Source organism: Paenibacillus sp. FSL W7-1279 (genome assembly GCF_037969845.1).
Taxonomy (GTDB): Bacteria; Bacillota; Bacilli; order Paenibacillales; family Paenibacillaceae; genus Paenibacillus_AQ.
In genome coordinates, this window is record NZ_CP150215.1 from 7,148,529 (window position 1) to 7,206,199 (window position 57,671).

Annotated in this window: 52 protein-coding genes (2 of these 52 cut by a window edge); 14 read left to right on the top strand and 38 right to left on the bottom strand. The window is 52.4% G+C overall.

Features of this window, described 5'->3' with window-relative positions; all coding sequences use genetic code 11:
* A protein-coding gene (locus tag MKY82_RS32370; protein WP_339295093.1) for an HAD family hydrolase crosses the window boundary here: on the bottom strand, window positions 1-356 show its start. It extends 385 nt beyond the left edge of the window; 356 of the gene's 741 nt are visible here — the first part of the coding sequence; it begins with the start codon at window positions 354-356; its stop codon lies beyond the left edge, outside the window.
* Window positions 357-559: 203 nt separating this feature from the next.
* Here MKY82_RS32370 and MKY82_RS32375 point away from each other — a divergent pair, with 203 nt between their 5' ends.
* Window positions 560-1,444 carry a methyltransferase domain-containing protein gene (locus tag MKY82_RS32375; protein ID WP_339296735.1) on the top strand — a complete coding sequence of 295 codons (885 nt, stop codon included), beginning with the start codon at window positions 560-562 and terminating at the stop codon, window positions 1,442-1,444.
* A 150-nt stretch (window positions 1,445-1,594) separates the two neighbouring features.
* On the opposite strand, the gene MKY82_RS32380 is transcribed toward MKY82_RS32375, so the two are convergent.
* From MKY82_RS32380 to MKY82_RS32415, 8 genes are all read right to left on the bottom strand, one after another.
* Window positions 1,595-3,133 carry a cation acetate symporter gene (locus MKY82_RS32380; RefSeq protein ID WP_220687219.1) on the bottom strand — a complete coding sequence of 513 codons (1,539 nt, stop codon included), beginning with the start codon at window positions 3,131-3,133 and terminating at the stop codon, window positions 1,595-1,597.
* 134 nt (window positions 3,134-3,267) lie between these two features.
* Window positions 3,268-4,779 carry a cation acetate symporter gene (locus MKY82_RS32385; protein WP_071218739.1) on the bottom strand — a complete coding sequence of 504 codons (1,512 nt, stop codon included), beginning with the start codon at window positions 4,777-4,779 and terminating at the stop codon, window positions 3,268-3,270.
* Between the two features lie 6 nt (window positions 4,780-4,785).
* A complete protein-coding gene (locus MKY82_RS32390) occupies window positions 4,786-5,085 on the bottom strand; it encodes a DUF485 domain-containing protein (RefSeq protein WP_009593006.1) in 300 nt (99 codons plus the stop codon).
* Window positions 5,086-5,271: 186 nt separating this feature from the next.
* The gene (locus MKY82_RS32395; RefSeq protein ID WP_339295094.1) at window positions 5,272-6,069 is read right to left on the bottom strand and encodes a LytTR family DNA-binding domain-containing protein; all 798 of its coding nucleotides are present in this window, start codon (window positions 6,067-6,069) and stop codon (window positions 5,272-5,274) included.
* Window positions 6,056-7,822 carry a LytS/YhcK type 5TM receptor domain-containing protein gene (locus MKY82_RS32400; protein ID WP_339295095.1) on the bottom strand — a complete coding sequence of 589 codons (1,767 nt, stop codon included), beginning with the start codon at window positions 7,820-7,822 and terminating at the stop codon, window positions 6,056-6,058. The genes MKY82_RS32395 and MKY82_RS32400 overlap by 14 nt, the downstream gene beginning before the upstream one ends.
* Before the next feature lie 322 nt (window positions 7,823-8,144).
* Window positions 8,145-8,627, bottom strand: a complete 483-nt coding sequence (locus tag MKY82_RS32405; RefSeq protein WP_339296736.1) for a threonine/serine exporter family protein — start codon at window positions 8,625-8,627, stop codon at window positions 8,145-8,147.
* A gap of 23 nt (window positions 8,628-8,650) precedes the next feature.
* On the bottom strand, window positions 8,651-9,406 hold the full coding sequence (locus MKY82_RS32410; RefSeq protein WP_339295096.1) for a threonine/serine exporter family protein: 756 nt from the start codon (window positions 9,404-9,406) through the stop codon (window positions 8,651-8,653).
* A gap of 198 nt (window positions 9,407-9,604) precedes the next feature.
* Entirely contained in the window at window positions 9,605-10,588 is a 984-nt protein-coding gene (locus MKY82_RS32415; RefSeq protein WP_339295097.1) for an aldo/keto reductase, read from the bottom strand.
* Window positions 10,589-10,808: 220 nt separating this feature from the next.
* Here MKY82_RS32415 and MKY82_RS32420 point away from each other — a divergent pair, with 220 nt between their 5' ends.
* The 5 genes from MKY82_RS32420 to MKY82_RS32440 all read left to right on the top strand — a co-directional run bounded on the left by MKY82_RS32420 (window position 10,809) and on the right by MKY82_RS32440 (window position 16,169).
* The gene (locus tag MKY82_RS32420) at window positions 10,809-11,333 is read left to right on the top strand and encodes a PadR family transcriptional regulator (RefSeq protein ID WP_194540056.1); all 525 of its coding nucleotides are present in this window, start codon (window positions 10,809-10,811) and stop codon (window positions 11,331-11,333) included.
* A gap of 86 nt (window positions 11,334-11,419) precedes the next feature.
* Window positions 11,420-12,130, top strand: coding sequence for an ABC transporter ATP-binding protein (locus MKY82_RS32425; RefSeq protein ID WP_339295098.1), 711 nt, complete (start codon window positions 11,420-11,422; stop codon window positions 12,128-12,130).
* Between the two features lie 36 nt (window positions 12,131-12,166).
* Window positions 12,167-12,937, top strand: a complete 771-nt coding sequence (locus tag MKY82_RS32430) for an ABC transporter permease (protein ID WP_339295099.1) — start codon at window positions 12,167-12,169, stop codon at window positions 12,935-12,937.
* Window positions 12,938-13,269: 332 nt separating this feature from the next.
* Window positions 13,270-14,577, top strand: coding sequence for a serine--tRNA ligase (gene serS / locus MKY82_RS32435; protein WP_339295100.1), 1,308 nt, complete (start codon window positions 13,270-13,272; stop codon window positions 14,575-14,577).
* Window positions 14,578-15,131: 554 nt separating this feature from the next.
* Window positions 15,132-16,169, top strand: a complete 1,038-nt coding sequence (locus MKY82_RS32440) for an LLM class flavin-dependent oxidoreductase (protein ID WP_339295101.1) — start codon at window positions 15,132-15,134, stop codon at window positions 16,167-16,169.
* A gap of 63 nt (window positions 16,170-16,232) precedes the next feature.
* Here the strand turns inward: MKY82_RS32440 and MKY82_RS32445 are convergent, their stop codons facing one another.
* The 16 genes from MKY82_RS32445 to uxaC form a co-directional block, all read right to left on the bottom strand.
* On the bottom strand, window positions 16,233-16,991 hold the full coding sequence (locus MKY82_RS32445; RefSeq protein WP_071218728.1) for an SDR family oxidoreductase: 759 nt from the start codon (window positions 16,989-16,991) through the stop codon (window positions 16,233-16,235).
* Between the two features lie 110 nt (window positions 16,992-17,101).
* Window positions 17,102-17,854, bottom strand: coding sequence for a glucose 1-dehydrogenase (locus MKY82_RS32450; protein WP_071218727.1), 753 nt, complete (start codon window positions 17,852-17,854; stop codon window positions 17,102-17,104).
* Between the two features lie 19 nt (window positions 17,855-17,873).
* The gene (locus MKY82_RS32455; RefSeq protein ID WP_339295102.1) at window positions 17,874-18,338 is read right to left on the bottom strand and encodes a MarR family transcriptional regulator; all 465 of its coding nucleotides are present in this window, start codon (window positions 18,336-18,338) and stop codon (window positions 17,874-17,876) included.
* 364 nt (window positions 18,339-18,702) lie between these two features.
* The gene (locus tag MKY82_RS32460; RefSeq protein ID WP_339295103.1) at window positions 18,703-19,344 is read right to left on the bottom strand and encodes a nitrite reductase; all 642 of its coding nucleotides are present in this window, start codon (window positions 19,342-19,344) and stop codon (window positions 18,703-18,705) included.
* A gap of 87 nt (window positions 19,345-19,431) precedes the next feature.
* Window positions 19,432-21,861, bottom strand: coding sequence for a heavy metal translocating P-type ATPase (locus MKY82_RS32465; protein ID WP_339295104.1), 2,430 nt, complete (start codon window positions 21,859-21,861; stop codon window positions 19,432-19,434).
* A 36-nt stretch (window positions 21,862-21,897) separates the two neighbouring features.
* Complete coding sequence (locus MKY82_RS32470; RefSeq protein WP_194540064.1) at window positions 21,898-22,098, bottom strand: cation transporter; 201 nt, start codon at window positions 22,096-22,098, stop codon at window positions 21,898-21,900.
* A gap of 287 nt (window positions 22,099-22,385) precedes the next feature.
* Window positions 22,386-22,709, bottom strand: a complete 324-nt coding sequence (locus MKY82_RS32475) for a metal-sensitive transcriptional regulator (protein ID WP_339295105.1) — start codon at window positions 22,707-22,709, stop codon at window positions 22,386-22,388.
* Window positions 22,710-22,880: 171 nt separating this feature from the next.
* The gene (locus MKY82_RS32480; RefSeq protein ID WP_339295106.1) at window positions 22,881-23,426 is read right to left on the bottom strand and encodes a hypothetical protein; all 546 of its coding nucleotides are present in this window, start codon (window positions 23,424-23,426) and stop codon (window positions 22,881-22,883) included.
* Between the two features lie 215 nt (window positions 23,427-23,641).
* Window positions 23,642-25,729 carry an alpha-glucuronidase family glycosyl hydrolase gene (locus MKY82_RS32485; protein WP_339295107.1) on the bottom strand — a complete coding sequence of 696 codons (2,088 nt, stop codon included), beginning with the start codon at window positions 25,727-25,729 and terminating at the stop codon, window positions 23,642-23,644.
* 195 nt (window positions 25,730-25,924) lie between these two features.
* Window positions 25,925-26,941, bottom strand: coding sequence for an endo-1,4-beta-xylanase (locus MKY82_RS32490; protein WP_339295108.1), 1,017 nt, complete (start codon window positions 26,939-26,941; stop codon window positions 25,925-25,927).
* A 167-nt stretch (window positions 26,942-27,108) separates the two neighbouring features.
* Window positions 27,109-28,044, bottom strand: a complete 936-nt coding sequence (locus MKY82_RS32495; RefSeq protein WP_339295109.1) for a carbohydrate ABC transporter permease — start codon at window positions 28,042-28,044, stop codon at window positions 27,109-27,111.
* 52 nt (window positions 28,045-28,096) lie between these two features.
* Window positions 28,097-28,960, bottom strand: a complete 864-nt coding sequence (locus MKY82_RS32500) for an ABC transporter permease subunit (RefSeq protein ID WP_233355146.1) — start codon at window positions 28,958-28,960, stop codon at window positions 28,097-28,099.
* Between the two features lie 276 nt (window positions 28,961-29,236).
* Complete coding sequence (locus tag MKY82_RS32505) at window positions 29,237-30,922, bottom strand: ABC transporter substrate-binding protein (RefSeq protein ID WP_194540069.1); 1,686 nt, start codon at window positions 30,920-30,922, stop codon at window positions 29,237-29,239.
* A 233-nt stretch (window positions 30,923-31,155) separates the two neighbouring features.
* Window positions 31,156-32,898, bottom strand: coding sequence for a sensor histidine kinase (locus MKY82_RS32510; RefSeq protein ID WP_194540070.1), 1,743 nt, complete (start codon window positions 32,896-32,898; stop codon window positions 31,156-31,158).
* Window positions 32,895-34,505: a response regulator transcription factor gene (locus MKY82_RS32515; RefSeq protein WP_339295110.1), complete on the bottom strand. Its 1,611-nt coding sequence runs from the start codon at window positions 34,503-34,505 to the stop codon at window positions 32,895-32,897. Before MKY82_RS32515 ends, MKY82_RS32510 begins: the two co-directional genes overlap by 4 nt.
* A 111-nt stretch (window positions 34,506-34,616) precedes the next feature.
* Window positions 34,617-36,020: a glucuronate isomerase gene (gene uxaC, locus MKY82_RS32520; RefSeq protein ID WP_339295111.1), complete on the bottom strand. Its 1,404-nt coding sequence runs from the start codon at window positions 36,018-36,020 to the stop codon at window positions 34,617-34,619.
* An 87-nt stretch (window positions 36,021-36,107) separates the two neighbouring features.
* On the opposite strand from uxaC, the gene MKY82_RS32525 reads away from it, so the two are divergent.
* The 3 genes from MKY82_RS32525 to MKY82_RS32535 all read left to right on the top strand — a co-directional run bounded on the left by MKY82_RS32525 (window position 36,108) and on the right by MKY82_RS32535 (window position 38,935).
* On the top strand, window positions 36,108-36,785 hold the full coding sequence (locus tag MKY82_RS32525) for a GntR family transcriptional regulator (RefSeq protein ID WP_194540073.1): 678 nt from the start codon (window positions 36,108-36,110) through the stop codon (window positions 36,783-36,785).
* Window positions 36,786-36,905: 120 nt separating this feature from the next.
* Entirely contained in the window at window positions 36,906-38,003 is a 1,098-nt protein-coding gene (uxuA, locus tag MKY82_RS32530) for a mannonate dehydratase (RefSeq protein ID WP_194540074.1), read from the top strand.
* Window positions 38,000-38,935 carry an SDR family oxidoreductase gene (locus tag MKY82_RS32535; protein ID WP_339295112.1) on the top strand — a complete coding sequence of 312 codons (936 nt, stop codon included), beginning with the start codon at window positions 38,000-38,002 and terminating at the stop codon, window positions 38,933-38,935. The genes uxuA and MKY82_RS32535 overlap by 4 nt, the downstream gene beginning before the upstream one ends.
* Window positions 38,936-39,000: 65 nt before the next feature.
* On the opposite strand, the gene MKY82_RS32540 is transcribed toward MKY82_RS32535, so the two are convergent.
* From MKY82_RS32540 to MKY82_RS32565, 6 genes are all read right to left on the bottom strand, one after another.
* Complete coding sequence (locus MKY82_RS32540; protein ID WP_339295113.1) at window positions 39,001-39,873, bottom strand: RNA polymerase sigma-70 factor; 873 nt, start codon at window positions 39,871-39,873, stop codon at window positions 39,001-39,003.
* Window positions 39,851-41,149 carry an NAD(P)/FAD-dependent oxidoreductase gene (locus tag MKY82_RS32545; RefSeq protein ID WP_339295114.1) on the bottom strand — a complete coding sequence of 433 codons (1,299 nt, stop codon included), beginning with the start codon at window positions 41,147-41,149 and terminating at the stop codon, window positions 39,851-39,853. Before MKY82_RS32545 ends, MKY82_RS32540 begins: the two co-directional genes overlap by 23 nt.
* A 306-nt stretch (window positions 41,150-41,455) precedes the next feature.
* Entirely contained in the window at window positions 41,456-42,772 is a 1,317-nt protein-coding gene (locus MKY82_RS32550) for a 6-phospho-beta-glucosidase (RefSeq protein WP_339295115.1), read from the bottom strand.
* A 65-nt stretch (window positions 42,773-42,837) separates the two neighbouring features.
* The gene (locus MKY82_RS32555) at window positions 42,838-43,821 is read right to left on the bottom strand and encodes a BadF/BadG/BcrA/BcrD ATPase family protein (protein WP_339295116.1); all 984 of its coding nucleotides are present in this window, start codon (window positions 43,819-43,821) and stop codon (window positions 42,838-42,840) included.
* A 109-nt stretch (window positions 43,822-43,930) separates the two neighbouring features.
* The gene (locus MKY82_RS32560) at window positions 43,931-44,827 is read right to left on the bottom strand and encodes an AraC family transcriptional regulator (RefSeq protein ID WP_339295117.1); all 897 of its coding nucleotides are present in this window, start codon (window positions 44,825-44,827) and stop codon (window positions 43,931-43,933) included.
* Window positions 44,828-45,066: 239 nt separating this feature from the next.
* Complete coding sequence (locus tag MKY82_RS32565; protein ID WP_339220528.1) at window positions 45,067-46,143, bottom strand: branched-chain amino acid aminotransferase; 1,077 nt, start codon at window positions 46,141-46,143, stop codon at window positions 45,067-45,069.
* 122 nt (window positions 46,144-46,265) lie between these two features.
* Between MKY82_RS32565 and MKY82_RS32570 the strand changes: the two genes are divergently transcribed.
* Window positions 46,266-47,156, top strand: coding sequence for a LysR family transcriptional regulator (locus MKY82_RS32570; protein WP_113057843.1), 891 nt, complete (start codon window positions 46,266-46,268; stop codon window positions 47,154-47,156).
* A 69-nt stretch (window positions 47,157-47,225) separates the two neighbouring features.
* Here the strand turns inward: MKY82_RS32570 and MKY82_RS32575 are convergent, their stop codons facing one another.
* The 4 genes from MKY82_RS32575 to MKY82_RS32590 form a co-directional block, all read right to left on the bottom strand.
* The gene (locus tag MKY82_RS32575; RefSeq protein ID WP_339295118.1) at window positions 47,226-48,044 is read right to left on the bottom strand and encodes a GNAT family N-acetyltransferase; all 819 of its coding nucleotides are present in this window, start codon (window positions 48,042-48,044) and stop codon (window positions 47,226-47,228) included.
* A 440-nt stretch (window positions 48,045-48,484) separates the two neighbouring features.
* Window positions 48,485-49,021 carry a GNAT family N-acetyltransferase gene (locus tag MKY82_RS32580; RefSeq protein WP_071218703.1) on the bottom strand — a complete coding sequence of 179 codons (537 nt, stop codon included), beginning with the start codon at window positions 49,019-49,021 and terminating at the stop codon, window positions 48,485-48,487.
* A 323-nt stretch (window positions 49,022-49,344) separates the two neighbouring features.
* Window positions 49,345-50,271, bottom strand: coding sequence for a macrolide 2'-phosphotransferase MphI (mphI, locus tag MKY82_RS32585; RefSeq protein WP_220687195.1), 927 nt, complete (start codon window positions 50,269-50,271; stop codon window positions 49,345-49,347).
* Window positions 50,272-50,778: 507 nt separating this feature from the next.
* Window positions 50,779-51,069: a DUF6509 family protein gene (locus MKY82_RS32590; protein ID WP_339220535.1), complete on the bottom strand. Its 291-nt coding sequence runs from the start codon at window positions 51,067-51,069 to the stop codon at window positions 50,779-50,781.
* Window positions 51,070-51,260: 191 nt separating this feature from the next.
* Here MKY82_RS32590 and MKY82_RS32595 point away from each other — a divergent pair, with 191 nt between their 5' ends.
* On the top strand, window positions 51,261-51,902 hold the full coding sequence (locus MKY82_RS32595) for a hypothetical protein (RefSeq protein WP_339295119.1): 642 nt from the start codon (window positions 51,261-51,263) through the stop codon (window positions 51,900-51,902).
* Window positions 51,903-51,995: 93 nt separating this feature from the next.
* On the opposite strand, the gene MKY82_RS32600 is transcribed toward MKY82_RS32595, so the two are convergent.
* Together MKY82_RS32600 and rlmN are read right to left on the bottom strand one after the other, a co-directional pair.
* On the bottom strand, window positions 51,996-52,466 hold the full coding sequence (locus tag MKY82_RS32600; RefSeq protein WP_194540084.1) for a DUF3052 domain-containing protein: 471 nt from the start codon (window positions 52,464-52,466) through the stop codon (window positions 51,996-51,998).
* Window positions 52,467-52,611: 145 nt separating this feature from the next.
* Window positions 52,612-53,673 carry a 23S rRNA (adenine(2503)-C(2))-methyltransferase RlmN gene (gene rlmN / locus MKY82_RS32605; protein WP_339295120.1) on the bottom strand — a complete coding sequence of 354 codons (1,062 nt, stop codon included), beginning with the start codon at window positions 53,671-53,673 and terminating at the stop codon, window positions 52,612-52,614.
* A gap of 307 nt (window positions 53,674-53,980) precedes the next feature.
* On the opposite strand from rlmN, the gene MKY82_RS32610 reads away from it, so the two are divergent.
* The gene (locus MKY82_RS32610; RefSeq protein ID WP_339295121.1) at window positions 53,981-55,462 is read left to right on the top strand and encodes an FAD-dependent oxidoreductase; all 1,482 of its coding nucleotides are present in this window, start codon (window positions 53,981-53,983) and stop codon (window positions 55,460-55,462) included.
* A 57-nt stretch (window positions 55,463-55,519) separates the two neighbouring features.
* Window positions 55,520-56,116, top strand: a complete 597-nt coding sequence (locus tag MKY82_RS32615) for a TetR/AcrR family transcriptional regulator (RefSeq protein ID WP_339295122.1) — start codon at window positions 55,520-55,522, stop codon at window positions 56,114-56,116.
* A gap of 93 nt (window positions 56,117-56,209) precedes the next feature.
* On the opposite strand, the gene MKY82_RS32620 is transcribed toward MKY82_RS32615, so the two are convergent.
* Window positions 56,210-57,169, bottom strand: coding sequence for a metallophosphoesterase family protein (locus tag MKY82_RS32620; protein WP_339296737.1), 960 nt, complete (start codon window positions 57,167-57,169; stop codon window positions 56,210-56,212).
* Window positions 57,170-57,360: 191 nt separating this feature from the next.
* Between MKY82_RS32620 and MKY82_RS32625 the strand changes: the two genes are divergently transcribed.
* On the top strand, window positions 57,361-57,671 hold the 5' portion of the coding sequence (locus MKY82_RS32625; protein ID WP_194540087.1) for a DeoR/GlpR family DNA-binding transcription regulator. It continues 463 nt past the right edge of the window; 311 of the gene's 774 nt are visible here — the first part of the coding sequence; it begins with the start codon at window positions 57,361-57,363; the stop codon falls past the right edge of the window.

Genomic DNA, 57,671 nt, shown 5'->3' on the forward strand with positions numbered 1-57,671 from the left:
TCCCGGGCGCCTTCAAACATCGTGATGTTATACTGCCGGTCCAGGTAGGTTTGCTGTACGGTTTCCGCCTCCTCAAGGGTCAGCCCTACGCCGAATTCAGCCAGCGCTAACTGGAACCGACGTCTGCGCATATCCTCAACCGCTTCCCCGTATGCCGCCGTGCCAGCCCCTCCGAGCTCTACAGACAGCTTGTCGCTGTAATAACGCATCCGGTGATAAGCGGCTTCATATGGAAACGTGCCATCAGGGCGGGCAACCTTCTGAACGGCATCGCGAAAAGGCGCCAGATGGTCATACAATGTATCATCCACATCGAAGAAGATTCCCTTCGGTGATATTGGTGTCTTCATACGCATCCCTCTTCCTCATTCGATCTCTCTATTGTACCCGCATCGGCACCACCCGGGTCAAGCCTATCTGTTAATAAGTTCCTTTCCTATGATATGATGGAATTAGAGCGGCAGGACACATCAACTGGAGCATGAATCCTGACTCGCAGCAGCCAAGACCTCCAATTGCAAGGCCCGATTTATGTACCCGGATAAGGAGATGAATAATGATGACCAAGGATATGACCGAAGTGTGGAGTAAGGATTTCGTTCCCGATGGCAACCGTGCCAGCAACGTGGATCGTTTCACCGGCTTTGAGGATACCTATGACCAGCATCGCCCCGAAGCTCCCCAGGAGGTTGTCGCCCTGCTGACAGGCTATTTGGAGCGCAAGCCCTCTCTCGTTGTCGACTTGGGATGCGGAACGGGACTATCCTCGTTTGCATGGAAAGACGCAGCGGACCAGATCATCGGCGTTGAACCGAATGACGATATGCGGGGCAAGGCCATGGCCAAACTGCAGTCGCTGCAGGAAGAGGCTGACGGCAGCCACGGTGTGCAGCTTGCCGACATCAGGTTTGTCTCCGGCTATTCGAACCAATTGGCGCTCCCGGATCAGTCCGCGGACATCATCACCTGTTCCCAATCCTTCCACTGGATGGACCCGGCCAGCACGTTGAAGGAGGTTTCCCGCGTTCTGCGTGAGGAAGGGATATTCGCGGTATATGATTGTGATTGGCCGCCGAGCCTGACCTGGAAGGTCGAGCAATCCTACCATGAGCTGATCGAATGGGCAGAGGCCACCATCGACCGCCATGTGGAGGCACAGGAAAAGGCCTATAAAGGGAATAAGAACGAGCATCTGAAGCATATCCGGGAGAGCGGAGTGTTCCGGTTTTCCAAGGAGATCGTATTCCATCATATAGAGCCGTTCACCGCCGAACGATATACCGGCCTTGCCGTCAGTCAAGGCGGTATCCAGACCGTGTTCAAGCTGAAACAAACCGAATTGAACGATAAAATCGCACAGTTCCATGCGCTGGTCGAGGAGCACTTCCAAGGGCGGACACTTCCCGTTATGCTCAGCTACCGCATGCGGCTTGGCATTAAATAAAGCAAGAAGCATCGAAAGGGATAATCCCGAGGTCCTCGCGCATCCTGCGGGGAGGATTGAAATATACGGGCGCGGCTAAGGGGTTTGGGGGGCACCCGAACCATCTCAGCGCGTCTTTTTCAGCCTTTCATCATCCTTATGTATGAAACGTCACCCCGGCTCGCGGGTACGAATCTCATCCGGGGCCACATGGGCAATGGCCTGCATCGTCTCGAATCGGCCGCTTGAGCCGACTTTGCCGGATAGCAGGGTGCCGAGAATACCGCCAGCGAAACCAATCGGAATGGACACGATACCCGGATGCTTGAGCGGGAAAATCGCTTCCGCCCGGATCCAGCCGGCCCCGGGATCCATGACGTTAGGCCCCACGGCCATGAGCAGCAAGGAGGATATCAATCCGGCGGCAATGCTCGACATGGCCCCATACGTATTAAATCTCCGCCAAAATAGCGTGAACAGCAGCACCGGCAGATTAGCCGAAGCCGCAACCGCGAACGCAAACGAAACAAGAAATGCCACATTCAGCTTCTGCGCGCCGAGGGCGAGCACAATCGAAGCGGTGCCAACCCCAATGGCCGAAAGCTTGGCCACTCTCATCTGCTGCGCCTCGGTCGCCCGTCCTCTGCGGAAAATGCTGCTATAGACGTCATGCGCAAATGCGGAGGATGCCGTCAGCACAAGCCCCGAGATCACGGCCAATATGGTTGCGAAAGCAACGGCCGATACAAAGGCCATTAAGAATTCGCCACCCAATGCGCTTGCGAGCAGCGGCGCCGCCAGCTCAACCCGCTCCGACAAAACGGACCAATCGACGAAGGCAGCCGCCCCAAAACCAAGAAAAATGGTCATGGCATAAAAGATGCCGATCGTGAACGTTGCGGTTTTGACCGAAGAACGGACCGTACGCGGGTCTTTTACCGTGTAGAAGCGCGCAATAATATGCGGAAGTCCCGCTGTCCCTAACACCAGCGCCATATTAAACGACAGCATGTCGAGCGGGTGGTCGAACATATTACCCGCCATCAGAAACCGCTCCTGCAATGGGGTCGCCCGCTTCATGGATTCGAATAAACCAACCAGATCCCAATCGAACCTAGCCAACACGATGAGACTCACGATAAAGGTGCTGCTCACCAGCAATATGGACTTGACGATCTGCACCCAGGAAGTCGCAAGCATGCCGCCGAACGTGACGTAAATGGTCATTAGGCCTCCGACCAGCACGATGGCGAGCGACGTTTCCAGCCCGAACAGCAAATGCACGAGCCACCCGGCACCGACGAGCTGGGCAATCATGTAGAAGACCGTAATCATCATGTTGTTGACGGCGATACATCCGCGCAGCCGTTTCTCGCTGAACCGGACCGCCACCGCATCCGCCATCGTATACCTGCCCAGGTTATGAAGCGGCTCGGCTATGATGTACTGCACGATCACATAGGAGGCTAGAAAGCCGATCGAATAGAAAAAGCCGTCGAAGCCGTACACCGCAATGGAGCCCGCGATGCCAAGGAAGGACGCCGCGCTCATATAGTCGCCGGAAATGGCCAAGCCGTTTTGCAGCCCGCTCAGACGATTGCCCGCTGCATAGAAATCATTCGTGCTCGTTGTCCGCCTGGCAGCATAATACGTAATCATTAACGTGCCGACCACAATCGCCAGAAAAAAAACGATGCCGGATATGTTCATTTGCATGCCTCCTTCCGCTTCAGCCTGAAAGTCATGTTATATCTTTATTTTACGATAAAATGACAAAAAAGGGCGATCCCCCTTGCTGCCAAGCAGCTGGATACACCCTTTTTGGTCAAAGAATCGAATCCGGATTACGCGCCCGTATTGGCCTTGACCAGCACTTCGGCATACTTCGCTTCATCCTTGGAGGAGGATAACAGCGTGCCGATATAAGCTGCCAGAAAGCCAAGCGGAATAGAGATGATGCCCGGGTTGCTCATCGGAAAGATCGGATCGCCAATCAAAATTGCCTTTCCGGCCGGATCCCATATATTCGGACTAAGCGCCACAAGAATCACCGTGCTGATCAGCCCGGTCAGCATCCCGGTCACTGCGCCTGTCGTATTAAACCTCTTCCAGAACACCGTGAACAGGATGACCGGTAAATTCGCGCTGGCCGCAACGGCGAAAGCGAGCGAGACAAGGAATGCTACGTTCATCTTCTGAGCGAACAGCGCGAGCAGAATGGAGACAATGGATACGCCAATCGATGCGTACCGTGCCATCTTCAGCTGCTCCTTCTCCGACGATTCACCGCGGCGCACGATTTGGCCATAGAAATCATGGGCGAAGGCGGATGCCGCGGACAGCACAAGCCCCGTCACCACGGCGAGGATTGTCGCGAACGCAACCGCCGAGATGAGCGCGAACAGGAAATCGCCGCCAATCGCTTTGGCCAGGAGCGGGGCAGCCATGTTACCCGCTTTATCGACCTCGGTAATATCCGCCGCGCCTACAAAGGCGGCAGCCCCAAAACCGAGAAAGATCGTCATGACATAGAAGATGCCGATAATCCAGGTAGCGTATACCACGGAGCTGCGTGCCGTCTTGGCGTCCTTAACGGTAAAGAATCGGGTCAAAATATGCGGCAGACCTGCGGTGCCGAGTACGAGCGCAAGGTTAAGCGACAGCGTCTCCAACGGGATTTTGTATTTATTCCCCGGGTTCAGGAATGCCTCCTGCAGCGGCGTAGCCGTCTTCATATGATGGAACATCTGGGTCAGACTGAAATCGAATTTGGCGAATACGATCAGCGAGATGATGAACGTGCCAGCCATGAGCAGCACGGCCTTCGAGATTTGAACCCAACTCGTGGCATGCATGCCGCCGAAGACAACATAGATCGTCATGAGCACGCCGACAATCAGCACGGACGTGACATAGTCCAGTCCCAACAAAAGCTTAATCAGTGCGCCTGCCCCAACCAGCTGCGCGATCATGTAGAAGATGGAGATGGAAATCGTATTCAGCGCTGCAACGCCGCGCACTTTTTTGTCGGAGAAACGAGCGGCAATCATATCCGCCACCGTATACTTCCCAAGGTTCCGAAGCGGCTCGGCGACAAGGTACAGCACCACCAGGTAAGCTACAAGGAAACCGATGCTATAGAAGAAGCCGTCAAAGCCGACTAACGCGATCGAGCCTGCGATGCCAAGGAAGGAGGCAGCAGACATATAGTCACCGGCAATGGCTGTCCCATTCTGCCAGCCCTTGAGCCCTCCGCCTGCCGTATAGAAGTCGCTGGTGTTGGTTGTTTTCTTGGCAGCGTAATACGTTATGATCAGCGTGAGCAATACAATTCCGCAAAACAACGCGATAGCCATAGTCGATTACGCCCCCATATCCTTTTTAATATCGTCTACCATACGATCGAACTGGGCCGCCTTGCGGGAGTACAGGATGCACAAGACCCATGTCATGACGAACTGCGCAAATGCAAATACCCATGCCCACGTGATCGGGCCGATCGCAGGGTGGTTCAACACGTCGGTGTACGAAGTGAGAATCGGCAGCGCAAAGTAAAACAGAAGAAAAAAGACGGTCATCGGAATAATGAACCGTTTCTTGCGGGAGAGCAGCGTTTTGAATTTTTCAGAATGCCATACTTCGGTATAGCTTTTTTCTTCCATTGCCTTTCCCTCCATTAACGATCAGGATTCTATGGCGTCTCCCATGAATGAAAGCGCTTTAGAATGATTATATACAGGAGGATTGCCCGCGACCACAGCTCCTGCGCGAAACGTCCGATAAGGTGTGCGAAAGGGCGGATATGCCGCCTGAACCGGGAGACCATCACCGTCCTTCCGCGCTTCCCCCTATGCCTCCCTAAGCAACCGGAACAAATCCCGGGCAGCTTCCCGCGACAAGGGAATCATCGTCCGCTGCTCATCCTTTAGCACAATATTGTAAGCGCCGTTCTGCCAAGGGGACAGCTCTGCAATCCGGTTCACGTTAACCAGGTAACTGCGATGAGGACGAAAGAACGAGTAACCTGCCAGCTTCTCCTCCAACTCCTGCAGCGTGCTCTTGCTCGTAATCCGCTGGCCTTCCGCCGTCCATATGCGGATGACCCGCTCCTCGCGCACCGCGTACAGTATCGCCTCGGGATCGACGAGCACATGTTTGTCCCCATCATCGAATAGCAGCTTGCCGCGCATGCTGCGGGCAGCAGCCTCAGTGGAAGGATACGAGGCTGCCTGTGGGGCCACATCATAAGCTTCCTGCTTTTGCGGGGTTTGCCCTTCATGAACCCTGCTGCGTATTCGCTGCAGGGTTTCCTTTAATCGCATATGGCTGTAAGGCTTCAGCAGATAATCAATCGCATTCAGACCAAACGCCTCGACAGCATACTCGTCATAGGCTGTCGTAAACACAATGAAGGGGGAGATCGGGGAGGCTTTCAGCATTCGCGCAGCCTGCAATCCTTCAAGCTCCGGCATATGAACGTCGAGAAAGACGACATCCGGCTGCCGTAAGGGAACCAGCTCAAGCAGTTCCCGGCCGTTCGCGGCATGAGGAAGCAGCTCGATATCAGGCTCCTGTTCCAGCAGGTAAGCCAGCTCCTCCCTTGCCAATCGTTCGTCTTCGGCTATCATCGCTTTAATTCGCTTCACGATACCGGCTCCCTTCCGATAGACTGCAGGGGATGCTGAAGGATATGCTGCATCCGCCCTCTGCAAGATTTTCTACGATGAGTCTGGCCTCCTTGCCAAACATGCTGATTAAACGCTGATTGATATTGTAAATGCCGTTTCCCGTACCCTCGCTGCCGATGATCGGCTGTTCGCCGAGACTGTCCAGCACCTCGGGCGAGATGCCTGCCCCGTTGTCCCGCAGTTGTACAACCGCCAGATCGCCCGCACGCTTTAGGGTCAGTTGGATGATGCCCCCGCTCGCCTTATCGCGCAAGCCGTGCTTAATGCTGTTCTCCACCAGCATTTGCAGCGTTGCAGGCGGAATCATAAGCTCGCCAAGCACCGGATCCAGCTGGCATTCAAACGTGAACTGATCCTCGAACCGGATTTGAATAATGTCCAGATAAGCATTCAACAGCTCCATTTCCTCACGAATGGTCGTTCTGCGGGAGGCCATGACCTTGACGTTCAAGCGCATGAACGCCCCCAGCTGCATCGTGGCATGCCTTGCCAGCAGCGGATCGCTCCGGATCAACGAATGGATCGCGTTGAGCGTATTGAACAGAAAATGCGGATTGATCTGCGCCTGCAGAAGCTTCAGCTCCGCCTCTTTCATTAAATGGCTCATCTTCTCGTGAGCCGTGGCCCCAAGCTGATAGGAAATGAGCTGTCCAAGCCCTTGGGCCATCACCAGCTCGACGCGCCGAATATCCTGGGGCCGCTTGAAATAGAACTGGATGACGCCCACGATCTCGTGACCCTCGATCATCGGGACAAGAATGGCGGCGCCGAGCGCCGGATGACGAGGCTGAATATCTTCCGCATTCTCTATGATCCGAAACTCGCCGGTCGCAATGACATTCTTGGTCAAGTCGGATGTGATCTCTTCTCCGGGATCAATGGTACGGCTGGCGGCACCGGCATGGGCCAGGAACCGCTCCGTATCCGTAATGGCGACGGCCGTTGTTTTCAGCTCGCGCAGCAGCAAGGTGGCCACGGCCTGAGCCGTTCGGTACGTTAAGCCCTGCTTCAGATGGGGCAGCGCCGCTTCCGCGATATGGAATGCCTTCTCCGTCTCGTACGCGGCTGCCCGCTCCTCCTCGGTGAGCGCAACGCGCAGCATCGTCGTGAAGATCGCAATCGATATGCTGTTGGTCAGCACCATCGGCAGACCGATCAGGTTGACCAGCTCAACCGCGCGGTCCGGCTCATCCGCACAGATCAAAATAACTCCCATGTGCAGGATCGGGGCGAACATGCCGACGAATAACGCTTTTGCCGGCGAGATCACCCGCTCCTGCGAGAAGAATCGGGCTACGCCCCCGGCCAGGGCGCCCGTAAGCGGTACGGCGATCGCTCCAGCCAGCCCCGTGTAGCCGCCGATATACAGGAGATGGGCTCCTGCCAGAAGCCCGCCCCCGATGCCAACGCGGGGCCCGCCAATCAGCCCGCCAATCACAACGCCGACCAGGGCGGAATGGGCCAGGGCCTGCTCCTCTGTCAGCCGCATCAGCCAGAAGGAGGAGCTCGATTCGCCATTCTCCACGACAACGCCTGCGTATGCCCCTAGGATGCCGAAGAGGCCAAACAGACAAGAATAGATGAACATCCGCGTGCCGGACATCTCTTTGCGGTCCAGCAATTGGCGGAACAGCGGAATTCTCGTCAGTATAAACGTCAGGATGAGCAGCATGCCCATCCGTTCGAACAGATGCAGCGTCAACTCCTGCATGGACATCCCTCTTCTTTGATGGACTAGGAATCTTCATCTGACGGTCAGTGTACGATATCGATAGATTGAATAGAATTGAATGCGGTTTCATTTCATGCAGTAAAGATTATATAGCACAGCGAGGATTTGGACAATAAAAAGGAATAACATGAAACTTATGTAAAAATATTCACGCAGGGGACATACCCTTCAGTGCACTCAAAAAAAACCGCATCCCCCGCAGTTAAGCGAAAGATACGGCCAGTAAGCAGCTGCAAGCCAAAACATCCGAATCTGTTCAGCATCCTGACGTGTTAGTTAGGTCTCTCTGAATCGCGAGATTTTACGATGAGCCGCTCGAATTGGGTTTTCCGGCTCTTCTCCGGGTTATCGACCATTTCCGGATGACCTGATTGGTCACCTCAGATAGCAGCAAACCCAGCGCGATGGCGCCTGAAATCATGAACGCTTGCGCCCCCAGCTGGACGGCCTGATCGAATTGATTCTGAGCCAGATGGCGAAGGGCATTATAGGCAACACCGCCCGGCACGAGCGGAATAATCCCTGACACGCTGAACACGATAATGGGAGTCTTGTATTTTTTGGCGAAAAAATGGCTGATCATCGTCACGCAAAAAGCCGCAAACACGGTAGCCGTCACCGGCTCAACCATCATGTTCTGCAGCAGGATGTAGAGCAGCCAGCCCACCATGCCGGCAAACCCGCACTGCAGCAGTGCTTTTTTGGGTACGTTAAATAGGATCCCGAAGGCCGCCGAAGCAACGAAACTCGTGATGAGCTGCTGTATATAAAAGGTTGCCACCATCTTCACCTCCACTCACTCTTCTCTTAGAATGACAACGTAAACGCAATGCCTGCACCGATGGCAAAGGACGTAACAAATGCCTCCGCGCCTTTGGACAAGCCGGATATCAAATGCCCCGCCATCAGATCGCGGATAGCATTCGTGATCAGCAAGCCCGGTACCAGCGGCATCACGGAACTGATAATGATCGTATCCAGCTGATGGCCGAGTCCGTATCTGACCATCCATACGGAGGTTATGCCGATGACCAGCGCTCCAGAGAATTCGGCGAAGAATCGCACCGGTATGACCCGATGCATGAATACAAAGCAGGAGAAGCCAAGACCGCCCGCTATGGCCGCCGGTACGAAATCCGGCCAGATGCCGCGAAACATAATGAGAAAGCAGCCGCTTGCGATCGCGGACAGGAGAATCAACAGCCATGTCGGATAAATCGCCTGTTCATGCTCGATTTTCTCAAGCGCCTTGTGTGCCTCTTCAATCGTCAGCTCACCGAGGCTTATGCTCCGAGACACGCTGTTGACCTGATGGATCTTATCGAGATTGGTTGTCCGATCCGAAATACGAATGAGCCGCGTTATATGCTGAGGCTCCTCCACCGAGAAGATAATCCCGGTCGGAGTCATATAGCTGTGGCTGTTCTCTACGCCGAAAGCCGCAGCGATCCGCATCATCGTATCCTCTACCCGATAGGTTTCCGCACCGCTTTGCAACATAATTTTTCCTGCTAACAAGCAAACCTTGATGATGTCATGCTCCCGCTTCAACAAGTCATTCAAAACGGCAATCCTCCTGCTGAACACATTCCGATTCAGAATCTTTGCCTATATTATAGTATCATTACCATGATCAAGCATAGGATATGCTTTAAAGCAGCACTGCGGCAGCTGCATTCGTTCTGTACAAAGCCCTCCTCCTACACAAAAAGCCCCCCGAATGATCGGGGAGCTTCTCTACGATGTACTTCGGATTTCGGCTTAATAGGCACCGCGGATGTGCATCGCTACCTGCTCCTGATAAAAAAGCGCAAGGCGCTCTTTCTCCTCCATACTGAACGAAGGCACGTCCAGCGTGCCCAGATTGTCTTCGATCTGGCGAACGTTGCGGAAGCCGGGAATCACGGCGGTGACCTCGGGACAGTCCAGAATCCATCGCATGGATGCACGGGCCATGTCGCCTCGGCCCTCGGCAATCCAAGCGAGCTCTCTGGCGAGCTCAACCCCTTTTTCGAACCACAGGCCGGCAAAGGTCTCGCCCACGTTAAACTGCTCCCCGTTCGCATTGAAATTCCGGTGATCCCCTTCGCTGAAGGTGGTGGTCTCCGTAAATTTCCCGGTTAACAAACCGCTGGCAAGCGGCAAGCGCACCAAAATGCCGACGCCCGACGCTTTGGCTTTCGGGAGCAGCTGGGCCAGCGGTTTTTGGCGGAACAGGTTGAAGATAACCTGCAGCGACCTTACGCCAGGTACCCCCAGGCAAAACAAACCTTCCTCCACCGTCTCCACGCTGACGCCGTAATGCCGGATTTTCCCCTCGGCCTGCAGCTTGTCCAGCACTTCAAACACTCTCCCGTCCTTTAACACCGCGAAGGGAGGGCAGTGAACCTGATAGAGATCAATCCGTTCACGCTGCAGCCGCTTCAGGCTGTTCTCGCAATAACGGCGGATCGACGCTTCGGAATAGGTCTGAAGATCGTGAATATCACCCGCTCGGCAAAACTTGGTGGCGACATGCACGGAATCTTCCTTCCCTTTGGTTGCGCGCGCGAGCAAATCCTCGGCATGCCCATCGCCATAAACGTCGGCGGTATCGAAGAAGTTCACGCCCTCGCCGATGGCACGGTCCAATCCCTTCAAGGCTTCCTGATCATCGGTCTGCCCCCATGAGCCTCCGATCGCCCATGTGCCGAAGCTGACCTCGCTAATGTGAAGCTCCGTATTTCCCAATTGTCTGTAATTCATTGACGTTATAGCCTCCTCATCAACTGCCATACTAGTTCACACTACTAGACTAAACGTTAAATCGCTTTCATTCAATCCATTTGGGACATTTACCTATTTTTCCGCTGGTTATTGACAATTCATTCCATCGACTCTATAATAACTATCAATATATATCCAACGTTGGATATCCAGTTATGTAGTTCTTCTTCACATACACATCCTAAGGAAGTGACCCAACATGACCAACCTCATCCTGCTCTCATTCCTGCGCCAGCGTCCGATGCACGGCTACGAAATTCAGCAGCTTATTCAGGCCAGCCGTATGGACATATGGACGAATATACTATCCGGCTCCATCTATTATGCACTTAACAAGATGGAAAGCGACGGTCTGATTGCAGCCACTGCTGAAGAGCGGACCGGTGCGAGACTTCGCAAAATTTACAGTATTACGGATGAAGGCGAGAAGTTATTTCAGAAGATGATCCGTGAAACCTTGACGCTTCCTCCCCACACTGTCAAATCCGACTTCTCTCTCGGTTTGGTCTGGATCGAGAGCGTTCCGAAGCAGGAAGCGGTTGAATTGCTGCAGCAGAACCTCAAGCAGGTGGAAGAATCGCTTGCACAGTGGCGTTCAGGTAAAGAAATCAAGGGACAGTACGGCTTATCCAAAATCGCCCTGGCCACCTTCGACAATGCGATCTCGATCCTGGAACAGGACATCGCCTTTCTCAACAAGATCATAACACTCGTTCAAGAATAAGCCTCAGCATCAGCTGCGGCTTTCATTTCCGGTCAATATCCAACATTGGATATATAATATTGGTTAATAAGGAGCGTGAACACGAGATGATGTTACCTACTCTCATTCAAGCGAAAGGTTTAAGAAAAACCTATGGTCAGCGAACGGTCGTACATGATGTGGCTCTGGATATACGGGAAGGTGAAGTGCTTGCAATCATCGGGCCGAACGGCGCGGGGAAATCAACGACACTGGATTTGGTGCTGGGCTTGCGCCGACCCGATATCGGCACGGTCACCTACTGGACCAAGAATCCAGCCCCGCATATCGGGCTTCAGCTGCAATCCACTCCCTTCTTTCCGGGATTTACGGCCCTTGAGAATCTGCGAATGTTCGCTGCTTTCTATGGAAAGCGGCTCAAGGATGCGGTGCTCATCGAGCACCTTAGCAGCTGCGGGCTTGCGGATGCTGCCAAAACCGATGCACTTCGTCTCTCGGGAGGCCAACAGAAACGACTCGCCATTGCCATTGCGCTAGTCCATACACCCAAGCTGCTGTTCCTTGATGAGCCCACCGCTGCGCTGGATCCGCGGGCACGCCGGAATATCCGGGAGCTGATCCGTTCCCTGGCAGACAAGGGCACCTCGATCGTCTTCACTTCGCATGACATGGAGGAGGTTCATAAACTCGCTTCCCGGCTGGTGCTCATCTGCGATGGGCGGGTGAAAGCTTCCGGCACGCCGGATGAGCTCCTCGGCTATTACCAAACAGATAGCCTCGAACAACTGTATATCCAACTGACTGATGAACAGGAATAACGACCGATTGGAATAAAAACCTTAGGAGGAATATCTATGCGAATCATAATGACCACCATGCTGCGGAGCATGTTCCGCGACACCCATACCCTGGTCTGGAACATCGTGTTTCCCATTGCCATGCTGATCGGATTGGGACTATATTTCAGCGACGACGCCTATTCTCACCGACTCCTCGCGGGCATGCTGACAACCAACATTTTGTTTGGGGCCACGATGGTTACCGCGTTTAATGTCATGGCCCAGCGCAACCGCGGCATCTATAAGCTGCTGCAGGTGACACCTTTTCGCACCGTCTCGTTCATTACCGCAATGACGGGGGCGCGAACCGTGCTGGCACTGCTCGTCAGCGTGTGTGTCATTCTCATGAGTCTATTTATGCTCGGAGTGAAGCTAAGCCTGACTGGGCTTACGCTGATGCTGCTTGTCCTTCTGATCGGCACCGTTTGTTTTACCGCACTCGGTTTTCTGGCAGCCAACCTGTCCAGGGATGAGGGCAATGTCAACATGATCTCGAACCTGATGAGTTTTCCCATGCTGCTGACAAGTGAAGCCTTCTATTCTTTAGAACATGCGCCTGCATGGGTGGTCATCCTGGGGAAACTGCAGCCGTTCCACTACCTGGTCGATGCCATGTCCACTGCCGTTTCTCTGCAAGGCAATATCTCCGGCATCTGGATGCCCCTGCTGATCCTCGCAGGCTTCACGATCCTTATCCTCGGCTCAGCCGCATGGACCTTCCGCTGGGATGCGGAGCATCCTGCCGGATGGAAGCAGGGAAGTGCGAACAAAGCGGCCACGATGTAACAGAAGCACAAAAATCCGAAGAGCCCCTTGTATAAAAGACATCTCATGCGGTATACTGAACAACAATATCAACATCAGGCCGATGAAGAGCTTCCAACTCCGAGGCGTTCTCGTCAAGGGGATCCGATCCTTCAACCGATCAGCCATCCCCCTAAGTTAACCGGACCCGCCCGTTACCGCGGAATCAAAGTGGATTGAACACGGACCCGCCTGTTTCGTGATAAGGTTACGGTTCAATCAATTTGGGTGGCACCGCGAGCGCATAAGCGTCCCTCGTCCCATATGGACTAGGACGCTTTTTTATTTTTTTCAGAAAAAGGAGCGCGGTGATCATGCTAGATATGAAATGGATCCGGGAAAGCACAGAGAATCAGGAAGAACTGCAGCGAGTAGCTGACCAGAAAGGCATTGCCCTGTCGGTTGCCGAACTTGTCCGGCTGGATGACCAGCGTCGGACGCTGCTGCTGACCGTGGAGGGATTGCGGCAGCGGCGCAATGCCATCTCGCAGGAAATCAGCACGCTCGTGCGGCAAGGCAAACAGGAAGAAGCCGAGCGGACGAAACAGCAGGTCAAAGATATCAATATGGAGCTTGACGAGCAGGAAGCGTTGTACCGGAAGGTCGATGCGGATTACGCCCAGCTGCTCATCCTTGTGCCCAATATCGTTTCGCCGGATACGCCGGTCGGAGCTTCGGATGAGGACAATGTGGAGATCAGACGTGTTGGCGAGCCGCCCGTGTTTGATTATGAATACAGGGATCATGTCACGCTCGGCGAGCAACACCGGATGATCGACATCCCCCGCGGCGTCAAAACCGCCGGCACGCGCAGCTACTATCTGACCGGCATCGGCGCAATGCTGCATCGGGCCGTTCAGCAGCTTGCGGTGGATATGCTGGTCGCCAAGGGTTTCACCCTTATGGACGTACCGTTAACCGTAAGGACGGAGACCATGGAGAATACCGCCTTTTTCCCGCTTGGTCAGGATCAGGCTTTTCAAATTACGGAGCAAGATAAGTGGCTCGTCGGTACCTCGGAGGTGCCGCTCGTATCGTTCTATAGCGGTGAAGTCGTCGATGTGGCGCAGCCGATTCGCCTGGCGGCAGCATCGCTGTGTTTCCGAAGCGAGGTCGGCTCGGGCGGCCGGGACGTCCACGGCCTGTACCGGGTGCATCAGTTCGCCAAGGTGGAACAGGTCGTTCTCTGCGAAGCCTGCGAGGAAGCCTCGGAGCAGCTTCTACAAGAAATCACGGCCAATGCCGAGGAGCTGCTGCAAAAGCTCGAATTGCCTTACCGTGTCGTTGCCGTCTGTACCGGGGATATGTCGCAGAAAACGTACAAGCAATATGACATCGAGACGTGGATGCCAAGCCGCGGTGCTTATGGGGAGACCCACTCGTCGTCGAATCTGCTCGACTTTCAGGCGCGTCGCTCGAACATCCGCTACCGGGACGCGGAAGGCAAGCTGCGCTACTGCCACACCCTGAACAATACGGCCGTGGCTTCGCCGCGGATTCTTATCCCGCTGCTGGAGAACCACCAGCAGGCCGATGGCTCGATTCTCATACCGAAGGCGCTCCGACCTTACATGAACGGGATGGAGCGAATCGAGCCGCCAGCCGATGCAGTCATGGAGTAAAGAAAGCTGCAGTGCGAATAGGGTGCGATTCTATAGGCTGTCATTCGAGACCATCCATTCGTATCGACATATAAAGGCAGCCGGGGCTCCGGCTGCCTTTCGTCTTGTTATTTTCTATGGTCTGTTATGCTGTCCTTGCCAAACATGGCCGCTGGACCGGAATATCCCCTTCTATTCGAACGGCCCCTCACAAGTGAGGGTAATCTTTTTTACTTGAAAAGGCTTAGGAAGCATATAGTAAATGAAGATACGTCTGTCTTCTCTGAAGGTTCTTCGATGTATATTTTTCTTTAGATTATCGAAGCCCTATGTTTTCAGCGATGCTGAACCATTCGATAATCGCAAGAAAAATTTCCTCTTAATGCGGTCTGTCTTCTCTGAAGTTACATCGATGTATATTTTTCTTATGGATTAAGTAGGTATATAATGTTCGTTATATAGGGGTACCAACTATCGATAAATAGGTTTCACTTTTTCCGGCATCCACTTAGACGGTTGTCTTCTCCCTATATAACAACTTACCGTGCAATGCACGAATAAGGAGGTCATTCCATATGACAGAACCCCATCTTGATCATACAGCGCCCAAAACGCTTCGCGATATCCCTATTTCCATTCTGGATCTCGCCCCGATTACAGCGGGCAGCACCGCTGCACAGTCGCTGCGAAATACGCTCGATCTGGCCCAGCATGCCGAGAAGTGGGGGTATAACCGCTACTGGCTTGCCGAACACCACAATATGCCGGGAATCGCCAGCTCGGCCACTTCGGTCGTCATTGGCCATGTCGCCGGGGGCACGAGCAAGATCCGCGTCGGAGCCGGCGGCATTATGCTGCCGAACCACGCTCCCTTGGTCATAGCCGAGCAGTTCGGCACCCTGGAATCGCTCTATCCCGGCCGGATCGATCTCGGCTTAGGTCGTGCGCCGGGATCGGATCAGCTCACATCTCGGGCGCTTCGCCGCGGTCCCGGCAGCGACGGGCAGGACTTCCCGGATCGCCTCGGCGAGCTGCGGAATTACTTCCAGCCCACCTCAGGCTCGTCCATGCGCATCCGGGCGATTCCCGGCGAAGGTCTGCATGTACCGATCTGGCTGCTCGGCTCCAGCGGTTTCAGTGCGCAGCTGGCAGGACAGCTGGGGCTTCCGTTCTCTTTTGCGAGCCACTTTGCCCCGGATTATCTGATGGCCGCGCTCGACCTGTACCGCACCAGCTTCCGTCCTTCATCCGAGCTGAGCAAGCCTTATGCTATGATCGGCGTGAACGTGATCTGTGCCGATACCGATGAGGAAGCACAGCGCCTGGCTACCTCGCCGTACCAGCAGTTCCTGAATATCATCCGCGGCCGCACCGGCCAGCTGAGTCCGCCGGTGGACAGCATGGATGATCTATGGAACCTGCAGGAGCAGGCCATCGTGAAGCGCCAGCTGAGCTTCTCTGCCATCGGCAGTCCCGCAACCGTCCGCGCGCAGCTGGAGCAGTTCCAGCAGTCAACGAATGCGGACGAAATCATTGTCGCGGCCGCCATCTATGATCATGAGGCGCGCCTGCGTTCTTATGAGCTGCTGGCGAATGTCGTCGGCATCAAATAAATGCTATACCAAAAAGACCAGTCAAACCCGGTATTCCGGTGCTTGACTGGTCTTTTATATATATTACAGCGTCAATCCGCCATCAATCGTAACCAGCGAGCCTGTCATGTAGCTGGAGCCTGGGGAAGCCAGGAAAGCAACCACGTTCGCGATTTCATCCGCCTCAGCCGGGCGTCCCATCCGCATGTTGCCCACTTCCTCAGGCACGTAGCCCCCTTCCATGAAGGACTTGGCTACCGCTGCCGTAAGCGGCGTCTGAACGCCTCCCGGACAAATCGCGTTCACGCGAATGCCCTGCTTCACGTATTCCAGCGCTGCTCCCTTCGTCAAGCCCACCACCGCATGCTTGCTTGCCGAATAAGCGGCTGCACTGTGCTCGCTGCGGATACCTGCCGTGGAAGCGGTGTTCACGATATGTCCGCTGCCCTGCTCCTTCATGACTTTCAACACATACTTCATGCCGAGGAAAGCACCCTTAACGTTCACGGACATTTGACGGTCAAATTCGTCCTCGTCGATATCATCCAGCATCGAAAACTTCTGCACGATGCCTGCATTGTTGAAGAAGAAATCGATTCGGCCGTAAGCTTCAACCGCCCTGTTTACGTAGTTCTGGACATCTTCAGTTTTCGTCACGTCCGCTTGCACGAAGATGCCCTCTCCGCCCTGCTCCTTGATCAAACGCAGCGTTTCTTCGCCGGCTTCCTTGTTGAAATCAACGAGCACTACCGCTGCACCGTTCTCTGCCAGTTTCAAGCTGCTGGCTCTGCCGATCCCGCTGGCTGCGCCGGTAATGACAGCGATCTGTTTGTTATCGGACATGAAACAACACTCCCCTTGATGAAAATATAAAATGAGTTCTAACCGAGTTTGTATCCCTATCGTTTCTGTTGTTCTATAGCTTATAAATACAGGTCAATGGAAAGCATGACTTACTTCGCGAAATATCCGCCGTCAATCGGCAGCTCAACGCCTGTAATATAGGAAGACTCATCCGAAGCAAGGAACAATACGCCGCGTGCGATATCTTCCGCTTTGCCCAGGCGAGGAAGCGGAGTCTGGGATTGGAACCACTGCATCATCTGCTCATCCTTGAACAGATCCACGGTCATTGGCGTTTCGATGTAGCCAGGGTGAACCGAATTGCAGCGGATGTTATGCTTCGCAAAGTCCACGGCCGTGGCTTTGGTCAGCATGCGTACCGCGCCTTTGCTTGCCGTGTAAGGACCGGCGCCGCTGCCCCCTGTCAGGCCGGCAATGGAGGAGATGTTGACGATGGAACCGCCGCCGGCTTCGATCATGTGCGGAATGACATATTTCTGACCGAGGAATATGCTCGTAACGTTAATCGACATCGTCTTCTCCCAGCCCTCTACCGTCAAATCCATGAACGGTGTTGCATTGGAGACACCGGCATTGTTGACCAGAATGTCGATCTTGCCGAATTTTTGAACGGTCTCGTCCACGACACGAACCCAGTCTTCCTCGGAAGCTACATTGTGCTTGAATCCAATCGCTTCGCCGCCAAGGGCTTCAATCTCCGCTACAACGTCTTTGATCTTGTCTTCCTGTAGGTCCGTAATCGCAACCTTGGCTCCCTCCTGCACAAACAAAAGAGCGTCAGCTTTACCCATCCCACCTGCTGCACCTGTAATGATTGCTACTTTATTGTCTAATCTCCCCATGGGAAACCCTCCTGAATATTTAGTCGTTGGTTCGGCTATCTTCTTTGGACTGCCCGATCTTAAGCTGCAAATGTTCAATCATCTTCTCGTATGAAGCGATTAACACATCCATCTCCTGATCCGAGAAATCCGACCATAAGCCTTCATTCAATTCACGGTACTTCGCAATCATCCGGGCTTCAACTTCACGGCCCTGCTCCGTAATCTTAAGATAGACCTGACGCCTGTCCTCGCTTGACGCCACCCGTTCGATATAACCCTTACTGACCAGCTTGTTGCTCAAGTTGGTCACAGCCGAAAGCGTAACATTCAAGGCATTGGCAAAATATGAGCTCGTCTGCTGCCCCTCATACGCCAAGGTCTGAAGCACGTAGTACTGCGGGCCGGTCAAATCATTGTCCAGAATCTTGGCATAGTTCGCCACAAGCGTCATCATCTGACGGGCAACCATGTTAGATAATTGTTCCCTCTTATCCAGTTTCATCACCTCGATGCACAACGAAGTCCTTACAAATATATTACAATTTTAAATAGTTAAAAGATTTTAACAATCTAGATTGTATACCCTTTCACATCGATCGTCAACCACGTTAAAATGCCCAATATGGTTGTTATTCCCACTGCCCTCATCCATAAAAAACAACATAAAAAAGCTCCCGTGTCGCAATTATGGAAGACAAAATGCGTTCGGAGTTGATCTCGCTTGATCGATCCAAGCAAGGATCCCAGTGGATAGCGTGTTCTAATCTATAGAAAAAAGAGCACCCTCAGGTGCTCTTGAAAGTATATCCATCCTCGTTTGGGCGTATCCTATTCACCCAAAAGGTGATGCCTGTTAAGCCTTACGTTTACCCTGCCGTATCCATCCGCGCATCCAGCGTGAGTTGACGCAGCTGCTCGATCGTCATGCGATCCACGAAGCGGGAGAACTTCTCTTTCTTCTTGCCGTTCTCCTGATAGACGGCGATCAGCTTCAGGATGATCGGAGCCAGCTGATCCGGCGCTAAATCCGTGTGCAGCGGCTTCGCCAGAGCAGCCTTCAACCCTCTCGGCTCTCCACCAACATAGATATCATAGGTATTCCTCATCTTCATCACGGCAATATCTTTCAGCAGCGGTTCGCTGGTGCCAAGCGCGCATCCAGCGTAACCGATCTTTAGCGGATTGGGTACAGGATGATCGGCGATCGCTTCATCCAGCATCTTAGCAACATCCAGTCCCGAATCCTCCGCCCCCCGGCAAAAGTTGCAGGTGATCAGGCTCTTGGAGACAAAGCCGGCGGGATGAACCTGAAGTCCGGCAGCCTCCAGCTTCACCTTGGCTTCTTCCACCCGCTCTGCATCCATCTCCACGTAGAGCTGCTTAAAGGTAGTCATCTCAATGCGGGCGTCCTCGCCCACGATGGAGCCCAATACGGCCAGCTGATCCGGGCGGAACAGCGTTCCGCCCACTTCAAAGCCGGGTGTCACTGCAAATTTTTGCATGGCCAAATGTCTACACTCCCATCAAGTTACCCAAATATCATTCTCTTGCTCGATTACCAATCATACTCTATATAAAAGGTCTGCCAGCGTTCGTTATACCTTCATCCGCTGCAGGCGAAGGGCATTCAGCACGACCGATACAGAGCTCAGTGCCATGGCGGCCCCAGCCACCCAAGGTGCCAGAAGCCCGATGGCGGCAATCGGAATGCCAAGCGAGTTATAGCCCAGCGCCCAGAACAGGTTCTGACGGATGTTGCTCATCGTCTTGCGGCTCATGTAGATGGCATCCGGAATGCTGTTCAGGTCGCCCTTCATCAGCGTCACGTCAGCGGCTTCCATTGCCACATCCGTACCTGTGCCGATGGCCATGCCGATATCGGCAACCGCAAGGGCCGGCGCATCGTTAATGCCGTCGCCCACCATGGCGACCTTCTTGCCCTGCTGCTGGAGCTTTTTCACTTCATCCGCTTTGCCTTCCGGCAGAACCTCGGCACGCACATGGTCGATGCCAACCTGCTTCGCGATGGCCTGTGCCGTGCGTTCATTGTCCCCGGTAATCATAATGACCTCAATGCCCATTTCTTTCAATCTCGCTACGGCAGCACGGGACGTCTCCTTGATCGTATCTGCCACAGCCACCAGACCTGCATATTGGCCGTCTACAGCCGTCAGCATAGCAGTCTTGCCCTCGGTTTCAAGCTCCGACATTCTGCCGAGGATCGAATCAATCGGCACGTTATGCTGTGCCATCAGCTTACGTGTGCCTACCAGCACCTCATGTCCTTCCACGCTGGCACGGATGCCGTAGCCTGGAATGGCTTCAAAATGCTCCGCAGCCGGAAGCCGCGTTCCTTTTGCTTCAATCCCGGCCACAATCGCTTCGGCAAGCGGATGCTCGGAGCTCTTCTCAGCTGATCCGACCAGACGAAGGAACAGCTCTTGATCAAAGTTATGAACTTCCACATCGGTCAACTCGGGTTTCCCTTTTGTTACCGTTCCTGTTTTATCCAGAATAATCGTGTTGATTTTATGGGTAGACTCCAGATGCTCCCCGCCCTTGAACAGAACGCCCAGTTCTGCAGCGCGGCCCGACCCGGCCATGATCGAGGTCGGTGTAGCCAGACCCAACGCACACGGACAAGCAATAACCAGAATCGCGATGGCAATTTCTAACGATTGCGCGAAATTACCAGGCGTTACCCAGAAGTACCATACGAGGAAGGCAACAATCGCAATGCCCACCACGATCGGAACGAAGATGCCGGAGATGACATCAGCGACCCGCTGAATCGGAGCCTTGGAACCTTGGGCTTCCTCAACCACCTTGATAATTTGCGCTAGAGCGGTCTCTTTACCCACTTTCGTCGCTTCAAGCGTCAAGCGCCCGTTCTTGTTTATGGTGGCGCCGATGACGGCGTCGCCCGCTTTTTTCTCAACCGGAATGCTTTCACCTGTCAGCATCGACTCATCTACCGCCGACGCGCCCTCGACCACTTTACCGTCCACCGGGATTTTCTCACCTGGCTTCACCAATACAAGATCACCCACCAGGACCTGTTCCACCGGGATAGTCATCTCCTGACCGTCACGAACGACCAGCGCCGTTTTGGCTTGAAGCCCCATCAGGGTTTTGATAGCCTCCGAGGTACGGCCTTTGGCCAGGGATTCAAACAGTTTCCCCATAATGACCAGCGTGATCAGCACCGCACTCGTTTCATAGTACATTTCGGGCCCATGGTGTGCATTTGCTCCGGCAGCGGCCCAATCGATCGTTAAATACAGACTGTAGAAATAAGCTGCCGAGGTACCGAGCGCGACCAGAACGTCCATATTGGCGCTTTTGTTGCGGAGAGCCTTATAGGCTCCCACGTAGAACTGTTTTCCGATAAAAAACTGTACTGGCGTGGCCAGGATCAGCTGGAACCAAGGGTTCATGAACAGATCCGGCATCCAGATCCAGGAGGTGAAGGAGAAATGGCTCACCATGGCCCAGAGCAGCGGCAGCGACAGAATCGCCGACAGGAGCAGCTTCCGCTTTTGCTTGGTGATGGCCTCCTTGCGGTGACCTTCCTGATCAAGCGTCTCCTGTTTGGAAACCGCCTGATACCCGAGCTTCTCCACACGCTGTTGAATATCGCTAAGGCTTACCTCTGCGGGATTGAAATCCACCCGGGCCGTCTCCAGCGCAAAATTGACGTTGGCCTGATTAACACCTGGCATCTTGCTTACCACTTTTTCGATTTTCGTAGCACAGGCGGCGCAGTACATGCCAATCAGCTGCAGGTCCACGGTTTCCTTTGCCGTTCCGTAACCCAGCTTTTCAATTTTCTCTTCCATCTGCTGGACGGAAACCACATTCGGATCAAATGTAACCGACGCTTTTTCCAGCGCAAAATTCACATTCGCTTCCTGGACGCCCTCCATTTTACTTAGACCCTTCTCAATCCGATTCGCACAGGCGGCACATGTCATACCCGTTAACTGCAGCGACGTTTTCTTCTGTTCCATTGTTCCTGCTCCCATCTTCTCCTCACCCCTCTTCATCCTCGTGCCGTTTGATTAAACTACGTTATATCCTTGTTCCTCGATAATTTCTTTGATTTTATCCAAGTTGATTTTGCCTGCGTCATATTTCACGGAGACCGTGCCTGCCTTCAAATCCACATGTCCCTCGATGTTCTCATTCTTTAAAGCTCCCTCAATGGAATTCACGCAATGCATGCAAGACATACCTTCAACTTTTATTGTTACCTGTTCCATGTTCAATCTCTCCTTCGGGTTATGAATTATTTTGAGCAGCCCTTCTAAAAGCGTGCCCGGAATTAGTTTTGAACGGGTTGTTCTCGTTTCTTGATGTTAGTATACCCCCCTACCCTATATATAGTCAATGGGTTTTCTCATTTTTTTTGAAAAATAAGTCGTCGCTATGATTTAACCGCATAACCGTGCGGTATTGTTCACCCTGAATAAACACTTACTGCCACCTTTAGAAGGTGGCAGCTCCATGGAAAGTCATCATAACCAGACCGTCTCCAGTCAGAATTCCATTATTTCATTAACTTGTTCATGGTTGTTAACAACTCGGTTATAACCTCATCGTCGCCTTCCTGCAGGCGCTCCACCACACAGCTCTTCATATGATGCTCAAGCAGCAATTTGCTGACGCCGTTCAAGGCCGACTGAATCGAGGAGATCTGGTTTAATACATCGTCACAGTACGTATCCTTCTCAATTAATCCTTTCACGCCGCGAATCTGTCCTTCAATTCGGTTCAACCGGCTGACGAGGTTGCTTTTTGTTTTATCGGAATGATGGCTCTTCCGTTCACTGGTTACTGCGCATGCATCATGTACATGTTCCTCGACTGTCATACCCATTCCCCCCTTGATCACTACTTCATCTTATTCTAACCCTATTCTCAGTATATCATATAGCCCCCCACCCTATAAAGCCCAGCTTCTGAAATGAAGTCCATCTCTTTAACAGCATGCCGTTCTGTAGATCCTGGTTTTTGCACACAAAGATTATCGCCCTGTCCTGAATCACTTGCCAGAGGACGCGTAGTAACTATCAAGAAACAAAAGGGTGTCCGCGTACCCATCATGAAACATGGATGAAAAGATAAAAATATTCCGCGCCTCTTCTTCTGTTTCGGGCGCATTTTTCTCGAGGAACTTTCCTTTTTTATAGTCATAGAAGTAATCCAGGATATCATCGGACTGTGATGGCTCATATTGCTCCCCATATCGTTGTTTGATCTCGTCTATTTGCATTCCTATTTCAGCACCGCGCGTTGTTTGATAATGACCTTTCGATTCTTCCTCCATCCTGATCGCGACAACGGCATCATCTCTGTAGAACACCGCGATGCCGGAATCGTAATCAAATACGCCCCTGGCATGCTCTTGGCCTTTCCCAAGCACTTCTTCAGCTTCCGCACGATTCATGCCGTAGAATACCTTCTGGCCATTGTCTAACCGCACGATTCCCATATCTTCTGCGGTAAACTTCTCTTTAGGCTCATCGCTTCCACTGCAGCCTCCGAAGACCAGGATCAACAATATCAACAAGCAGAAGTATCTAATCATGTACTCCTCCTCCTTTGGAGTTTTTTTACAAGATTTTACCATATAAAACTTTGCACAGGGCATTATTTTTTACCTGGGAAGTATGTCATCAAAAGTGCATGCTCACAAAAGGTTCAGCATTCGAACAGTATTCAGCCAAGAAAAAAGATGCCCCATCAGTTCCGAAATCTGATGGGGCACCCCCCTATATTTTCGTATTCAGTTATAAAATGAACTTAATATATCGTCCGCCCCTGTTCATCCGGCACGCCGGATTTACGGAAGAAATACGTGTTGATCACATCCCGCCAATGCTTCGCATGCTCGGCTTGATCCGTGAGCCGCTCCGTCACTTGAACGAAGCGCTCCGGATCGACCTTTCCTTCCAAAGAGGTCCAGGCCTCAAGCAGTCCTGCCGCTGCTTCCGCCCCGCCAAAATGTGAGTCATAGATATGCTGAATCACCGTTTTGCCGGATTTCAGCACATGGGAATACGGCACATGATGGAAGAACAGCAGCAGCTCGTCAGGACAATCCGCCAGCGAATCATATCGGGCCTTATTCGGCCCGAAATACTGCGCGGTATAGCCTGTACCCGATATCACCGTGCGATCGACGCCCATCCCGTCCCGATCGGCGAAATGGTACGTGCCCCACCTTGAATATTCATAGCCGTCCACATCCGGACCGTAATGCGTATGCGGCGTAATCATCCAGCCCACCCCGAGCGGGGCGGTATAGCTTTCATAGATCGGCCACGATTGCATCAGCATGTCGCATACTGTGTGGACCACCGTGTCGTCATTGCCGAAGGTCAGCCTCGTCCATTCATCCGCGATCCCCTCGGAGGACAATTCCGGATCCCAGATCAGACGTCCGAAGCCATACAGATTCGCCTGTGCCAAGGTGTGTCCCGTCCAGTTCTCATCATTTCCGATGTTGGAAACGGCGGCGATCCCGCTGTATTTCATGTCGTGCAGCGAACCGTTCACGATCTTCTTCACCTCGGACCCCGACCCATTCGCATAGGTATCGAAATCCAGCACCTCTTTCCACTGCGGCACCAAATAGCATACGTGGCGCTGCTGCCCCGTATATTCTTGGGCGACCTGAAACTCCAGCACTTGATTGGTCTCTTTCATGCTGCCGAACAGCGGCGACACCGGTTCCCGCACTTGAAAGTCCATGGGCCCGTTCTTAATCTGCAGCAGCACATTGTCCTTAAACCTGCCGTCCAGCGGGGTAAAATGATCATAGGCCGCCCGCGCTCGGTCTGTGCTGCGATCGCGCCAATCCTGCATGCAGTTGTATACGAAGCAGCGCCAGATGACGAGCCCGCCATGCGGCTCCAAGGCCTCAGCGAGCATATTGGCGCCATCGGCATGGTCCCTTCCATAGGCAAACGGGCCGGGGCGATGCTCCGAATCCGCCTTCACCAGGAAGCCGCCGAAGTCCGGTATATGATCATAAATCTCATCCGCCGTATCCTTCCACCACTGTCGAACCTCTTCGCTCAGCGGATCGGAGGTCGATACGCCGCCGATATGCAGCGGAGCCGCAAAGTTAATGCTCAAGTACAATGAAATGCCATATTCCCGGAAGATATCCGCGACCTTCGCAATCGTCGGCAAATATTCCGCGGTAATGAACTTCGTCTCGATCTCATGCACATTGACGTTATTAATGGAGATAGCATTCAATCCCACGGAAGCCAATAAGCGGGCGTAGTCTCTTACGCGATCCAGATTTTCGGTGAACCGTCCGTTTTCGTAAAAAATCGAGTGGCCCGAGTACCCGCGTTCCACCGAGCCGTCGGCATTGTCCCATTGATTGATCATCCGCAGTCCGTTCACTGGCTGCTCGGTCACCTTCAAACCGGTTAACGGTTGGTGGGAGGCCAGCAATCTCAACAAATGAAACACCCCATATAATACGCCTTTGCCCGATCCACCGGTCAGTACCAGCTTTTCCTGCTGCCCTTGGATTGAATGCTCCAGCTGAAAGCCTTCTGCGCCTAGCTGGGCTGCCATCCGGCTCCTGTCCTCGCCTAAGTCGACCCCATCTATTTCTCCCACGCCGGGTTCGGCTGATGTCGAGATGCGCACCTCGAAGTAAAATGAAGACGGGGCCTCGGACGTGATGACCGGGACAATACCCAGCATGGATTGGCACGCCCTCTTCAGTTCCTCCATGGCGGCGTTCGCAACCCGCGACTGCTGCAGGTCTGCTACAATCGTGCCGAACAGTCTGCTGTATCCGGAGGCAAGCTCCCGGTCCTTGATGGGCGCATACTGCAGCCACGCTTTATATAAAGTGCTGTTCAATGTCAGTTCCTCCTTCTTTGGCCAAAAGTCAGTGCCATCTCTTCGGATTGCCGTTGTTATAAACCCCCGCTTCCCGTCAAGACCAAAATACAGATGCCGGCCACAAGGACCGGCAACATGACAAGCTGATGGGAGCCTTAATCGCATATATTGCTTTCTATTTGATTAGGATGAACTTGATCCGTCCAAGACGGATTACACCTTGACCATATGCTCCACCAAGCGATGAAACGCCGGTTTCGGCTGATGCCGCTCATCGAACAGGAAGGGCCAATTCTTCCGCCCCCGTACCGGGAAATTATCCAGCCAAGTGTAATCGTCGGCAGCTCCCCAGAAGGTAACGGACGTAATATGATCCCGGTACTCCTTCAGAATGCCAAACATCGCCTCATACCGCTTGGCTTGAGCCTCCAGAAGTTCTTCCGGCGCTTCGGTCAGATCCTTCCGCTTGTCTTCAAACCGGAACATCGATACATCGAGCTCGGTGAGTTGAAGCTGCAGGCCGAGCGATGCATACTTCTCGATCGCGGAGCGGATATCATCAAGAGCCGGATCGTACAGATTCCAGTGCGCCTGCAATCCTATGCCATGGATCGGCGTTCCTTGATCCAGCAGCGACTTGACCAGCGTATGGATTTTGTCCCGCTTGTGCGGGTGGGACTCATTGTAATCGTTATAGAACAACAACGCCTCCGGGTCGGCTTCATGAGCATAATCGAATGCCTTGGAGATGAACTCCGGACCCGCAATGTCCAGCCACTTGGACGGACGGAGAAGTTCGGCGCCTTCATCCGCAATTACTTCGTTGACAACGTCCCAGGCGTAAATATCGCCTTTGTACCGCTTTACGACCGTGTCGGTATGCGACTTTAACCGTTGGTACAGCGTGGCTTTATCCACCAGGTTCCCGTTCTTGTCTTCGAACAGCCAATCGGTTGTTTGGTTATGCCATACCAGTGTATGGCCGCGCATCTTCATTCCATGCTTGCGGGCGAAAGCGGCAAGCCGGTCCGCATCCTCGAACGTATACGTATCCTCCGCCGGGTGCACGCTGACAAACTTCATTTCATTTTCCGCCGTGATGCTGTTGAAATGATAGGATAGCAATTCCTCCTGCGTTTCGATCGTCCGCGGGTTCACGGCTGCTCCAATGAGAAAGTCATCCGCGAACATTTCCTTCAGCCTGGGTTCACTTCGCTGCGTGTTAGACATACGCAATCCCTCCTTGAATTTAGAGATCATAGCAAGATTGATGGTTTATGATCATGATGCAACGACATCGGTTGGTCGATAGCAGCCATCCAAGCATGCTCCAGACCATGCACCGTGCGTACAGGGAGCCGTGCACACGATGTACTTATTTGGCGACTCCAGCAGGCTTACCCTTTCACCCCGCCAAGGGTCATCCCTTGCACGAAGTATTTTTGCAGGAACGGATACACCAGAATGATCGGCACGCTGGCCACAATGGTCATCGTAGCCCGTATAGAGGTCGGGGTGACCTGGTTCGCACCGCTTTCCGAGCTTGCAAACTGGCTTGCATAGTCGTTGCCCGAATTCAGCGAGGAGTTCGAATTCTGGAGTATTTTCATCAACTCATACTGCAGGGTGCTAAGCTCACTGTATGAAGAGTTATACAAGAATACGTCAAACCAGGAGTTCCACTGGGATACCGCCGTAAACAGCGATACCGTAGCAAGTACGGGCACGCATAGCGGAAGCACGATTTTCATGAAAGTCGTGAATTCACCGGCGCCGTCGATCCGGGCCGATTCCAGAATTCCCTCCGGCAGTCCTTCAATGAAGGAACGGATGACGATAACGTTAAACACGCCGATCAGACCCGGAATGATGTACACCGAGAAGGTCCCCAGCATGCCCAATTCGCGAATCAACAGGAAGTTCGGAATCAAACCGCCGCTGAAATACATCGTCAAGATGAAGGCAATCGATACAAATTTGCGCAGCACATATTCCGGACGGCTGATGGTATAGGCCACCATAGCACAGCAGAATACGGAAGTGATCGTACCGATCAACGTACGCAAAACCGAGATGAAGGTAGCGTGGAATATCGTGGCCTCGTTAAATACATATTTATAATTCTCCCACGTGAAATCCCGCGGCCATAAATAAATGCCGCCTTTTACCGAATCCGTCGCATGGTTGAAGGAAACCGCGAGCGTATTGATGAACGGGTACAACGTGACAATCATGAGACAGATCATGAACACAATGTTAAAGGTATCGAATAACCGGTCCGCGGGAGACTTGAACCGGGCGTGGGTCCGTGGTGAATCTGAAATCTTCGCCATATGAATCCTCCTGTACGTTTTCTGATAGAGAACGGTCCTCGCAAGCTTTCGCTTAGAACAATCGATCTTCGCCCAGTCTCTTCGCGATATGGTTGGCCGTGAACAAGAGTATGAAGCTGACGACCGTCTTGAACATGCCGGCTGCAATCGAGAGCGAGAAGTTGCCCATCTGAATACCGTATTTCAGCACGAAAATATCCAGGTTCTCGGAATAATCCACGTTCATGCCGTTACCAAGCAAATATTGCGGTTCAAAGCCGGATTCGAGCAGGTTGCCGATATTCATGATCAGCAGGATGATGAATACTGGCTTTAGACCCGGCAAGGTGATGTTCCAGATCCGTTGAAAGCGTCCGGCGCCATCGATTTCCGCCGCCTCGTACTGCGAGGGATCGATCATCGTCATGGCTGCCAAATATATAATGGTGTTCCAGCCGACATTCTTCCATACTTCCGAAACACCGAGTATTCCCCAGAAATATTCCCCTTCCCCAAGCCATAAGATCGGTTCCTTAATAATCCCGAACCACATGAGGAGTTCATTGATAATCCCGCCGTCTGCGGACAGAGCCGTCGAAATAATGCTCGCTGCCACAACCCAAGAGATGAAATGGGGCAAATAACTGATCGTCTGCACCACCCGTTTGAACATCAAATTACGCAGCTCATTGAGCAGGATCGCTAACACAATCGCCGTAACAAAACCTAAGACAAGGTTGATAAAACTCATAGCGAGCGTGTTGCGCATGACCCGGAGGAAGTGTTCGTCCTGAAACAGAAAGGTAAAATGCTGCAAGCCTACCCATTCCTGATCGAATATCTTCTTGGCCGGTTTAAAATCCTGAAACGCGATGGTCCAGCCCCATAGCGGCAGGTACTTAAAGACAAACAACCATATCAAAAAAGGGATCGACATGAAGACCAGCGCCTTCTGCTGCAGCAGCTTCTGGAAGAAGCTTTTTTCGCCTGATGGCGGTTTATCGTTCAAACCAGTATTGTTTTTCCGTTGTTTATTGAAGAAACCTTTCGATACCGCCGGCGTTTCACGTAGCGCCGTCGTCTCTGCAGGTCCAATCGGGTTCGCCTTATCCACGGTTTCTTCTCCTTCCTATCCAGCCCGTACAATGGTTATAGAGGAGGAGGGACGAATACAAACTTATCGAGTGGTCCGCCCCTGATCTCCTCTTATCTATTATTGTCCTTGGGCATTTGCGATTTTCTTGGCTACTTCCTCAGTGATCAGATCCTCATATCCCTTCACGTCCAGCTTGCTGAACTCGCCCACGTATTCGTTCCATATGCCGTCAAACTCCGCAGGGTTGGCAAGAACCAGTTTCGGAAAGTATTTACGCTGCAAATCGCTTTTCTTCTGCGTGAAGATTTGGGCCGGTGATCCCTGATCGATCGGAATGCTCCAAGCCGGATACCATGGACGATCGTCCGGTGCCGCAAACAGCTGCGAGAAGGAATCGATGTCGTATGCTTCAAGCAATTTCTTGTCCGGTTCGGAGTAAGACATTTTCGCAACCTCAGGCTGGCGTCCCGCACCCACGGAATTACCGTCAGAAAGCGTAGAACCGTTGCCGTAACGTGGCCAGTTGTATTCAAAGTATTTGAAGCCGAAGGACTCGCGGAAGGCTTCCGTATTCGTCTGTGCAATCTGCTCTTCCGTACGGTAGAAGCGGCCGTTCTCATCTACGGAATACGTCTCGTCCTTGATGCCCCAGTTCGACAGAATTTGGTTCTCGTCCGTCAGCAGGTTGTTGAAATACTTCACAATGCGTTCCGGATCCTTCGCGCTGACGGAAATCCCTACGCCGCGGTTGTTCACAAAGGATGGCGGATCCAGATATTGATCCTTGGTATTCTCGTCGTATACGATCGGCAGCGCCATATATTCGAGATCGTCGTTACCCGATTTATTGGCTGTTTCGCGCAAGTTGTTCATCGCCTGGCCTACCTGCCATCTATAGTCGAAGAAGCCGAGCACCTTACCGGAAGTCAGCTTGGCAAGGTATTGATCATAGTTGTCCACGAAAGAGGATTTATCGAACAGGCCTTCCGCATTCAGCTTGTTCAGCTCCTGCAGGTAACGCTTCGTAATGTCGTCGTCAGCGTAATCATTCGCTACGTGAGTCTCCATGTCGATGATGATGCCGCCATCGTTCGGATAACCGGCCAAGTGCATCGGGGCATTGGTCAGGGCAAAAAATTTATCCTGCGTCGTCAGTGCCAGATATCCGGTCAAGCCTTCCTCCGGATGCTTCTTCACGTAATCGCGAATCAGGTTCAGGTACTCGTCGAAGGTCTTGATTTTCGGGTAACCCGCTTCCTTCAGGACGCGGCGCTGAATCCAGAAGGCTCCTTGCTCGATATTGGGAGCCGACGTGTACTCTCCTACAACCGCACTTAACGGGAGGAAGTAAATGTTGCCGTCATCGGCTTTCATCAGATTGTAATACGGCTCGTACACACGCTTGATGTTAGGGCCGTACTTATCGATCAGGTCATTGAGCGGAATGAAGGCGCCCGCCCCGACCAGCTTATCGATCGAGCTCCCCGGCACAATCACATCGGGATAATCGTTGCTGGCAATGAATGTTCCCACCTTGGTGTTCTCGTCTCCTACCAAATGCTCCATTTTAAAATTCACGCCGGTTTGGTCTTCGAAAATTTTACCGATGGTGGTTTCGTTCGTATTTTTGTCTTTACCTGCTGCGGAGTTGAAATAGGTGAAGGTGACCTTCTCTTCTTTCTTCACGCCTTCGCCGCCGGCGGCCGGTGCGTTATCCGCTGCCTCTTTACCGCCGCCGCAAGCCGCCAGAAGCGATACCATCATAACCACGGTCAGACAGCTTACCCAAAATTTCTTGTTCATGCTCTTGACCTACCCCTTTCGGTCTCGTTAATTTGTAAGCACTTTCATTATAAGAGAGCTCAGGAGCGATTTTCACCCGTCAATCTTTAGGTGATACTTTGAAAACTATAGAACCGTATCCATGATCGTGAAAAATGGCACCTCTGCGGCCTTCGCCGCACCTCTCCTCCTGATTAACGAACAAATCCTGCTGTAGTCACTCCGAACCGGAGTGCCAAGCAGGATTTGCCCTGTTAGGTTTCGATGGGGATGGACAGTCTTATCCGGGTGCCTTGTCCAGGCGAGCTGTCGATTTCAAACTGGAACCGGCTTCCGTAATACAGCTTCAGCCGGTAAATCACGTTCTGAATGCCGATCCGCTCGCCCATCTCATCCTCGGTATCCAGGTAGCGGTAGATGCGTTCCACCTGCTCAGCGGACATGCCTGCCCCGTTATCCTGAATGCTGCAGATAAGGCTTTGGCCCTCGCGCACAACCTGAACTTCAATGCGACCCCCGTGCTTGAGCGGCTCAATGCCATGAATGCTGGCATTCTCCACAAAAGTAACGATGGCCATCTTCGGTATTTGCAAATGTCCTTCCTCTGCAGGGGCGTGAACCGAGTAATCGATTTTGTCGCCAAACCGGTATTTCTGGATTTCAAGGAAACAGTGAATAAACTCCACCTCTTCCTTGAGCGTCACCATGTCTTTTTTCCAAACTAGGGAATTGCGGAAGATCTTAGCCATATTATGAATGATTTTTGCCGTCTCATCCTCATCCTTCATCAGACTGCGCATGCGGATGGTCTCCAAGGCGTTAAAGAGAAAGTGCGGATTAATCTGGCTCTGCAGAGCGTTCAATTGCGCATGCCGCCGCTGAAGCTCCAAATTCTTCTTCTGGATATCCGCCACGTACACGTCATTGATCAAGCTCTTAAGCTGCAGGGTCATCCGGTTGAATTCACCCGTCAGCTGACCGATCTCGTCATATGCCTCAGCCTCTTGGATCGTGTCGTAATTCTGGTTCTTGACCTTCTTCATATGCTTGAGTATCCGTATCAGACGCACGTTCAGGGAACGGCTTATCCAGACAATCACCAAGGTCGGAAGCAGAAAGTTCAGGCAGGTCAGCACAATGACGAATCGCAAGGACTGATGCACGTCGCGCAGCACCACATCCTCCGGCGTCACCGCCATGATCGTCCAGGTGTTTAGATTGTTGGTCGTGAACGTATCGGTGTGAAACTCCAGAAACCTGTCGCCATGCACGATGCTGCTGTACGGCACGGAACCCTGCATAATATCAACCTTCGGATCCGTGGTGTATTCGATATTTCCGGCACCGCTCAGCAGGTACACTTTGCCCTGCACATTCAGATTACTCATGATCTGCCGAATCGAGGGCATCCGCATATCAATCTTGAGATACTTGGTATGATCATCCTGGGAACTGAAATAATTCATGCTTCGGATGATGCTGAAGCTGTCCAATTGGCCATTCTTGCCCGTACGCATCACAATCGGCTGGGTTACGTTTTTGCCCGCAATTGCCTTGTACCAGGCCTCTTCCTTCACCTGGTCGCTAATATAATTAATGCCGCCGGAATACAGCAGGGTCGGATTGTCCACATACACCGTAATCTCGCTGACCGAATTGTACACGGCGCTGCCCGAATTCAAAATGCGGCGGAGATAGGTATCATAAGCCTCGATATAATCGGCCGGATGATCGTACACCGTCTCCATGATCTCGTTCAACTGAATGTCCGTGTAGAAGACGGAGGAGATCTCCAGCGCGTCCTCGACTTCACGACGGAACTCATTCTTCATCTGCTCAAGCGCCACCGTTATATCCTGGATCCGCTGCTCCCTCACGCTGCCGGATGTCACGTTGTAAAAGATGAGGTTGGTGACCAGGATTGGCAAAAATACGGCCAGGAAATACATCAGCAGCATCTTGTCCCGCAGACGGACATTATTCAAGCTTGGCTTCATCGATTCGCCCCTTGGGACGCGTCCTCCTTCATCAAGCGGCTCCGGTACTCGCTTGGCGTCATTCGCTCCAGCTTCTCGAATTGCGTGACGAAATAGTCCGGGTTGCTGAAGCCGACCCGTTCCGCCACCTCATAGATGCGCAGATCCGTCTGGCGCAGCAATCGCTTCGCTTCGTTCACGCGCAGCTGCAGCAGGAAGTCATTAAAGTAAATGCCATACGCCTTTTTGAAAAGCTGTCCCAAATACACCGGGTTCATATAGAACTTCCCTGCGATGCCCTTCAGGCTGATATTCTCATGATAATGGGCCTCGATATAAGCCCGGATCTTCTGGATTCCGCCCTTGTGCTGCTCCTTGCGAAGGTGCGCGATATAGTTCGCGCTCTCAATGGCGAATTCCGTGAACAACCGCTTCAGCCCCTGAAGCGACAAGTTGCGGTCATGCCATTCGGTCATCGGCTCCAAACTGGATAGCCGGCTCTGATCCCCGTCCATGCTGCCGAGCACCCGGACCACGCCCAGCACGCATTGGTTGATTGCCGTCTTCACCGCTTCGGGAGCATACAACTTCTCCCGGAAGGATTCGAACAGAAGGCGAATCGTCACTTCCAACTTCTCGAAATGCAGCTCCTCGATCTGCTCCAGAAACTGCTCGTAAAGCCCCTCTTCCAGCCCGATGTAGTTAAGGCCGTGCTGGGAGGCCTCCTCATGGATCACAATGCCGCTCTCATCATAGATATATTTGTACAGGAGTGATTCTTTGGCCGTTTCGTATGCCTCCTGAATGCGGGACAGCTGCAACACCGGTTGACCAAAATAAACAAAGATTCGTTCGTGGCCCGAATCGGCAAGCGATTGCTGAAGGCGTCTGGCAAATCCCCGTTGACACCCCTGGAAACAGTGCAGGATGCTGCCCGGAACGATAATGCCGATTCGATTGCGATGCTCATGCAGATAGAAGGGCTGTTCTCCATTCGAGATCGCAAGGAGAGCCGCCTCCACCCTGTCCTTGAATTCTGCTCTGCCATCGTCATTGCCGTTCGCCGCCGAAGCCTGCTGGTAGTCATTCCGTTCGACAAAGACGTAGAACAGGCGACTCTCCGGCTGAAGCTCGAGGCGTTGCTCCCATTCCTGCAGCAGCGACTCATCGGCTTCTCCTATAATGAGTGATTCCATCAGGGCCCCGGACAACAGCCTCTCTTCTCTCAAGCGAGCCTCGCGGTCTGATTTTAGCCGCTCGCTGAGCCGAACCAGCGCATGGCTGAATTCCGTCTCATCAATCGGTTTCAGAATGAAATCATGCACGCCATAGCGGACGGCCTGCTGGGCATAATTGAAATCATCGTATCCGCTTACAATAATGAAATACGGCTTGACGATGTCCTTCGTGACGACATGCCTGATCAGCTCGAGTCCATCCAGCACCGGCATGCGGATATCGGTGATGACCACATCCGGTTGAAGCCGTTCAATCAGTTCCAGCGCATCTTCCCCGTTATCCGCCTCATCTACAATTTGAAAGCCGCAGGCTTCCCAATCAATCAGCTTCAGGAGCCCTTTGCGCGTAAACACCTCGTCATCCACCAATATCGCCCGGTTCCTTTGCACGGTATGTCCCCCTCGCCTGTTCAAACACATCTGCTGTCACATATCTTCTATCTGACCATCAGCAAACGCTTTCATATAGTAAGTCTATTGTTCATGCTCCGCATGCAATTGTCAATGGATTTGAAAATAGCGCTCGGCATTGTGGTAGCAAATGTCCTGGATAATGGCACCGATATATTCATAATCGGCGGGCAATTCCCCTTCCTTGATCCAGTCCCCGAACAGGCGGCACAGCACTCTGCGGAAATATTCATGCCTCGGGAACGACATAAAACTCCTGGAATCGGTCAGCATGCCGACAAAGGTGCTGATCAGCCCCATGGAAGACAACGCGGTGAGCTGCTTCAGCATCCCTTCCTTTTGATCGTGGAACCACCAAGCGGAACCGAGCTGAAGCTTGCCCTCGACGCCAGCCGACTGGAAATTCCCGATCGTAGTAGCGATCATTTCGTAATGCGAGGAATACAGGCTGTACACAATGGTTTTCGGCAGCTGATCGTTCCTGTCGAGCCTGCTTAGAAAACCGTTCAGGCTTTCCGCCAGATGGAAATCGAGAATCGAGTCATACCCGCTGTCCTTGCCGATCTTCGAGAACATGCGCGCATTATTGTTCCGGATCGCCCCAATGTGCAGTTGCATGGTCCAGCCCTTGGCGTGATACATTTCTCCGAGCTTGAGCAGGGTATAGGTGCGATATTTCCGATCCTCAAGCGGTGTGAGGCTGCCCCCGCTGATCGCTTTGCCGTAAATGTCCGCAACCTCTTGTTCATCGGCTTGTTCGAAAGGAAACGCGCCAAAGCCGTGATCCGACAGGCGACAGCCATGATCATGGAAATATTGAATCCGCTCCTGCAGGGCATCCAGCAATCCCTGATAGGTATCCACGGCTATACCGGCCGTTGTTCCCAGGTTCTGTGCATAGGTGGTGAAATCCGGGTTCGTGACATCCAGCACCCGATCCGGCCGGAATGCAGGGGCAACGATGGTCGATAATTCCCCATGATCCCGAATGGCCCGATGATACTCCAGCGAATCAACGGGATCATCTGTCGTGCAGGCCACTTTGACCTTGAATTTCTCCAGAATTTCGCCAGTCCGCAAGGCAGGGGCCTTTAGCTGCTCATTGCAAGCTTCCCAGATCTCCTTAGCATTATCAGCGGTCAACCGCTCTTGAATCCCGAAATAACGGGTCAACTCCAGATGGGTCCAGTGATAGAGCGGATTGCCCACCAAGCGCGGAACGCATTCCGCCCAGGCCATGAACTTGGCTTCGGCACTTGCACCGCCTGTAATCAGTTCTTCGTCGACGCCAAGCCAGCGCATCGCCCTCCATTTATAATGGTCACCCTCCAGCCATAGCTCCGTCAGGTTATCGAACTGCCGGTTGGTGGCGATATCCTTCGGGTTTAAATGATTGTGGTAATCGAATATCGGCATCCCTTCCGCATAATCATAAAAGAGTTTCTTTGCGCTGTTGCTGTTTAGGAGCAGGTTTTCCGTGTCCAAACGGCTCATGTGATCGCCCTCCGATTCTTATTTTGATTTTCAGTTCCATACTACCATACAAGTATGGTAGTATGGAATACATTAGGAGGTGATGCAGTGGTAGAATCTTTGCGATTACAGCCAGGATCGGCCGGAAATATCGTGTACTCCAAGCTTAAGCAGCAAATTGTCAGTCTAGAGCTGCCGCCGGGAACAGCTTTATCCGAGAAGGAGGTTTCCCTATCCTTCGAGGTCAGCCGGACCCCGGTACGGGAAAGCTTTGTCCGTTTGGCCCAGGAGGACCTGGTTGTGGTGCTTCCCCAGCGCGGCACGCGCGTCTCGCTCATCGATTCGGAGTTGGTCGAGGAAGCGCGCTTCATGCGCGAGCAGCTGGAGAAAGCCGTGGTCCGGCTTGCCTGCGAAAGCTTTCCCGAGGATAAATTCGCCGAGCTGGAGCACAATCTGTCCGAGCAGCGCGAGAGCATCGAGAAGCATGACGGCAAGCATATGTTTGATCTGGATGAGGCCTTTCATCGTATTTTGTTCGAAGGCTGCCGTAAGGTCGGCACATGGAACGTGCTGCAGCAGATGAACGCTCATCTGAACCGGAGCCGGATGTTATGGTTGTCCGCCGATCCGAATTGGACCAACCTGTACGAGCAGCATCGGGAGATCGCGGACGCGATTTCACGTCATGACGCCGATCATGCCGAACGGGAAATGCAGGCGCATCTCAGCCTGATCATCTCCAATCTGGCCGTGCTGAAAGAGAAGCATCCCGATTATTTTAAATAAAGCAATCCAGGCGGATAGACTTAGCCGTTCGCAGGCTTCCATCTTGGCGGTGCACTCGTAACTTGCAAAATTCCCAGCAGCTTTGCGTTAACTCCTTAAACTTGTAAAGGCGGTGAAGAAATGCGCATGGTATTCAGGTGGTTTGGCGAGGGCAACGATACGGTCTCGCTGGATCAGATTAGACAAATCCCCGGCGTGGAGGGCATCGTATGGGCACTTCACGATATTCCTGTCGGCGAGGAATGGCCGATGGAGCGAATTGAAGAAATCGCGGACCAGGCAAAAGCGTACGGCCTTCATATTGACGTCGTCGAAAGCGTCAATGTGCATGAGGATATCAAGCTTGGGCTGCCCTCGCGGGATCAGTACATAGCCAACTACATCCGGACGATTGAGAAATTGGGCCAGGTCGGCGTCAAGGTCATCTGCTACAATTTCATGCCGGTGTTTGACTGGGCTAGAACCGATCTCCATAAGCAGACTGCCGATGGATCGACGGCTCTCTTCTTTGAGAAGGCCAAGATCCACGGCATTGATCCGATGGAGCTGGTACAGACGATCAACCGAAACAGCACGCTTACGATGCCAGGCTGGGAACCGGAGCGCTTGGCGCATCTGACCTCCCTGTTCGAAGCATACCGCGGCGTTACCGAGGACGATCTGTGGCGCAACCTCGAATATTTCTTAAGCGCCGTCATCCCGGCTGCCGAGAAGAACGGCATCCGAATGGCTATTCACCCGGATGATCCGCCTTGGCCGATCTTCGGTCTGCCACGGGTCATTACCAGCCAGGAGAATCTGCGGAGATTCCTCAAGCTATACGATAGTCCGGCGAACAGCTTGACCCTGTGCAGCGGTTCGCTTGGCGCCAATCCGGATAATGACATCGTCTCCATGATCCATGAGTTCCATGACCGGATTCCATTTGCGCACATCCGGAATGTACGCGTCTTTGATAACGGCGACTTCATTGAAACGTCCCACCGTACCGAGGACGGTACCGTTGATATTTCCGGCATTGTGCAAGCCTATCATGACAACGGTTTCACCGGATATGTAAGACCCGATCACGGGCGGCATATATGGGGTGAGCAGTGCCGTCCGGGTTACGGTCTGTATGACCGCGCCCTCGGCATTATGTATCTCTGGGGGCTGTGGGACGCTTACAGCCGGGAGCGTGCGGGACGCGCAGCTCAGCTGAAGGAGGCTGTTCAATGAGTGAGGTAAATATCCATGCAACGGGTACTTCTGAACCCGGACCAAGCGGAGTTTCTCATGAATCCACGCCGCAAGTGACGCCATCCCTTCCCATTCATCCGTCATTAAACGGGAAGACGGTTGTTATTACGGGCGGCTCCGGGGTGCTGTGCCGGGCAATGGCTTTGGAGCTGGGCCGGCAAGGTGCCAAGGTCGCCGTCTTGAATCGTACGGCCGAGAAAGGGCAGCAGGTGGCGGATGAAATTACGGCAGCCGGCGGTACAGCCATTGCCGTTTCCTGCGATGTAACGGATATGGAAAGCGTCCGGCAAGCGGAAAAGGCTGTGCGCGAGTCTTTCGGACCTTGCGATATCCTCATTAACGGAGCCGGCGGTAACCGGAAAGACGCGAATACAACCAACGAAATTTTCCGTCCGGAGGATGTGGGGCAGCCGGATCTGACAACCTTTTTCGGGTTAAGCGTACCTGGCTTCCGCAGCGTATTCGATTTGAACTTCATCGGCACGCTGATACCGACGCAAGTCTTTGCGGAAGGGATGCTGGGACGTCCCGGGGCCGTCGTGCTGAATATCTCGTCCATGAGCGCACCCAGCCCGATGACCAAGGTCCCGGCTTACAGTGCAGCCAAAGCGGCCATCAACAACTTCACGCAGTGGCTGTCCGTACATCTCGCGGAATCCGGCATTCGCGTGAACGCGATCGCGCCAGGCTTTTTCCTGACCGAGCAGAACCGCAATCTGCTGACCCATAGCGACGGTTCATTAACCGAGCGCTCTCATAAAATCATCTCCCATACCCCCATGAGACGGTTCGGCGTGCCGGAGGATCTGCTCGGCACCCTGCTCTGGCTTGTGGATGATCAGACCTCCGGGTTCGTCACCGGAACGGTGATTCCCGTAGACGGCGGCTTCATGGCTTATTCCGGCGTATAACGGATTACTATGCAGCAGGGCCGGTTTAAGATCCTATGATCTTAAATCGGCCCTGTTTTTTTGCATCACGGCAACTGTATATGCCTGAGTTTATCCGGATTTGCCACGGTATAAATCGTTTCGATCCGATGGTTCTTAAAAGCAAAAGAATAAATGAATTGGACACCGTTATCCAACCGGATCCGCATTCCCGGCAGACCATTGACGGTAAGATAAGAGTACGCATATTGTCCTTCATACATTTTAAGCAGGTTCAGATGCAATTGGATCACTTTATGAACTCCAACCACAGGAATTTGCGCCGCTCTAACTTTACCGCCACCGTCCGAGTAGAGAACGACATTTTCGCTTAACAGCTCCAGCAGCTTATTCGTGTTCCCCTGCAAGAGGGAATCCACAAAATCCTTGATCTGCGCCTCCGCCACCAAGATCGAAGGTCTCTGATCAGGATCAAAATGAATGCTGCTCTTAGCGCGGCGGAAGATTTGACGGCAATTGGCACTGCTTTTTCCCAGAATTTCAGCAATTTCGTCATAGGAATAATGAAAAATCTCGCGGAGAAGAAAAACAGCTCTTTCCACCGCGTTCAGCTGCTGAAGGAGCAGCAGGTATGCTGTAGAGATGGACTCTTGCTGCTCTACGATAAGCGAAGGGTCCGTCTCTGACGCCATATTCTCGATCAAGGGTTCCGGCAGCCAGGGACCGACGTACAGCTCGCGCTTTTTGGCAGAAGAGCGCAGCAAATCCAAGCAGCGATTCGTTACGATTTTGTACAGAAACGCTCTCTCATTGCGAATGTCCTGCGGATGGGGCAATTGGTTATAGCTGATGAAGGCCTCCTGTACGATATCTTCCGCATCCATTACACTTCCCAGCATCCGGTAAGCTAGCGAGAAAAGAGCGGATCGATAGCTTTTATACAATAACTCTGTGCTCATTCGGGGTCCTTTCCTCACTTTCAAGCGAGAGTATATGCTGTACAGCCCGCTTGGCGCTTGCAGTTGCAGCATCAACCAAGAGTTCGCCATGCGCTGCCCATTCTCCCGCTACATACAACCCGCCGATTTCAGGGACGGCTGGACCCGGGTTCTCCTGGCGTTTCACATGCATAAAATCGTGGCAGACCGTGATGTTAGGAAGGTATTGTTTCTCCACGAGCTCGTTGCGCCAACCGGGCTGCACCAAGTCTAAGGTTTCTTCTAATTCCTGCAGATCCCTTCTTGCATCCTTCTCCTTGCCCTGATACTTAAGCAAGGTTATGACTTGTGCGCCATCATCACTCAGGTAAGCCGCTCGGGATTGATTCGAGAGAAAGACGGTTTGATCGAGGCCGTACACAAACTGCTGCTTCGGTTCCGGAAGACGACGCAGGGCTACATCCAAGCAAGCCGCTGTCACTTCGACCGCCTGCTCCTTCCAAGTATGAAGGGCGGTTTCTTCTGCATAGGGCACCAGTTCGTGAGCGACAGCTGGCGGTGTGGTAAGAATAATATGGTTTGCTTCTATTTTCATGCCATCGCCGCAAAGGACGTGCCGTACCTTTCCCTCGTGATGCTCAACCGAAATGACTTTATTCTTCGTCACGATTTGAACTCCCTGCTCCAGAGCCTTTTGTTTTAATTCATCGACCATGGCCCCCCAGCCCCGATCCAGATACAACACTCCCTTAAGCGCATGCTTAAGCTGCTGCAGTACAGGACCGGCAGCCTGCAGGTCAGGGGCTACCACATAACTCGCTGTACGCAATAGCGAATAGAATAAATTTCGTACCATCGGATCCTGCACGTTATCTTCAATCCATTCGCGCAGACTCATGTTGTCGTACAGCTGCGTATCCAGTTTACCTAATTTCGCAAGCCAGGCGCCGAGCTCCATCTTGCCCTTCCAGGATAATAGAGGGGTGGTGAATAGGGATTTCACGCCCATGGGTAACGGACTTAGTTTCCCTTTCCAAATCCCGTACCCGTCAATCGAAGGTTGGCCACCCGGCAATTGGAGCCCTAATTCGCGAAAGGTTGAAAGGGCATCTCCATGATATAAGGCATGCCCGCCCAGATTGAAATAGGCTCCCTTCTTCTTATGGGTCATGGCCCGACCACCTAAACGCTCCTGCTTTTCAACGAGTATCGTTTGCTTTCCGGCTCTTGCCGCATAGATTGCAGCTGTTAAACCGGCTACGCCTCCACCTACAACGGCTACGTCATATTTTAGCATCCGTCATCATCCCTTTCGGTTTTATACGGGTATGACGGGCGAGGGCATCGAGATGTGACAGGAATGAAGATCCAAACCGAAAATTCATGTTATTCATGATTTCAAGACTCCTGTAAAAAACCTCTATTGACGCCCTTTCACAGATGACAGATTTACGCAGTTAGAGGAAGTTTTCCATGCGATATCAGGAAGTCACAAGCTTCGAAGTTATACTTTCTGATAACTTCAATAAAACCCTCTTCAATTTCGAAGAGGGGTTTTGCATGGCTCTATATCAAAATCGCACCGTTTGGGTTTCATTCCGCCTTACAGCACAGCCTCCGGCTTAAAAAAAGCCGGCAAGTACTTTTTGTTCGCCTCCAGCATTTCACCCAGCAGCTGCTTCGCTACACTTACGGAAGGCACCAGCGGATGGTGAACCAGCGCTTGCAGCGCAATGCCGTGATCACCGGTAATGGCGGCTTCGATCGTCAATTGTTCGTATACCTTAACCGCATGCATTAGCCCTTTTACATGGGAAGGCACGTTCTGCGGTGCAAGCGGGATGGGACCCTGGCCTGTTACTACGCAATTGATCTCGATGCTGGCGTCCGCAGGCAGGAAGTCGTAGATATTGCCGTTTGCGACATTCAATGTCTGGATATCATGGCGGTCATTGTAGATGGAGGTCATCAGATTGACTGCCGCTTCAGAGTAATAAGCACCGCCCCGCTGCTCAAGCTGCTTCGGTTTCACGGCCAAATTCTCATCCTTGTAAAGCTCAAACAGCTCCTGTTCAACGCGGCTGACCACGTCCGCTCGGGTTCCGTCCTTCTCCAGCGATGCCTTCATATCCGCAAACATCGTATCGGTCATGTAGAAATATTTAAGATAATACGTTGGGATCGCCCCAAGCGAGCGGATAAAGTCCACATCCCAGCCGAAGGTCGGCACGTTCTTCGCCGTATACGATTTGCCGCCGTCCAGCAGCTCCGGCATCTTCTCTTCCCCGTTAACGATAGCGGACGTCACCCAATGCAGATGGTTGATCCCGACAAACTCGGCCAGAACGTCCTTCTCCGACACGCCATACTCCGCCGCCAGGAACTTCTGAAAGTTAATCGGCGAGTTGCACAGACCGACAGATTTCACCTTACTGTGCTTAGCAACCGCCTCCGTGACGATACCCGCCGGATTCGTGAAATTCAGCATCCACGCATTCGGTGCCAGCTCCTCGATATCGCGGCAAATGTCCAGAATCACCGGAACCGTGCGCAGCGCCTTCAGCATGCCGCCCGGGCCCGTCGTCTCCTGCCCGATGACGCCGTGTTTAATCGGAATATGCTCATCCTGTTTACGTGCCGCGAGCAGACCGACACGCATCTGGGTCGTCACAAAATCGGCACCCGCAATCGCTTGTCTGCGATCCAGCGTCAGATGAACCTCGATCGGCAGACCCGACTCTTTCACCATGCGTTTAGCCAGATTGCCTACAATCTCCAGCTTATGCTTGCCTTCTTCAATGTCAACAAACCACAGTTCGCGAATCGGCATTTGCTCATAATTGCGAATGAAACCTTCAACAATTTCCGGGGTATAGGAGGAACCTCCCCCGATGACCGCTATCTTTAATCCTGCTGCCACGTTAATCGCCTCCAAGGTATGATATCAATCCGTATTTATCAGGTTCTTATCCAATGATAAATTGATCAGGCTGTGGTTGCCTGCTCAAACGTAAATGCTTTCAGTTTGGCCTCCGTCTGTGCATCAATGGCATGACCGTCAACGTCCATCGCGCAAAGAAGCGCGCCGGAAACCGGATCGGATGTCAGTCTTACACAGGTTGCATGCGGTGCCCGGACCGCAACGATCCGCTCGATCGCATCCGTCAGGATCGAGCTGTTCGGCCTGTTCAGCACACTGCCGATATAGACAATGTCAAAGGCTTCATCCGTCATGTCCAGCCGCCGGATCAGCGTACATACCGCATTGGCCAGCTCTTCGCCTTCATTCTCAAGAATTCGGGTGGCTACCTCGTCACCTGCTTCAGCCGCCTGGAACAGGGTCTTCACGAGGCTTGGCGGAACCTTCGTCTTGCCGTAGAGGACATCCTCATACATCGGTTCTACAGACGTGTATCCCATTTGCTCCAGTACGAGCGATGTCAATAAGGTTGCCGGTCCCCGCTCATCCCAGGCCCGAATGACTGCCCGGAAAGCCAGCGTGGCAAATCCGGAACCGCCCGCGTAGCCGTCTCCATACAAGAAGCCAAAGCCTCCATACTGCAGCTCTTCTCCCGCACGATTTCGGGCCGCGCTGTTGAAGCCCGTACCGCAGATCAATGCAGCGCCATACGGACGGCTCGTTCCAGCCCTCATCCCGATCATGGTATCGCATGCGATATCATGCTTAGGATAACCGAGAGCCCCGATCATCGGACGCAGGATCTCATAATCGGCTTCCCGATCTGCTCCGGCCAAGCCGAAATAAGCATAACTGATATCTTCTTTGGCAGCTCCAGCCTCTTGAAGAGCCGCATTGCAGGCTTCCTCAATATTACGGGCCGCATGTTCACGGTGAATCTGGTGATTGCCGTTCCCAGACGCTCCCTTGCCAAGAATGTTCCCTTGTTCATCGCAGATCACGGCGTGTGTCTTACTACCGCCGGCATCTACACCCAGATACAAACTCATGCATTTCACTCCTACCCGCCATACAGCGGCGTCATGTGGTGGTATATATTTAAGATACCGCTTCCACTGGCATCCATCTACTGTTATACGATCAAGGAGTGATACTATCTTACTGTTTCTTGGTTTTTGAAGTGGAGGGGATTATAGGAGTGCCGGCATAAGCACGCTCCCGAGTTTCGCTTGGCGATGCGCCGACATGCTGCTTGAACAGACGATTGAAATTAGACAGATTCCGAAACCCGCAGGATTCCGCAATCTCGATAATTTTCTGGTCCGTCGTCTCTAGCAAGTGCACGGCATGCGTCAAACGCAGCTGAATCAGATAATGGTGCGGTGAAGTGCCGACCGCCTGCTGGAACAGAGCGCTGAACCGGGAAGGGCTCAGATGCGTTAAGTCCGACAGCTCCTGCAGCGTCCAGCTGTAGTCCAGCTGAAGCTCCATCGTGCGCAGGACTTCTTTTAACGCATGCATTCCCCTGCCCTTGATCGGCCTGTTCGCTTGAGCCGGAATCGAGAGATGGCGGTTCGCCAAACTCAGGAAACGAATAAGATCCGAGCGGATCAGGCTCATATATGCGGTACCTCGGGCTTGATACTCCTCCATCATGCGCCCCAGCAGGTGAGCCAATTCATCGTGCACGGGGGACTGCCTCTCCATGTTTCCGAGCGAACGGAAGGGAGCCATCAGATCCGGATCGAACTTGAGGTCGATGGATAATAATGAGGGCTCGAACATAATGACATCCATCACCAGGTTCTCAGTCTCATACGCCCGGTGAAGATCATTGCTGTTGATGAAAATAATATCCCCCTGCTGAAACTGGAGCTTCATCCCGTTGATCAGAATAAATCCGGTCCCGCTCTGAATATAATTGAGCTCCAAAGCATGATGCCAATGCAGGCGCTGGGCTCCGGCAAATATGCCGTGCGTGGTCGACGCTGTAAAAGGAAAGGCAGCGTTCGTAAAATCTATAGCATCAGGAACGACACTCTGCGGACGATTCACTAAAAAAGCACCTCCATGCCTTCGGACATCAACGTATCAACAATTTACCCTTATCGTAACATGAGCGCTTATTATACTTAAAACGTTTATGGACGTATTTCCTCAGAACACAAGCCGCACTCACCCGGATGTTCTCTTGCGAAAATAGGCAGGGTAAGTCACTTGAAGGGTATACTTCCTATTACTAAAAAAAGACCTGCCTCAGTATGCCTGAGACAGGGTCTTTAAAGAAAGGATCATTAAGATAATGCAAGCTCCACCGTCCAGCCGAACGGATCCTCAACCGTTCCGAGCTGGATGCCCGTGATGGCGTCATATACGCGTTTGGAGAGTTCGCCCGTTGCTCCCTCACCAATCTTCAATTGCTCATCCTGCCATTCCAGGGAGCCAATCGGTGAAATGACCGCTGCCGTGCCGGTGCCAAAAGCTTCGGTCAACAATCCGCTGCGATGGGCCTCCACGATTTCATCAATGGAGATGGCCCGTTCTTCTACCGGGATGTTCCAATGCTGAAGCAGCTGGATGACGGAGTTCCGGGTAACTCCATCCAGGATGCTGCCATTCAGTGCCGGGGTTACGACCGTATCACCCAGCTTGAAGAACACGTTCATGCTGCCGACTTCCTCGATATATTTGCGATGTACGCCATCGAGCCACAGCACCTGCGAGTATCCCTTCAGCGTTGCTTCATCCTGTGCCTTCAAACCTGCCGCATAGTTGCCAGCTGTCTTGGCATTGCCTACGCCGCCGGCTACAGCACGCACGTATTTAGGTTCCACGTAAATGCTGACCGGATTGATGCCTTCCGCGTAATACGAACCGACTACCGATAGGATAATCATGAACTTGTATTGCAGCGATGGCGCTACGCCAAGCACAGGCTCGGTGGCGATCACAAATGGACGGATATAGAGCGATGTGCCAGGCTCGGAAGGAATCCAGTCGCGATCCACGAGCACGAGCTGCTTGAGCGCTTCCATAACGAGCTCCTCGTCCAATGCCGGAATGCTCAATCGTTGGTTGGACAGGTTCAGCCGCTGAATATTTTTGTTCGGGCGGAACATGAGAATCCGCTCATCTTCCGTCAAGTAAGCCTTCAAGCCTTCAAATACGGTCTGTCCGTAGTGAAATACCTTGGCGGCAGGGTCCAGTTCGATCGGCTGATACGGAACGACGCGCGGATCGTGCCAGCCTTGACTTGCGTCATAATCGAGAATAAACATGTGGTCCGTAAATACCGTGCCGAAAGCCTGTTTATGGTGGCTCGGCTTTGTCTTCGGGGTCTTCGTTAATTCCACGGGTATCGTGTAAGTCATGTGCACACATCTCCTTATTCTGCAAACGTTATTAGTTGAATCATATCAATGGATACCCTATATTAAAAATATCTGATTTATAGGGATATCATACCTTAAAGGTATGGATAGGGGGTATGAACATGGATATTCGACAGCTGCGATATTTCCTGACGATTGCACAGGAAGGGCAGATCACGCGTGCAGCAAAACAGCTCAATATGGAGCAGCCTCCATTAAGCCGTCAGCTGAAACTAATGGAGGAAGAGCTCGGGGTTCTGCTGTTTGAACGCAGCGGCAAGCAGCTTCAGCTCACCCACGCAGGCGAGCTGCTTCAGAACAGAGCGGCGTCCCTGCTGAACCAGTTCAATGAAACGCTAACCGAGGTAAAGGAGATCCATGCGGGAATCCGCGGCATGCTCTCCATCGGTGCCGTCGTCTCCTGTATCTCGCTCCTGCCGCAGCGCATCCATATCTTTCGGCAGCAATATCCCGAGGTCACCTTCAAGATCCGGGAAGGCGATCACTCCCTGCTGGCGGATCAGCTCGACAAGCGCAATATCGAGCTCGCGGTGACCCGGCTCCCTTTCGAATCCAGCTTCGGGCCTGAGCGTTATGCCGTTCAGCCTTTGCCCTCCGACCCGTTCGTCGCGGTCCTTCCAAGCAGCTGGGAAAGTGTATCCTCCCATTCGGAAATCTCGATGCGCGAGCTCGCGGAATATCCGTTCTTGTCCTTAAAAACCGATCAGACGATCGGGATGCATGAGCGGGTAATACAAGAATTTAAGCGCGGCGAACTTGAACCGCGTGTCATATGCGAATGCTCCAGCGTTGCCATTATCGTTGCATTGGTAGCGGAAGGCATCGGCGCCACCATTTTACCCGAGTCGGTGATGTCCTCATTTACGATTCCCAACATTCGGACACTGTCCATTACGAGCGCTGATTTCCAGTCGGATGTGGGTATTGTCTGGCTCCGGGATCATGTACTATCCAATCGGGCTATGCATTTTTTAGCTACCTTTATAGAATAACATTTATTGATGCCCTTCGTCTTCCCCGGCTTTGTCCAAGCCGTGCCGCTTTAGCAGATTCATTATTCGTTATTCATTGTTAACAAACTTGAAGTCGCTAATCGTCCCGCACCGGCTAAACCCGATATGTTGATACAATCGATTGGAGACCGGGTTGGCTTGATCGGCATACAGCATGGGCACCAAACCGTCCTGCAGCAAGCGAAGTCCGAGTTCTGCAACCAGGGCGCCGGCATAGCCTTTTTTCCGTTCAGCCCTCGGCGTGTATACAGCGTTGATTCGACCGTGCCGTGGTGACCGGTGTGCAACATTGGCCATCGAGACCGCTTTGCCGCCGGCTATCCATAAATTTAACCCCCCCTGCTGAATGAGTCGCTGCGCTGTCTCGATCTGGCTTGCCGCATTCGCGCGGACCCCATAAGCATCCTCCGAGAATCCGACCAGAAACTGGGCCACCTGCTGCGTATCTTCAACAGCGGCCTGCCTGATGTCGCCCTCGACGAAGTGAGGGGGCTTCACGGCGGGGGCATGATAAGACTCCATCGTCATATGATGTCGGTAGGTCTCACGACGTTCCTTAGCGTAACAGCTTGCAAACCGCTCTGCCACATCCGGCTCCCCGGTCACCCCAGGCAGGGTCACCTCCTTAAGCTCGCCAACCAGCGCTTGGAGCAGGTGCTGCCGCCTATCTCCGGAAACCTTCCGGGAAATCCATAACCATGCGTTCCCGCGAGGAGACTGCGCAAAGATCATGCGTCCATCCGGCGATTTCAGCCCCAAGTTCTGCGGTGACCCGGCAAGGAGATGAATCAGATTGTATGACACCTCATCCTGAATAAAATCTTCCTGGCACAGCACCTCGTCCTGAGGCATCAACTTCATTAACATGATTCAGCCTCCCTCTCTCTAACAAGTGGTGGACCGATCGCACGGACCCGCCGCCTTTCAGCGTCTCCGTCAGCCCAAAGAAACACAAAAAAGCTCCGTCCCCTGTAGGGACGGAGCCTTGTCTCCGCGTTACCACCCTGATTCGCACCGGACAAGCCGATACGCACTCTCGTCATCATCCATCAATGATGCCCCATGATAACGGCAGGGAATACCCGGATACGCCTCAAGTTATAAACGATCGACGGATCTGCTCCGAGGTGATGGCCATGCATCGCCGCTGACTGCTTCGCACCACCCAGCAGTTCTCTGGCTCAGCTTCCACTTGCGATCCTGGCGTCCTCATCCTAGCATGTTTGAAAATTTAACTCAGTTTACTCCCGGCGGCATCCAGCTGTCAAGCCCGATTTCACCTATAAAGAAAGGCTGGAGACTCCATCTCATTTGTTATTAAAACGGAAGACCAGCATATCCCCCTTCTCCGGATGGACGCCATCATGCTCCGTATATCGTCCGCCCGTGTACGTGTTCAACGTTTTTCGCCAAAAAATCTGGGTACTCATATTGCGCTCGGTCGGATTCGTTTGCAGCTCCCATGCACCTTGGAAATGATCGAACACAAGCTCAGCCGCTCGTTGGGCTACACCTTGTCTTCGAAAAGTCCGAAGCACAAAAAAATCATTCAAGTAGTACTGGATATTCGGCGATGGGATGTATGGCGTGGTCGCCACCAGAGCCAGCCCTGCCGCAATACCATCTACGGAGATCAGATAAGGAAAAAGAACCGATGGCTGCTCCCACCACACATCGAGCTGCTTGCTCTGCTCGCTTAAAGTCGGCACATCCTCTTTTTCAAATACACCGAACCGGTTAGGACGGACCCCCCATATCTCAGCAATGTCATGCAAGTACAGCGGATATATGTTATGCAGAATAAATGACTGTTCCTTCGGGCATAAACGTACCTCAATATTCACGGTCAATCCCCTCCCTAATGAATGATGTATGTAAGTTTAGTATGTCTAGGATAACATATTTACACTACCAAGAGGTTTACAGGTATGTAAATTGCGTTACGAATGTAATAAAAATCCGTTAACCCTACTCCTTATTTCACCATGATTTTATTATATGTCCTACAGCTCATCCAAAATAATGTTGAATTCTGTTAATTTATATCATGCAAAGAGCCAACCGAATGTATGCATCGGTTGGCTCTTTGTTTTCTCAGCGCTGTATTCTGTGCCTTTGCAGTCTTATCAAACGGGAATACCCCCCTTGCTGCATCCTCCTGCGAGGCTTACTCCGTCAAACCCAAGGCATTCCGCGCCATCGTCATATACTCTTCCTGACCTGTCAGGAGAGCGAACTGGGCGATCAGCACGGGATACGCGGCATGCTGTTCGACAATATGATCGAACATGCGCGGCCATACCTTCCCTCCGGCTTGTTCATACCGATCCAACAGGACACGGAGATTATGCTCGCCATAAATAGCGTAGTATAACACGAAGTCTTTGGCGGGACTTGCTACCTCGGACTCCGTCCAATCCAAAAGTCCGGTCACCTGCACGCGCTCATCAATCAGGATATGCGGGGGGTGAAGATCGCCATGGATGAGGGCAGAATGCGTTGGCCAGTAGGAATCCTCCTCCAGCCATTTTTGCCACCTCTCCCACAGCGCATCGGAAACACCCAGACGGCTCTTGATGTCTTCCATATTTCGCGCCGTCTCATCACGAACCTCTTGGGGACTCTTTACCTGCAGACCTGCTGCTCGGGCTGCATCGTGATCGACGCCATGCAAGGCAACCAGCGCCTCAGCCAGTGAGCGGATAAACCCCTCGCCCGGATTCTCATGATCCATATTCCATGCATATCCTTCCATGCTGACGGAAGCGGCAGGCTCCCCGCTTAGCAGCGGGTAGGCAATGAGTTCCGGCGTGTAAATCCGCCAATCCGGTACATCAACCGGAAGATGGGATTGAATCAGCTTCAGGACTCGAGCTTCGTTATCTGCTCTATCCAGCACATCCGATCGTCTCGGTTTACGCAGAATCCACCGTGCTCCAGTCCCTGCTTCCTCTGCGAATCCAACAAGGAAATCCATGCCGGATTCATTCATCTCTATTCCCTCCGGAATCAAATTCACCCCGTGTTTTCCGGCAATCTCCAGCATCTCTTGGATCACTTGTGTATAATCATCATTTGGTTTTGCTATTGTCATAAGGAATCAATCCCCTTCCATTTTTCATTGCATCAAGGCCGTCATTACAACAAAAAAGCACAGGCAACGAGCTGCCTGTGCTGGGTAACCGGAACGGGTCTTAGCTGTCCACCGTTCCTGGAATGCCTACTCGAAATACACATTCAAATAAAACAGGAAGGTGAGAACACCGTTATCCCGCAAATGAAAAAACGTGTACTTCTATAGACATATCATAAAAATGGGTTACGTAAAAAAGACGGACCCATCCCGATTACCCTGCATCTGTGCAGGTCTCTTTAGCGCTATATCATTAGCCGCGAAAAGATCTCAATCGGGAATAATCCAACATACGTAACCCTCCGTTCGTTTATAAGTTGTGTATAACTTTACCAAAGTCATTCGTAGTTTGCAAGGACTATTTGGGCAATATTTCCCATTACTTTGGAATAAGATTCCATCCGTTTAGATTTGCACAGAAATGCCCAAGTCACTCCGGACTTGCCTGTTCTCATCTTCCGGCTCTATTTACGCTTCCTGCAAATGCTCTTTGCAAAAAGTCATGAGTTCTTCCTCTTCCTCGGGCTCCATATCGAAGTCCAGGTACTGGTCGGTTGTCCGCTCATAGAAGTCGTATTTTACAATGCGCGAAGACTCCTCGTCATCCAGATAAATCACTCTCAGATAGACGCCATGCTCCGAATAGAGCTCGTCGTCCTCCGGCACGTCCAAATCGCATACAAACTCAAAGCGTTTGCCTGCCAGGATTCCAAAAGGATCCTTCACCAGTTCAACGCTATATTCTTTGATTGTCAGCATATTCCCATCCTTTCTATCACTCTGATTATTATACACAACAGTGAGTGTCTTCTTACACTCTTTCTATTCGCAAAATGGTTGCCTATCAGCACTCAGGGTCCTTCCCCCATTTTCTATTCTATCAGCGCATACCTCTTACGAGCTGCATCGAATTCACTTACGATAAAATAAGACTCCATTGAAAAGAGGAGATGAAGCGCGTGTCCCAGAAGGAACATCTGACCATCACAGTAGAGAAGGGCAAGCAACGTTTCTCCGTAACATCGCCTCTTGGTGGGGTGGGGCGATTCGTCTTTGTGGTGAACGATCAATTCACCAATGCCCCCAATACCACTCAAATCGCCAGTGGCGCAGGTAAAAGCAGCGCAGCAGGCAACAATGCGGCCATTAAATCCCCGCACACGTACCAACAACAAAGCGTCGGAGCCGGGGGAATCGCTAAAAATCTCGGATTAAAAGACCCCACGGACAAGGACCATTTCTCCAAACATCATCCGAAACATCACTCGAAACATAGCAAGCATAAAAAAAATCAAAAAGAAGTGGTATTCGTCATTAACAAGCAGGTCGTAAAGCTTCCGAAGGGAGGCCAAAACGCGTCTGCAACGCAGATCGCAAGCGGCGCCGGCAAATACAGCACAGGCGGCACCAACTCCGCGATCGAGAGCCGCGGCACCAGACAGCAGCACGCCGTAGGCGGCGGCAGTGGCAGCAAAGCCATTAACAAAGACGCCAACCAGCGTAAGCGCAAATCCAAGCACCGCGACTGGAAGTCCAAACACCATGACTGGAAATCCAGACATGACCACCGAACAAAGAAGAAGACGTATTAAGAACACAAAATGACCCTCGAAGGGTCATTTTTCTTTGATTCAGGCTGTAAATTTCACTAAAATCGATCTCCCGTATGCCTATCGAACTTGCAATTATTTATCGTCCTCTTGACCGGTCCGTTCCTTCCCCTTCGCGGTTGCTGCGAACGATCTGGTCATGGACTTGATCAACTCCACTTTACGGTAACGCAAGGCGGACCAATCCTCATCGATAGCGATTTGCCGAACGGGCTCATAGCCTTCGTCAGCAAGAATGCCCGTAATGCTCTCCCGGCTGCAATCGGAATTCTTGTAGGTTTTGGACGACTTCTTGGGGTAACACAGCCACAGCAGGCCATTGTCAGTCACAGAGCTGGCTGCGATCTTGGCTAAGCGCTGCAATTCTTCATTGCTTGTCCCGAAGGCTTGCACAAAATCGTAAGGCACTTGCTTAGGCTCCGTATGAACTTCCCCTTGCAGGGAATTGATGACCTCTTGAAAGGCCTGTGGTGCGTTTAGCATCAGAACCGGTTGGCCGAGGTCCTTGAATTGCAGCTTTTTGACGGTTGGATGTGTCTCCAGCATGTTAAAGCATCCTTCCTCTCGATTCAATTTTTATATAACGCTTCGGATTTCATTAAGAAGAGCATACCCATATGAATGGGTACGCCCTTACAGCTGGTCAATCCACATAGCGGTTAAATTCCCCTGGGATTGCGCGTTATTCTTGTTACTGCGCTTTCTTGATCTGCTTGCTTCGCAGCTGCCCGCAGGCTGCATCGATGTCGGTTCCATGCTCCAGACGAACGCTGCAGCTGATGCCTTGTTTTTTCAAAGTATCGTAAAAAGAGGTAATCGATTCTTTTGTGCTGCGCTGATATTGGCTGTGCTCATCCACCGGGTTGTACGGAATGAGATTCACATTCGCCAGATTGCGTCGCTCGCCAACAAGCTCTGCCAGCTCAAGCGCATGCTCCCGCTGATCGTTCACATCCTTCAGCAGAATGTACTCCAGCGTGATACGGCGATTCGTTTTTACCAGATAATAATCAATCGCTGCCATCAGCTTCTCGATCGGAATCGCTTTGTTAATCTTCATAATGCGGGTCCGAATCTCATCATTCGGCGCATGAAGGGAGATGGCGAGATTCACGCCCAGATCGCTGTCCGCGAACTCGACGATTTTGTTAGCCAGCCCGCTGGTCGATACCGTAATATGACGGGGACCAATGGCAAGCCCCTTATGATCCTTGATCACGCGAATGAAATCCGACATGTTCTCATAATTATCAAACGGCTCCCCGATCCCCATCACCACGAGATGGCTGACCCGCTCGCTTTTGCCTTGTTGATCCAAGTGAAGCTGAACCTGCATGACCTGCTCCACAATTTCCGCTGCGGACAAATCCCGGCTCTTCTTCAGCAAACCGCTGGCGCAGAAGCTGCAGCCAATGTTACAGCCGACTTGAGTAGTCACACAGACCGACAAACCGAATTTATGCCGCATTAATACGGTCTCAATCAGATTGCCGTCCACCAGCTTGAACAGGAACTTAACCGTTCCGTCCAGAGACTCCTGCTTGGTGTGCTCCTCCAAGGTCAGTATCGTATAATGCTCCGCGAGCAGCTGCAAGCATTCCGGATGCACATCCGTCATATCGGAAAAAGCGGTGACCCGCTTCCGATACAGCCACTCCCATACCTGTGTTGCCCGAAACTTTTTATGTCCACGCTCGCCCAGCCAAGCCGTCAACTGATCTAATGTTAATCCATAAATGGATGGTTTGTTCATTGATTGGTCCTCTTTCTATTCATAGTCCACTCCTTATTGTCCCAAAATTCCGAAGCGAACACAAGGGGAGTTATAGGCAATTCGCGCTTCTTATACGTAAATCAGGATTGACATCTCCAATAAATACCTTTATCTTATGATTGACTGACCTAATCAATCATAAATATAGAGTAGAAAGGAGACATCGCTCCATTCGTTAAGGACGTTCACCGCTATTTGTCCTGCTTCTTTATCCAAATTTGAAATTCAGAGGATGTTTTTCGTTTATTATTGACTGACTAAATCAATCTATATTGGAGGTCTTCGAATGAAAACAAAAGGCAAAGCGCTCATTCTAGGTGGAGGCATAGCCGGACTATTCGCTGCAACCGTGTTATCCAAGCATTACGAAGAGGTAATCATCACGGATCGGGATGAGTTTCCAGCAGGACCGGAGACTCGGGCGGGTACGCCGCAGGCCTATCATCCGCACCGTTTCCTTGAGCGCGGCAAGATGATTGTTGAACGATGGTTCCCCGGCATAACCGAAGAGCTGGTTCAGCACGGGGCCCACCCCCGGGCGTATAAGTCCGTTAAAATGACCAACCGTTTCGGCACGCTGGAAATGCCCGATGAGCCCAATGCGGGATGCAGCCGATCCCTGCTGGAGTGGACGCTGCGCAGCAGAGTGGCCAAACTGCCCAACGTCACCCTCCTACCGAAACTGACGGCCCAACAATTGCTGTTTGACGCAGACAAGAATACCGTTACCGGTGTGGTGTTCCGGGACAGAAGCGTCGAAGAGCCGGCGCTCCTTCATATGAATGCGGATATCGTCGTGGATGCAAGCGGGCGCGGTTCCAAGCTATCGGATTGGCTCCAGAACCTCGGTTATGCGACACCCGAGGCCGAGAGGTTGCACATATCCCTTGGTTATAGCACGCGGCATTATAAGGTGCCAGAAGACATCCAAGCGGCGTGGAGCACCATTGTGAACGAAGGAGATCCCTCCCGTGGTATCGGCACGGCCGTATTCAATCCGATCGAGAACCAGATTGCGGAGGTTGTTCTGTACCGCGCGGGAGGAGACTCTTATCCGACAACCAACCATCAGTTGTACGACCAGGAGGCACAAAATCTGTTCGGCGCTGCCATCGGAGATTTGTTTCAGCAGCTTGAACCGGTCTCAAACCCGCGCGGCTACCGGATCGAGGAATGCCTGAGACAGCATTTCGAGCAGATGGAGGATTGGCCTTCCGGTCTGCTGGTGCTCGGTGATGCTTTCTGCAGTTTCGATCCGATATTCGGCCAGGGCATGACGGTGGCCGCCATCCAGGCAGATACGCTGGACCAATGCTTGCAATCGATGCAGAATGGAGTTCTGCTTGAGGAGGGATTTGAACGCTTCGCCCTCCTAAAGATTCAATCCGCCATTGAGCCTGCATGGTGGCTTAGCGCAGCCGCGGATCTCAGATGGCCGGGCGTGACATACGAGGGCCACCTGTCCGCCCAAGGCTTCTCTTTTGCCCAGAGGCTGTTCGATATATGCCAGGAGCTGGCTTATGATCATAACGATATGGCCGTATTCGAACAGTATATGATGGTAACGGGTCTCTTCGCCTCACCTCAGGATTTGTTTAATGCCGAATATATCACCGCACTCGTGAATGCAGACCCATCGGGTAAAGGTAAAGCTTGGCTTCATCAAGTATTACAGGAGACAAACTTGCCCCTGGAAGAACTACTCGCGCGGATCATCCCGGTCTTTAATAACGAATTTCTGCCCTTATCCATGGGATTGCCCGAATAAATCAAATGCGTTATTGTTGATATCAGCAAGAGAATTCCATGATGAGGGATGGACGCAATGGCCCCGTTAAACGAAGAACAATTGCATCAAATACGCGACGAACGAAAAGAACAAATCATGCGAGCTGCCATCAAGGTATTTTCCAGAAGAGGTATTTTCGGAACCAAGATGAGCATGATCGCCAGTGAAGCCGGGGTCAGCCACGGTCTTCTCTATCATTATTTTAAATCCAAAGACGAGTTGTTCATCACGCTCGTTCAATGGTCGATGGAGGAGGCACGGCTAGCGCTCTCCGAAATCTATAACGTGCCCGGTGCCCCTCTTGAGAAAATTACATTGCTAACCTCCATGATTCTCCAAGAGGATGATAATACGCACTTTATGCTGATTCAGCAAGCACGTACCTCGGATGGCGTGCCCGAAGAGGCCAAGCGGATTATCGAGAGCTATTCCATCCATGCCTTTGTTGACCAGCTGATGCCGCTGTTCGAAGCCGGGCAGGATGCCGGGGAGATTGCGGCAGGCGATCTGAGAGAGCTCGTAGCCTGTTATTTATCCGTGCTATCGGGATTAATGACGCTGAAGTCCCAAGAGGACCCGAGCTATACGCCCCCTAAGGCGGAGCTGCTGCTGCGACTGCTTAGGAACGGATAAGGATAATAACGCAAACCAAACACACCTCCCATGAAACCACCGGATCTTTTCCGTACATTTCATAAGAGGTGTGTTTTTGACTATTGTCGTATATCAGAGGGGCGTCTCGGGTTCATGCTTCTCCTGTTCCCGAATCTGCGAGCCGTCGCTCAGCGTAATCCAAGTGTCGAACTGCCGCTGTCCTTCATGCAGGCGAATAACCCTCGCACCACGGAGCATGCCTTCCCGGCCATATGTACCATAACCGGTAGCTCTGCCGTAACAAAGACGGATGCCGTGCAGCTCCCCCCAGTAATCATTGATATGATCATGTCCGGCGAACGTGCCCATCACATCGCCCCGCTCCAGCATGGCCGCGAACAGACCGGTATTCACCTCCGGACAGCATACCCTTTCAAACTTGCTGCCGTAACACGTCTTCCGCTCCCACACCTCACGATACTCCGGCAGAGGGATATGGAAAAAAGCCAATGACGGCAGCGGATTCCCTTGATGCTTGGCGCTGTAAGCCAAGGACGCCATCTCATACCAGCGGATCTGATCGCGCCGAATCCAATCGTACCCCGGAACTGCAGGATGTTCGGACTCTCTCCCTGAATCGAAGAAGTACAAGACGGCCGCTGTCTCTTCCCCATTGCTGCCGTATAAAGGAAGCGTATAATTCCCTACGCCTTGAATTTCCGGCGAGCCGTGCTCTGCACAGTTGTAGGTGTGCTGCAGGGCTGCATCCATAAGCTCTTCACGTGTGATATCCCCCTCCGTATCATGATTCCCGAATACGAAGGCCCAGCGAATTCCGCGTGACTCCACCGTCTTGACAACATCCTTGAAGGCCTGCACTGGATCCTGGCACTTTTTCCAGCCGGGATCGGCTTCCCCCGAATAAATGAGATCGCCCGTAAATACCACCAGATCAGGCTGCTCCAGGTCCAATACCGTTTCCATGCAGCGCCGGCTCATCTGATCCTCCGGCTCCCCATTCTTCCAATGAATATCTGTGAATTGCACAATCTTGAAGGTATGATCGTCTCCGAATCGAAGAGTTGGCTTCAACATAACCGTCTCCTTTACATGGACATGTGGTTTTTCAATGAATTTATGTGGTTTTATGTGTATATTAGTGGGGAAAACAATGAAAAGTCAATGTTTTTTTGTTGACAACACGGTTTAACCAGCCTAGTATAAAATCGAATCCACATCTTCGGTCAACATCAGTCATATACAATATTGAGGTGAATGAATTTATGTCTGTAACCTATGAGGAACGCAGGGGGAAGATCCTAAATCAATTGGAGCTGGAGGGCAAGGTGAGAGTCCACGCCCTTGCGGAGCAGCTGGAGGTATCCGCGGAAACGATCCGCCGCGATTTGGACCGGTTAGAGAAAGAAGGCCAGCTGCGCAAAGTTTACGGCGGCGCCGTCAAATCTCGTTCCGGGCATATTGAACCGTCCTTCACCAGCCGTTCCCAGACATGCGCAGAGGAAAAGGCCGCGATCGGTAAACTCGCCGCCTCCCTAGTCAAGGAAGGGGAGACCATTCTGCTGGATAACGGAAC

Excerpts from the sequence above, each read along its gene's own strand:
- MKY82_RS32375 (WP_339296735.1), top strand. The coding sequence starts at position 560 with ATGACCAAGGATATGACCGAAGTGTGGAGTAAGGATTTCGTTCCCGAT.
- MKY82_RS32380 (WP_220687219.1), bottom strand. The coding sequence starts at position 3,133 with ATGAACATATCCGGCATCGTTTTTTTTCTGGCGATTGTGGTCGGCACG.
- MKY82_RS32385 (WP_071218739.1), bottom strand. The coding sequence starts at position 4,779 with ATGGCTATCGCGTTGTTTTGCGGAATTGTATTGCTCACGCTGATCATA.
- MKY82_RS32390 (WP_009593006.1), bottom strand. The coding sequence starts at position 5,085 with ATGGAAGAAAAAAGCTATACCGAAGTATGGCATTCTGAAAAATTCAAA.
- MKY82_RS32400 (WP_339295095.1), bottom strand. The coding sequence starts at position 7,822 with ATGCAGGAGTTGACGCTGCATCTGTTCGAACGGATGGGCATGCTGCTC.
- MKY82_RS32405 (WP_339296736.1), bottom strand. The coding sequence starts at position 8,627 with ATGGTGGCAACCTTTTATATACAGCAGCTCATCACGAGTTTCGTTGCT.
- MKY82_RS32415 (WP_339295097.1), bottom strand. The coding sequence starts at position 10,588 with ATGAATTACAGACAATTGGGAAATACGGAGCTTCACATTAGCGAGGTC.
- MKY82_RS32420 (WP_194540056.1), top strand. The coding sequence starts at position 10,809 with ATGACCAACCTCATCCTGCTCTCATTCCTGCGCCAGCGTCCGATGCAC.
- MKY82_RS32425 (WP_339295098.1), top strand. The coding sequence starts at position 11,420 with ATGATGTTACCTACTCTCATTCAAGCGAAAGGTTTAAGAAAAACCTAT.
- MKY82_RS32430 (WP_339295099.1), top strand. The coding sequence starts at position 12,167 with ATGCGAATCATAATGACCACCATGCTGCGGAGCATGTTCCGCGACACC.
- serS (WP_339295100.1), top strand. The coding sequence starts at position 13,270 with ATGCTAGATATGAAATGGATCCGGGAAAGCACAGAGAATCAGGAAGAA.
- MKY82_RS32440 (WP_339295101.1), top strand. The coding sequence starts at position 15,132 with ATGACAGAACCCCATCTTGATCATACAGCGCCCAAAACGCTTCGCGAT.
- MKY82_RS32445 (WP_071218728.1), bottom strand. The coding sequence starts at position 16,991 with ATGTCCGATAACAAACAGATCGCTGTCATTACCGGCGCAGCCAGCGGG.
- MKY82_RS32450 (WP_071218727.1), bottom strand. The coding sequence starts at position 17,854 with ATGGGGAGATTAGACAATAAAGTAGCAATCATTACAGGTGCAGCAGGT.
- MKY82_RS32455 (WP_339295102.1), bottom strand. The coding sequence starts at position 18,338 with ATGAAACTGGATAAGAGGGAACAATTATCTAACATGGTTGCCCGTCAG.
- MKY82_RS32465 (WP_339295104.1), bottom strand. The coding sequence starts at position 21,861 with ATGGGAGCAGGAACAATGGAACAGAAGAAAACGTCGCTGCAGTTAACG.
- MKY82_RS32470 (WP_194540064.1), bottom strand. The coding sequence starts at position 22,098 with ATGGAACAGGTAACAATAAAAGTTGAAGGTATGTCTTGCATGCATTGC.
- MKY82_RS32475 (WP_339295105.1), bottom strand. The coding sequence starts at position 22,709 with ATGACAGTCGAGGAACATGTACATGATGCATGCGCAGTAACCAGTGAA.
- MKY82_RS32480 (WP_339295106.1), bottom strand. The coding sequence starts at position 23,426 with ATGATTAGATACTTCTGCTTGTTGATATTGTTGATCCTGGTCTTCGGA.
- MKY82_RS32490 (WP_339295108.1), bottom strand. The coding sequence starts at position 26,941 with ATGTCTAACACGCAGCGAAGTGAACCCAGGCTGAAGGAAATGTTCGCG.
- MKY82_RS32495 (WP_339295109.1), bottom strand. The coding sequence starts at position 28,044 with ATGGCGAAGATTTCAGATTCACCACGGACCCACGCCCGGTTCAAGTCT.
- MKY82_RS32500 (WP_233355146.1), bottom strand. The coding sequence starts at position 28,960 with ATGTCGATCCCTTTTTTGATATGGTTGTTTGTCTTTAAGTACCTGCCG.
- MKY82_RS32505 (WP_194540069.1), bottom strand. The coding sequence starts at position 30,922 with ATGAACAAGAAATTTTGGGTAAGCTGTCTGACCGTGGTTATGATGGTA.
- MKY82_RS32510 (WP_194540070.1), bottom strand. The coding sequence starts at position 32,898 with ATGAAGCCAAGCTTGAATAATGTCCGTCTGCGGGACAAGATGCTGCTG.
- uxaC (WP_339295111.1), bottom strand. The coding sequence starts at position 36,020 with ATGAGCCGTTTGGACACGGAAAACCTGCTCCTAAACAGCAACAGCGCA.
- uxuA (WP_194540074.1), top strand. The coding sequence starts at position 36,906 with ATGCGCATGGTATTCAGGTGGTTTGGCGAGGGCAACGATACGGTCTCG.
- MKY82_RS32535 (WP_339295112.1), top strand. The coding sequence starts at position 38,000 with ATGAGTGAGGTAAATATCCATGCAACGGGTACTTCTGAACCCGGACCA.
- MKY82_RS32540 (WP_339295113.1), bottom strand. The coding sequence starts at position 39,873 with ATGAGCACAGAGTTATTGTATAAAAGCTATCGATCCGCTCTTTTCTCG.
- MKY82_RS32545 (WP_339295114.1), bottom strand. The coding sequence starts at position 41,149 with ATGCTAAAATATGACGTAGCCGTTGTAGGTGGAGGCGTAGCCGGTTTA.
- MKY82_RS32555 (WP_339295116.1), bottom strand. The coding sequence starts at position 43,821 with ATGAGTTTGTATCTGGGTGTAGATGCCGGCGGTAGTAAGACACACGCC.
- MKY82_RS32565 (WP_339220528.1), bottom strand. The coding sequence starts at position 46,143 with ATGACTTACACGATACCCGTGGAATTAACGAAGACCCCGAAGACAAAG.
- MKY82_RS32570 (WP_113057843.1), top strand. The coding sequence starts at position 46,266 with ATGGATATTCGACAGCTGCGATATTTCCTGACGATTGCACAGGAAGGG.
- MKY82_RS32575 (WP_339295118.1), bottom strand. The coding sequence starts at position 48,044 with ATGTTAATGAAGTTGATGCCTCAGGACGAGGTGCTGTGCCAGGAAGAT.
- mphI (WP_220687195.1), bottom strand. The coding sequence starts at position 50,271 with ATGACAATAGCAAAACCAAATGATGATTATACACAAGTGATCCAAGAG.
- MKY82_RS32590 (WP_339220535.1), bottom strand. The coding sequence starts at position 51,069 with ATGCTGACAATCAAAGAATATAGCGTTGAACTGGTGAAGGATCCTTTT.
- MKY82_RS32595 (WP_339295119.1), top strand. The coding sequence starts at position 51,261 with ATGAAGCGCGTGTCCCAGAAGGAACATCTGACCATCACAGTAGAGAAG.
- MKY82_RS32600 (WP_194540084.1), bottom strand. The coding sequence starts at position 52,466 with ATGCTGGAGACACATCCAACCGTCAAAAAGCTGCAATTCAAGGACCTC.
- rlmN (WP_339295120.1), bottom strand. The coding sequence starts at position 53,673 with ATGAACAAACCATCCATTTATGGATTAACATTAGATCAGTTGACGGCT.
- MKY82_RS32610 (WP_339295121.1), top strand. The coding sequence starts at position 53,981 with ATGAAAACAAAAGGCAAAGCGCTCATTCTAGGTGGAGGCATAGCCGGA.
- MKY82_RS32615 (WP_339295122.1), top strand. The coding sequence starts at position 55,520 with ATGGCCCCGTTAAACGAAGAACAATTGCATCAAATACGCGACGAACGA.